The sequence below is a fragment of the Nonomuraea sp. NPDC003707 genome (genome assembly GCF_053587055.1).
In genome coordinates this window covers 1-57,076 of record NZ_JBSFNK010000022.1, presented here as the reverse complement: position 1 = coordinate 57,076, position 57,076 = coordinate 1, and the positions used below count along the sequence as shown (strand labels likewise).

General features: G+C 70.5%; 49 protein-coding genes and 1 pseudogene (1 of these 50 cut by a window edge). 22 read left to right on the top strand and 28 right to left on the bottom strand.

The annotated features are described in order from the left end of the window. Positions 1-1,050 carry the 5' portion of a LacI family DNA-binding transcriptional regulator gene (locus ACWDRB_RS41945; protein ID WP_449903564.1) on the bottom strand. Its footprint begins 24 nt before the window's first position, so only the first 1,050 of its 1,074 coding nucleotides appear in the window; its start codon is at positions 1,048-1,050; its stop codon lies beyond the left edge, outside the window. Positions 1,051-1,281: 231 nt separating this feature from the next. Here ACWDRB_RS41945 and ACWDRB_RS41940 point away from each other — a divergent pair, with 231 nt between their 5' ends. From ACWDRB_RS41940 to ACWDRB_RS41930, 3 genes are all read left to right on the top strand, one after another. Beyond that, entirely contained in the window at positions 1,282-2,511 is a 1,230-nt protein-coding gene (locus tag ACWDRB_RS41940) for a plasmid pRiA4b ORF-3 family protein (RefSeq protein WP_449903562.1), read from the top strand. Positions 2,512-2,748: 237 nt separating this feature from the next. Beyond that, complete coding sequence (locus ACWDRB_RS41935; protein WP_449903560.1) at positions 2,749-4,716, top strand: alpha/beta hydrolase; 1,968 nt, start codon at positions 2,749-2,751, stop codon at positions 4,714-4,716. A gap of 75 nt (positions 4,717-4,791) precedes the next feature. Continuing rightward, positions 4,792-5,232 (top strand): hypothetical protein, encoded by a 441-nt coding sequence (locus ACWDRB_RS41930; protein WP_449903558.1) that lies wholly within the window; start codon positions 4,792-4,794, stop codon positions 5,230-5,232. Positions 5,233-5,536: 304 nt separating this feature from the next. Here ACWDRB_RS41930 and ACWDRB_RS41925 read toward each other — a convergent pair whose 3' ends face one another. From ACWDRB_RS41925 to ACWDRB_RS41910, 4 genes are all read right to left on the bottom strand, one after another. Then, on the bottom strand, positions 5,537-5,746 hold the full coding sequence (locus ACWDRB_RS41925; protein WP_363966701.1) for a hypothetical protein: 210 nt from the start codon (positions 5,744-5,746) through the stop codon (positions 5,537-5,539). Between the two features lie 547 nt (positions 5,747-6,293). After that, positions 6,294-6,743, bottom strand: coding sequence for a hypothetical protein (locus ACWDRB_RS41920; RefSeq protein WP_449903556.1), 450 nt, complete (start codon positions 6,741-6,743; stop codon positions 6,294-6,296). After that, positions 6,728-7,030, bottom strand: coding sequence for a hypothetical protein (locus ACWDRB_RS41915; protein WP_449903554.1), 303 nt, complete (start codon positions 7,028-7,030; stop codon positions 6,728-6,730). Before ACWDRB_RS41915 ends, ACWDRB_RS41920 begins: the two co-directional genes overlap by 16 nt. Next, positions 7,027-9,993, bottom strand: coding sequence for a glycosyl hydrolase (locus tag ACWDRB_RS41910; protein WP_449903552.1), 2,967 nt, complete (start codon positions 9,991-9,993; stop codon positions 7,027-7,029). The genes ACWDRB_RS41915 and ACWDRB_RS41910 overlap by 4 nt, the downstream gene beginning before the upstream one ends. Positions 9,994-10,168: 175 nt before the next feature. Between ACWDRB_RS41910 and ACWDRB_RS41905 the strand changes: the two genes are divergently transcribed. After that, positions 10,169-11,365: an RNA-guided endonuclease InsQ/TnpB family protein gene (locus ACWDRB_RS41905; RefSeq protein ID WP_449903550.1), complete on the top strand. Its 1,197-nt coding sequence runs from the start codon at positions 10,169-10,171 to the stop codon at positions 11,363-11,365. A 241-nt stretch (positions 11,366-11,606) separates the two neighbouring features. Here ACWDRB_RS41905 and ACWDRB_RS41900 read toward each other — a convergent pair whose 3' ends face one another. Genes ACWDRB_RS41900 through ACWDRB_RS41875 form a run of 6 tightly spaced genes read right to left on the bottom strand, consistent with a single transcriptional unit; the run spans position 11,607 to position 19,152 of the window. Then, positions 11,607-13,421, bottom strand: a complete 1,815-nt coding sequence (locus tag ACWDRB_RS41900; RefSeq protein ID WP_449903548.1) for a right-handed parallel beta-helix repeat-containing protein — start codon at positions 13,419-13,421, stop codon at positions 11,607-11,609. After that, on the bottom strand, positions 13,418-14,185 hold the full coding sequence (locus ACWDRB_RS41895; protein ID WP_449903546.1) for an RraA family protein: 768 nt from the start codon (positions 14,183-14,185) through the stop codon (positions 13,418-13,420). Before ACWDRB_RS41895 ends, ACWDRB_RS41900 begins: the two co-directional genes overlap by 4 nt. An 8-nt stretch (positions 14,186-14,193) precedes the next feature. After that, entirely contained in the window at positions 14,194-16,146 is a 1,953-nt protein-coding gene (locus tag ACWDRB_RS41890) for a hypothetical protein (protein ID WP_449903544.1), read from the bottom strand. Positions 16,147-16,148: 2 nt separating this feature from the next. Continuing rightward, entirely contained in the window at positions 16,149-16,919 is a 771-nt protein-coding gene (locus ACWDRB_RS41885) for a carbohydrate ABC transporter permease (RefSeq protein WP_449903542.1), read from the bottom strand. A 32-nt stretch (positions 16,920-16,951) separates the two neighbouring features. After that, positions 16,952-17,884 carry a carbohydrate ABC transporter permease gene (locus ACWDRB_RS41880; RefSeq protein WP_350733796.1) on the bottom strand — a complete coding sequence of 311 codons (933 nt, stop codon included), beginning with the start codon at positions 17,882-17,884 and terminating at the stop codon, positions 16,952-16,954. Further along, positions 17,881-19,152: an ABC transporter substrate-binding protein gene (locus ACWDRB_RS41875; RefSeq protein ID WP_364255180.1), complete on the bottom strand. Its 1,272-nt coding sequence runs from the start codon at positions 19,150-19,152 to the stop codon at positions 17,881-17,883. Before ACWDRB_RS41875 ends, ACWDRB_RS41880 begins: the two co-directional genes overlap by 4 nt. Positions 19,153-19,313: 161 nt before the next feature. Here ACWDRB_RS41875 and ACWDRB_RS41870 point away from each other — a divergent pair, with 161 nt between their 5' ends. Further along, on the top strand, positions 19,314-20,402 hold the full coding sequence (locus ACWDRB_RS41870; RefSeq protein ID WP_449903539.1) for an FCD domain-containing protein: 1,089 nt from the start codon (positions 19,314-19,316) through the stop codon (positions 20,400-20,402). A gap of 86 nt (positions 20,403-20,488) precedes the next feature. On the opposite strand, the gene ACWDRB_RS41865 is transcribed toward ACWDRB_RS41870, so the two are convergent. Continuing rightward, positions 20,489-22,891 (bottom strand): glycoside hydrolase family 95 protein, encoded by a 2,403-nt coding sequence (locus ACWDRB_RS41865; protein WP_449903536.1) that lies wholly within the window; start codon positions 22,889-22,891, stop codon positions 20,489-20,491. A gap of 191 nt (positions 22,892-23,082) precedes the next feature. Between ACWDRB_RS41865 and ACWDRB_RS41860 the strand changes: the two genes are divergently transcribed. Beyond that, positions 23,083-23,961, top strand: coding sequence for an aldo/keto reductase (locus ACWDRB_RS41860; RefSeq protein WP_449903534.1), 879 nt, complete (start codon positions 23,083-23,085; stop codon positions 23,959-23,961). A gap of 3 nt (positions 23,962-23,964) precedes the next feature. Beyond that, a complete protein-coding gene (locus tag ACWDRB_RS41855; protein WP_449903531.1) occupies positions 23,965-24,795 on the top strand; it encodes an amidohydrolase family protein in 831 nt (276 codons plus the stop codon). Here the strand turns inward: ACWDRB_RS41855 and ACWDRB_RS41850 are convergent. The 6 genes from ACWDRB_RS41850 to ACWDRB_RS41825 are packed head-to-tail and all read right to left on the bottom strand — an operon-like array spanning position 24,792 to position 30,219. Beyond that, positions 24,792-25,832: an aldose 1-epimerase family protein gene (locus ACWDRB_RS41850; RefSeq protein WP_355201044.1), complete on the bottom strand. Its 1,041-nt coding sequence runs from the start codon at positions 25,830-25,832 to the stop codon at positions 24,792-24,794. The two genes, ACWDRB_RS41855 and ACWDRB_RS41850, sit on opposite strands and share 4 nt — an antisense overlap. Continuing rightward, positions 25,829-26,527 (bottom strand): SDR family NAD(P)-dependent oxidoreductase, encoded by a 699-nt coding sequence (locus tag ACWDRB_RS41845; RefSeq protein ID WP_449903528.1) that lies wholly within the window; start codon positions 26,525-26,527, stop codon positions 25,829-25,831. Before ACWDRB_RS41845 ends, ACWDRB_RS41850 begins: the two co-directional genes overlap by 4 nt. Next, on the bottom strand, positions 26,524-27,540 hold the full coding sequence (locus ACWDRB_RS41840; RefSeq protein ID WP_449903526.1) for a hypothetical protein: 1,017 nt from the start codon (positions 27,538-27,540) through the stop codon (positions 26,524-26,526). The genes ACWDRB_RS41845 and ACWDRB_RS41840 overlap by 4 nt, the downstream gene beginning before the upstream one ends. Further along, on the bottom strand, positions 27,528-28,718 hold the full coding sequence (locus ACWDRB_RS41835) for a CaiB/BaiF CoA transferase family protein (protein WP_449903524.1): 1,191 nt from the start codon (positions 28,716-28,718) through the stop codon (positions 27,528-27,530). Before ACWDRB_RS41835 ends, ACWDRB_RS41840 begins: the two co-directional genes overlap by 13 nt. Next, on the bottom strand, positions 28,718-29,482 hold the full coding sequence (locus tag ACWDRB_RS41830; RefSeq protein WP_350733780.1) for an enoyl-CoA hydratase/isomerase family protein: 765 nt from the start codon (positions 29,480-29,482) through the stop codon (positions 28,718-28,720). The genes ACWDRB_RS41835 and ACWDRB_RS41830 overlap by 1 nt, the downstream gene beginning before the upstream one ends. Positions 29,483-29,508: 26 nt before the next feature. Continuing rightward, positions 29,509-30,219, bottom strand: a complete 711-nt coding sequence (locus tag ACWDRB_RS41825; protein ID WP_350733778.1) for a FadR/GntR family transcriptional regulator — start codon at positions 30,217-30,219, stop codon at positions 29,509-29,511. Between the two features lie 83 nt (positions 30,220-30,302). Here ACWDRB_RS41825 and ACWDRB_RS41820 point away from each other — a divergent pair, with 83 nt between their 5' ends. The 6 genes from ACWDRB_RS41820 (at position 30,303) to ACWDRB_RS41795 (ending at position 35,125) form a co-directional block, all read left to right on the top strand. After that, positions 30,303-30,950 (top strand): aspartate/glutamate racemase family protein, encoded by a 648-nt coding sequence (locus tag ACWDRB_RS41820; RefSeq protein ID WP_449903520.1) that lies wholly within the window; start codon positions 30,303-30,305, stop codon positions 30,948-30,950. Beyond that, a complete protein-coding gene (locus ACWDRB_RS41815; protein WP_355201033.1) occupies positions 30,947-32,194 on the top strand; it encodes a RuBisCO large subunit C-terminal-like domain-containing protein in 1,248 nt (415 codons plus the stop codon). Before ACWDRB_RS41820 ends, ACWDRB_RS41815 begins: the two co-directional genes overlap by 4 nt. Positions 32,195-32,216: 22 nt before the next feature. After that, entirely contained in the window at positions 32,217-33,458 is a 1,242-nt protein-coding gene (locus ACWDRB_RS41810) for a four-carbon acid sugar kinase family protein (protein WP_449903518.1), read from the top strand. Positions 33,459-33,535: 77 nt separating this feature from the next. Then, on the top strand, positions 33,536-33,796 hold the full coding sequence (locus ACWDRB_RS41805) for a type II toxin-antitoxin system VapB family antitoxin (protein WP_449903516.1): 261 nt from the start codon (positions 33,536-33,538) through the stop codon (positions 33,794-33,796). Continuing rightward, positions 33,793-34,185: a type II toxin-antitoxin system VapC family toxin gene (locus tag ACWDRB_RS41800; RefSeq protein ID WP_449903514.1), complete on the top strand. Its 393-nt coding sequence runs from the start codon at positions 33,793-33,795 to the stop codon at positions 34,183-34,185. The genes ACWDRB_RS41805 and ACWDRB_RS41800 overlap by 4 nt, the downstream gene beginning before the upstream one ends. Before the next feature lie 187 nt (positions 34,186-34,372). Further along, positions 34,373-35,125, top strand: coding sequence for an SDR family NAD(P)-dependent oxidoreductase (locus ACWDRB_RS41795; RefSeq protein WP_355201026.1), 753 nt, complete (start codon positions 34,373-34,375; stop codon positions 35,123-35,125). A gap of 11 nt (positions 35,126-35,136) precedes the next feature. Here ACWDRB_RS41795 and ACWDRB_RS41790 read toward each other — a convergent pair whose 3' ends face one another. From ACWDRB_RS41790 to ACWDRB_RS41775, 4 genes are all read right to left on the bottom strand, one after another. Next, a complete protein-coding gene (locus ACWDRB_RS41790; RefSeq protein ID WP_449903512.1) occupies positions 35,137-36,723 on the bottom strand; it encodes an FAD-dependent oxidoreductase in 1,587 nt (528 codons plus the stop codon). Between the two features lie 214 nt (positions 36,724-36,937). Continuing rightward, positions 36,938-37,693, bottom strand: a complete 756-nt coding sequence (locus tag ACWDRB_RS41785; protein ID WP_449903510.1) for a class I SAM-dependent methyltransferase — start codon at positions 37,691-37,693, stop codon at positions 36,938-36,940. Between the two features lie 14 nt (positions 37,694-37,707). After that, a complete protein-coding gene (locus tag ACWDRB_RS41780) occupies positions 37,708-38,334 on the bottom strand; it encodes a sulfotransferase family protein (protein ID WP_449903508.1) in 627 nt (208 codons plus the stop codon). An 11-nt stretch (positions 38,335-38,345) separates the two neighbouring features. Beyond that, complete coding sequence (locus tag ACWDRB_RS41775; protein ID WP_449903505.1) at positions 38,346-39,353, bottom strand: cytochrome P450; 1,008 nt, start codon at positions 39,351-39,353, stop codon at positions 38,346-38,348. Between the two features lie 827 nt (positions 39,354-40,180). Between ACWDRB_RS41775 and ACWDRB_RS41770 the strand changes: the two genes are divergently transcribed. From ACWDRB_RS41770 to ACWDRB_RS41755, 4 genes are read left to right on the top strand one after another with little or no spacing between them, the layout of a single operon-like run. Then, positions 40,181-41,158 carry an ABC transporter permease gene (locus tag ACWDRB_RS41770; protein ID WP_449903816.1) on the top strand — a complete coding sequence of 326 codons (978 nt, stop codon included), beginning with the start codon at positions 40,181-40,183 and terminating at the stop codon, positions 41,156-41,158. 1 nt (position 41,159) lies between these two features. After that, positions 41,160-41,999, top strand: a complete 840-nt coding sequence (locus tag ACWDRB_RS41765; RefSeq protein WP_364255241.1) for an ABC transporter permease — start codon at positions 41,160-41,162, stop codon at positions 41,997-41,999. After that, the gene (locus tag ACWDRB_RS41760) at positions 41,996-44,065 is read left to right on the top strand and encodes an ABC transporter ATP-binding protein (RefSeq protein ID WP_449903503.1); all 2,070 of its coding nucleotides are present in this window, start codon (positions 41,996-41,998) and stop codon (positions 44,063-44,065) included. Before ACWDRB_RS41765 ends, ACWDRB_RS41760 begins: the two co-directional genes overlap by 4 nt. Next, entirely contained in the window at positions 44,062-45,774 is a 1,713-nt protein-coding gene (locus ACWDRB_RS41755) for an ABC transporter family substrate-binding protein (protein WP_449903500.1), read from the top strand. Before ACWDRB_RS41760 ends, ACWDRB_RS41755 begins: the two co-directional genes overlap by 4 nt. Here the strand turns inward: ACWDRB_RS41755 and ACWDRB_RS41750 are convergent. Both ACWDRB_RS41750 and ACWDRB_RS41745 read right to left on the bottom strand, forming a co-directional pair. After that, complete coding sequence (locus ACWDRB_RS41750) at positions 45,741-46,649, bottom strand: NAD(P)H-binding protein (protein WP_449903497.1); 909 nt, start codon at positions 46,647-46,649, stop codon at positions 45,741-45,743. The two genes, ACWDRB_RS41755 and ACWDRB_RS41750, sit on opposite strands and share 34 nt — an antisense overlap. After that, positions 46,646-47,695 carry a saccharopine dehydrogenase NADP-binding domain-containing protein gene (locus tag ACWDRB_RS41745; protein WP_449903495.1) on the bottom strand — a complete coding sequence of 350 codons (1,050 nt, stop codon included), beginning with the start codon at positions 47,693-47,695 and terminating at the stop codon, positions 46,646-46,648. Before ACWDRB_RS41745 ends, ACWDRB_RS41750 begins: the two co-directional genes overlap by 4 nt. Before the next feature lie 84 nt (positions 47,696-47,779). Between ACWDRB_RS41745 and ACWDRB_RS41740 the strand changes: the two genes are divergently transcribed. Then, complete coding sequence (locus ACWDRB_RS41740) at positions 47,780-48,430, top strand: TetR/AcrR family transcriptional regulator (protein WP_449903492.1); 651 nt, start codon at positions 47,780-47,782, stop codon at positions 48,428-48,430. Here the strand turns inward: ACWDRB_RS41740 and ACWDRB_RS41735 are convergent, their stop codons facing one another. After that, positions 48,431-48,856 (bottom strand): peptidase inhibitor family I36 protein, encoded by a 426-nt coding sequence (locus ACWDRB_RS41735; protein WP_357744110.1) that lies wholly within the window; start codon positions 48,854-48,856, stop codon positions 48,431-48,433. It lies immediately after the preceding gene. Between the two features lie 345 nt (positions 48,857-49,201). Between ACWDRB_RS41735 and ACWDRB_RS41730 the strand changes: the two are divergent. After that, positions 49,202-50,406: pseudogene (locus ACWDRB_RS41730) on the top strand (RNA-guided endonuclease InsQ/TnpB family protein); the annotation flags it as partial. Positions 50,407-50,412: 6 nt separating this feature from the next. Here ACWDRB_RS41730 and ACWDRB_RS41725 read toward each other — a convergent pair. Both ACWDRB_RS41725 and ACWDRB_RS41720 read right to left on the bottom strand, forming a co-directional pair. Then, a complete protein-coding gene (locus tag ACWDRB_RS41725; protein ID WP_449903490.1) occupies positions 50,413-51,438 on the bottom strand; it encodes a pectate lyase family protein in 1,026 nt (341 codons plus the stop codon). A 102-nt stretch (positions 51,439-51,540) separates the two neighbouring features. Further along, complete coding sequence (locus ACWDRB_RS41720; protein ID WP_449903813.1) at positions 51,541-52,119, bottom strand: TetR/AcrR family transcriptional regulator; 579 nt, start codon at positions 52,117-52,119, stop codon at positions 51,541-51,543. A gap of 109 nt (positions 52,120-52,228) precedes the next feature. On the opposite strand from ACWDRB_RS41720, the gene ACWDRB_RS41715 reads away from it, so the two are divergent. Then, positions 52,229-52,636 (top strand): nuclear transport factor 2 family protein, encoded by a 408-nt coding sequence (locus tag ACWDRB_RS41715; protein WP_449903488.1) that lies wholly within the window; start codon positions 52,229-52,231, stop codon positions 52,634-52,636. Positions 52,637-52,759: 123 nt separating this feature from the next. Next, positions 52,760-54,739 carry a glycoside hydrolase family 3 protein gene (locus ACWDRB_RS41710; RefSeq protein WP_449903486.1) on the top strand — a complete coding sequence of 660 codons (1,980 nt, stop codon included), beginning with the start codon at positions 52,760-52,762 and terminating at the stop codon, positions 54,737-54,739. Positions 54,740-55,171: 432 nt separating this feature from the next. On the opposite strand, the gene ACWDRB_RS41705 is transcribed toward ACWDRB_RS41710, so the two are convergent. Next, positions 55,172-55,693 carry a snapalysin family zinc-dependent metalloprotease gene (locus ACWDRB_RS41705; RefSeq protein WP_449903483.1) on the bottom strand — a complete coding sequence of 174 codons (522 nt, stop codon included), beginning with the start codon at positions 55,691-55,693 and terminating at the stop codon, positions 55,172-55,174. A gap of 163 nt (positions 55,694-55,856) precedes the next feature. Here ACWDRB_RS41705 and ACWDRB_RS41700 point away from each other — a divergent pair. Beyond that, positions 55,857-57,076 (top strand): ABC transporter ATP-binding protein (locus ACWDRB_RS41700; RefSeq protein ID WP_449903480.1); only part of this gene is annotated, 1,220 nt, incomplete at its 3' end.

Here is a 57,076-nt window from a genome sequence, read left to right as displayed (position 1 = left end):
GCAGCCGCAGGAGCCGCGGGTGACCAGCGTGGCGGAGAAGATCTTGGTCACCGGCTCCACACCCTCCGACTCGATGGCGCCGACCAGCGTCTCCGTAGCGTGGCGGGCCATCTCGTCTATCGGCTGGCTGATCGTCGAAAGCCCGGGCACCGTGTACGCCGCCTCCCGAGCCCCGTCGAACCCCACCACCGCCACATCCCCGGGCACCCGCAGCCCGAGATCGGCGGCGGCCCGCATCGCGCCGATGGCCTGGCCGTCGATGGAGGCGAACAGGGCCGTGGGACGCGAGGGCGACGACAGCAACCGGAGCGCGGCCTCGTAGCCACCCTCCAGACTCAACTCCCCCTCCTCAACGAGCTCCGCCCCTTTGACAAGCTCGGCCCCCTCTACCAGCTCTGCCTCCTTGGCGAGCTCGCCCCCCTCGAGGAGCCCCGCCTCCTGAAGCGCGCGGCGCCAGCCCGCGGCCCTGAGCCGCACGGGGGTGATGTCCAGCGGGCCGCCGACGAAGCCGATGCGGCGATGGCCGTGCTCCAGGAGGTGCCGGGTGGCCTGATAGCCGCCCTCCTCGTCGTCCACCGCGAGCCGGGAGAAGAACGGCGGCGCCGCGTGGTCGATGGTGACCACCGGAACGCGTCCCCGTATCTCCTCGGCCTGATCGGCCGAGACCGGCACCCTCATCAGCACCAGCCCGTCGACCTGCCGCTCCAGGAACCCCCTGACATAGCCCTCCGCCCGCGCCGGATCCTCGGCGGAGTTGCCGAACAGCACCGAGTAGCCCCGCTGCCAGGCCACCTCCTCGCAGGCCCGGGTGAACTGGCCGAAGAACGGGCTCTTCCCGCCGGCGCTGTCGGAGGCGATCACCCCGATGGTCCACGAGCGCCGCGAGCGCAACGACCTGGCCACCGCGTTGGGGCGGTAACCGAGCTGCTTGATGGCGTCCAGCACACGCTGCCGCGCCCCCGCCGAGACCGGCCGGGGCCCGTTGTTGATCACGTAGCTGACCACGGCGGGCGAGGTGCCCGCCAGCCGCGCCACGTCGTTGCGCGTCACCACTCGCGTCTCACTCCGGCATTCACGAACCCAGCTTATGGGCCGGAACACCCCATGCAGGTCCCCCGTGACTCACGAGACTCATGGGTCCCCGGTGGTGCAGGCCTCGGCTTACGAGGAGCCGTGCAGGACCGCCTGGCGAGCGCGAGAGTCACGTTCCGCGTCCAAAGATTCCAGCATAGGGAGCCTCGCCGAGCAACGAGGAGCGTCCCACTGGTGTTAGCTGGATGGGTGCATGAGGCAGAGGACCCCCCGGTGGTGCGGGAACTGCGCGCTTTCACCGAGTGGGTCGGCGCGGGCCGGAAACTGACCGCCACCGGCCAGATCACTCTGGCCGACGCCAGGACCCTGGTGGACCTGTTGGACACCGGTGACGTGGTCGACCCGGACATCGGTGGGCGGGTGTTCAAGACCACGTCCAGCGCCGAGCTCTCCGGGTTGCAGAGGGTCTTCCTGTGGGCCAGGGCCGCCGGCCTGGTGCGGGTGGTCAAAGGACGGCTGGTCCCGGTGAAGAAGGCCGCCCCGACGCTCGCTCGCCCGGCCGCGCTGTGGCAGGCGGCGTTCGAGGCGTTCCCACGGCTGGCGGAGGCCGTGTGCCCAGCCGGGTGGTGGACCTCGCCGTTGCACGAGGAGTTCGCACCTGTGGTGCATACCCTGCTGACCCGGTTGTACGGCGGGTCCGCGTCGCTGACGGAGCTGTACGAGCTGTCCTGGGAACGGGCGTCGGCACCGTTCCTCATCGAGAAGCCCGAACGCGCCCGGGAAACCAACGACCAGGACACCGAACGGATGCTGAGCGCGCTGGAACACCTGGGAGCGATCGAGCTGACGAACGGGGAAGCCGCGCTGACCCCGCTCGGCCAGGAGGCGATACGGCGCACGCTGGGGGAGGCGGCTCCGGGGGAACCGGTGTACGAACTCAAGGTCACGCTGCTGGACACCGACGACCCGGTGGTGTGGCGGCGGCTACGGGTGTCAGCCGAGATCTCGCTGGAGCGCCTCCATCGCATCCTGGCCGTGGCCATGGGATGGGAGGACCATCACCTGCACGTCTTCACCATCGGAGAGCGGCGCTACGGCCGGCCCTCGCTCGAATGGGACGACGGCCTGCTGGACGAGACGACGACCACCCTGGCCGAGGTGGCGGGCGGCGCGGGCGCGCGGATCAGCTGGGAGTACGACTTCGGCGACAGCTGGGAGCACGAGATCGTCTTCGAGCGGGCGGTGGCGGCCGAGGCGGGCGTCCGGTATCCGGCGGTCGTGGCAGGAGAAGGCGCCTGCCCGCCGGAGGACTGTGGCGGGACGTGGGGGTACCGCGAGTTCCGGGCCGCTCTGGCCGATCCCCGTCATGAGGAGCACGAGCACCTGGTGCGATGGGCGGGGTTGACCAGCGCCGCGGAGTTCGATCCGAGGCGTTTCGATCTGGTGGCGGTCCGGCGAGCGGTGCTGAGCATCGCTTGATACCCGCTCCACCTGGTCACCAAGAAGGCGAGGGTCGGTGCGGCGCGCCGTGGCAACAGATGAGCCGGTTACCGCCGCCAGGGTCCGTCGTCATTCACGGAGGATGACGACGGACCCTCTGCCGGGGCGGTGTTCTGGAGGAAAGATCGGCCCGGAAGCCGCGCTTATCATGCTCGGCCGCTCAGTGACGGTCGCCGATAACGGCTGGCTATGACCGGACTCCGTACGGTGGCGACTGTGTCACCGTACGAGGTTGTGGCAGGTGACACGGCAGGGTTGGAGGAGGCCCTGGCCCGGGTGGTGCGACTGGCCGGCGATCACGTCGGCGCGCTCGACTCCAGCATGCGTTACATGGCGGCCCACGCCTGGGTCGGCGGTGGCGCCGGCCCCTTCGCCCAGGCCATGGGTGACCAGCGGGTCCGGCTGCAGCGTGCCTTCGAGGTGGCGGCCGCGCAGGTCGCCGACCGCATCCGCGCCCTCGGCGGGCACGCCGCCCCGCCGTCGCTGTCCACCCCGCTCCCCGCCGCTCCATCTACGCGCGGCGGCTACGCCGGGATGAACGTGGAGGCGATGACCCGCATGGTGGCGGATCTGGAGCGGGTTGGGCACGAACTCTCCGCCGCGGGAGGTGTTCTCTCGGCGGCGCTGGGCTCCGCGGGCATCAGCGCCGCGCCCGCCCAGCAGGTCGGGGGCGTGGGCGCCTGGGCCGCCGGACAGGTCGTCGACCTGCGCAGACGGCTGACCCTGCTCCAGAGTCGCCCCGATGGAGAGGCGGCCACCGCGGCCGTGCTCGGCTTCGGGCTGTTCGGCGGGTCCGCCCCCGCCCCGGGCGCTATCGGCGACGTGATGGCCGCCGCCGCAGCCGGCGACACCTCGGCGCTGGAGAAGATGGTGGCGGCCCAGAACACCGGCAAGGACCCCACCCTCGCCGCCCGGGTCAGCGCCTGGTGGCAGCTGCTCGACCCGGCCACCCACCGACGGCTCATCGACGCCGCGCCGCAACTGGTCGGCTCGCTCAACGGCGTGCCCGCCGCCACCCGCGACACCGCGAACCGCGCCTACCTCGCCATGCGCGAGGACGCCATCGCCAAGCGGCTGGCGGAGCTCCGGGTCCTGGACGAGTCCCTGGCGAAGGGGATCATCATGGCGGACGCGTGGCGGAGGATGAGCATGCGCCGCGAGATCGAGGAACTGGAGAAGCAGCAGCGGCAGATCGAAGCCGTCACCAAGAGCCTGGCCCTGGGCGGGGTCAACGGCCGCCCGCCCGCGCTCCTGCTCGCCCTCGAACTGGGCGGGCTCGGCAAGGCCGCCATCTCCTTCGGCGACCCTGACAAGGCCGACTCGGTGGTCACCTCCGTGCCGGGCACGGGCAGCACCTTGGAGGGGATCGGCGCCGACGTGGCCCGCGCCGGAACCCTCTGGGACCAGGCGAGCCGTTCGGCCCCCCACACGAAGACCGCCTCGATCCTCTGGCTCGGCTACACGGCCCCGCAACTCGACGCCGGGATCCTCCGGGCGGACACCTCCGTCGCCTCACCCCATCTCGCCCAGGCCGGAGCCGGCCCACTGGCCAGCTTCCTGGACGGCCTGCACGCCACCCATCAGGCGGCCGGCACACCTCGGTTCACCGTCCTGGGCCACAGCTACGGCAGCGTAGTAGCCGGCATCGCCGCCCAGACGCGGAAAGGGACGCTCGCCGATCAGCTCATCCTCGTGGGCAGCCCCGGGACGATGGCAATGCAGGCGGGCGATCTGGGAGTCAAACAGGTGTGGGTAGGGGAGTCCCCGCAGGACCCGGTAGCCGACCTGGGGCATCTTCCGCTGAGCGGTGGGCGGCACCCCATCTCGGGCGTGCTGCAACCCGCCCTCCCGAACGGCCCAGGCCCCTTCGGCACCGACCCCAGCAACATCGCCTTCGGCGCCAACCGGTTTCTCGTCGACCCCACACCGGTTTCGGGTCTTCTGGGTTTCACCGGGTACGACATCGGGACACACTCCGGTTACTGGGACGATCACACGACCTCGCTGAAGAATATGGGATTCATTATCAACGGTCAGCATGATCACGTGGCAAAGCTGCCGACGCCGAAGCCGGTGTCGCCTCCGCCGCTGCTGCCGACGCCATCCCTGTCGCGTCCCTCTCCGGAAGCGGTGTCCCCGCCGTTGCCCATTCCGCAGCCTTCGCCCACCCCGCCGGGAGAGTAGATGTTCCGCTCCGTGATGTTGATCATCGCAGCCGCGGTGCTCGTTGCCGGGTGCGGCGGAGTACTTGGAGGAGTGATGAACGCATCGGCCGACAAGCCGACGATCACCAAGGCTCAGGCGCTCGCCCGGATCGAGCAGCTCATCAACGGGACCGCCGGCATCATCCGTCCCAAGCCCGAGCTGGAGCTGCACCGGCCCAGTCTCAATGACGGTCTCTGCCTCGATCCGCTCGACGGAGGCTCGGAAGAGCGGATCGTGGTCAACCGCGCGTACTACCTGCGCGGGCTGCCCAAGGACTCGCTCAAGGAGGTGATCGCCCAGGTGAAGGCGTACTGGCAGAGCCAGGGCCACTACATCCAGGCCGAGTCCGACAACGGCCTGCAACTCTACGGGCGCTCGCGCCCGGAAGATTTCTTCATGTCCATCGGCTGGACGGAGGGTGATGTGCTCAGCCTGGGCGCCACTTCCACCTGCCTGTGGTCCAACGGGACCCCTGAGCCGTCCTCCACCCCCTGACCTGGGCAGACCGTTCCATTCGGCGGTGGGTGATCGAAGAGGCGTCAGGCACCCACCTCGCCATGTTCGATCTGGGAAACCGGGCAGCACTCACCTACATGATCGCTGACATCTTTCTGCCCCAAGCCGCGTTCTTTCCGGGCTTCGGCCCGCGGGATATTCTCCCCGTACCACCGCTCCCGGTTGCCTGCCTTGTCACCGCCCAGGGCGTGTCTCAAAAGACGGCCCCACCTGAGACTCCGTGTGCAAAGGACAGTCTCAGGCAGGGCTGTTCCGTCCTGTGATCGGTTGGCCTCCCGGGTCGCTAGTTGGTCACTTCGGGTGGGAGCCCGCCGAGCCTGTGCAGCAGCTCGGACTGGATGGTGGCGAAGCGGTCGTTCATATGGCGGCGGAGGCCGGCGAGTTCGTCACCGAGGGCCGCGAGGTCCTGTCTCATCTCGGCCCGGATGTCGGCGAGATCCGTCAGCACCAGGGCGATGCCGATCGTCTTGGAGCTGTCGTCTCCGGGCTGCATGCTCTCCTCGAGCGCTCGGATACGCGTTATCAAAGCGAGGATCTGTGCCTCTATGTTCACCGCATTCCTGCCTTTGCGAAGGTGGGAAGGGCAATCCCGCACCAGTGGGCGGGTGCAAGGTCTGAGGGTGAGCACAGTGCCACACCGCCAGAGTTTGTGCAGGTCATCGCTTTGCGCTCAGGTGTGATTGTTTCTCCCGGCGTACGGCGTGTTTCTCCCGCGGGATGTGAATAGGTGCAGGCGGCTCGGACGCGAAAGGGGCTCGTTCTGGCGAAATGGGGGCAGGGCGGATGTGAGTTCGGCTGAACGTCTTGGGCACCGGTGTGCCGACGATCGACGTAGATGACGTAGCGGTGAGGTCGCTGGCAGATGAGTCAACGACCAAGAAGACCAACGAACACGGAGACCTTATTGGTGGCATGCGGGCGGATTTGACCGATGCGTGGTGGCTGGAGCCGCTGCTGCCTGTTGGGCGCAAGCCGGGACGTCCTGCGATTCCACGATCTGCCGGGTACCTCAGCCTCTGCGGAGCGAAGACATGTGCTTTCTAGGCCTTGAGCCACTGGATCTGCCGCGCCCCCAACTCAACGGCGGCCTTGCACAAAGCGGGAATGTGGGAGCCGTCGGCAGTGAGCAGGCGGCCCGGGGCGTTGGCTGAGGCCGCTGTAGCAGTCACGAGCGCGTCGACGACGTTGCTATGACCATCGAGTCCGGCGTATTCCAGCAGCCCCGCCGCCAGATCGGCCAGTTGCTCGGTGACAGGCACGATCACCAACCGAGAGCGGAGCCAGCGCATGCGTGCCGCCGCCTGTCCGGTCCTGCGTTGCTCGGCGAGGGTGACGACACTGATGGTTGCTGCATACCCGTCCTCGCGAGACACTTCCACCAGGTCCACGGTGCTGGCGTGGTTGTCGGCCAGGAGCGAGAGAGCCTGAGCGTCGAGCACCAGCAGCGGCCCGGCAGTTGTCGCCGGGAGTTGCTTCAGGCGTCGCGCCACCGACGCCTCGCTTGCTCCAATCGCTCTTCACTGATAGGGCCGTGCTGCCGCTCGTACTCATCGACTATCTCGCCCGTCTTCATCAAAGCGAGCCAGTGTTGGGCGGCTTTGGCCATGAAAGCGGAGAATTCACCACGGCCGATACGCGCATCGATTTCGGCGGCGAGTTGCTCCGGCATGCTGATGGCCTTTTTGACCTTCGGGCCAGGTACGTCGTGGGCAATATAGAGCGCGGCCCGAGATGATTCCGCGCAGTCGGGCATGGCCTCGCTGGCTGCAGCGTTCATGCCCTCATCATACCATTGGTATGATGATCATGGTTCGAGGTCGGGTGCAGGCGGGTCTCCACGTACGGGACGAGGCGGACCGGGCCGAGGAGGCCGTAGGGCTGGCGGGTCAGGCCGCCGTAGACCGTAGGGTCTGCCACCCTGAGCCGGTTGCCGAGGGGTGTGGCCACTTCCACCTGTAGTGTGCGGACGCCCCGTCCCAGGTCCACGACCGGGTTGAGCTGGTTCACGGGGTCCTGGCGGCGGCCGTCGGCGAGGATGCGGCAGGTGTCGGTGACCGCGCCGAGCTCCAGGTACGCCCCGCCCTCCAGCCGCACATCGGTGGTGTAGACGCCGATGCCGGACGTGTCGGTCAGTTCGGGAATGTCCGACCAGGGGGTGAGCCGGTCGAGGGTCAGTCGGTGCGTGGTCGTGCCCTCCGGACGCCAGTCCTCGACCTCCAGCCGCCACGACGACAGGGGCACCGGCTCGGGCACCGGGCCGATCACGGTGGTGACGGTGCGGCCGTCGGAGAGCGTGGTGGTGTAGGTCCCGGCGCGGGAGGCGCGCACGACCAGCGTGCCCAGGTCGTACCTCACCAGGTCGGCGTCCGTGGCCACGGCGTGAGGTCCCTGCACCGGGCCGGTCCCGAAGAGGCCGGGGCGGCCGATGGCCAGCACCGTCGACTCGCCCGGGCGTAGCTTCACCCGTAGCCGGATCCCGTCGGTGTCGGCCGTGTAGAGCGCCAGGCGCTCGGCGCGGCCGGTCCACGGGTTCAGGAGGTACGGGACGCCGTCGCGGGCCGTGCGCGCCAGCGTGACGTCGTGGTCGATGGGCGCCACCGGTGGCTTCGGGTTCTCGGTGTGCTTGCCGTTGCAGAGGTAGTAGTAATCCACGTCGCCGGCCACCCGGCGGGCTGCGAGGAGGGTGGATGCGGTGGCGTAGCGCATGTCGGGACGCACGCCGAGGGTGGCGAGCGCGACCGGGACCTCCGCCTGGTCCGCGATCAGCCGGACGGACGGCTCGGCCAGCAGGTCGGTCAGAACCGCTCGAAGCCGCTCGTTCTCCCCCTCCGCGGCCACCCCCGGCACCGAGGCGGACCGCCACGCGCCGAGGAGTACGACGGGCAGCCCGGCCCGCGCGTACGACAGCAGCCGCCGCGCCACCGCGACCGTCATCGTGCACTCGGAGGCGTAGAAGCGGTCGCCCTCCACGAACAGCGCCTTGTAGGCGGGCCCGGAAGGCGCCAGCCGGCGGCCCGAGACGCGGGCGGACGGCAGGTCGAGCAGGGGTGCGCTGATGAACTGGTGGGTCCACCCGGTGGGGACGCCGCTCGCGGTGAACCAGGCGGCGCCGATGCCGGTCTTGGTGTAGCCGGTCTGCCGCAGCACCGCCACATCAGCACGTGGCGCACCTTCTCGCATGATCTGGTGGATTCTCGCGAAATATTGGGAAATGTCGCCGATATGCCGCCAGGTGGGCTGGCGCGGACCCCACGACTCGGCGTAGCCGACTGTCCCCGAGTAGGGAGTGAAGGCGGCGAACCCGGGCCAGGCCGCACCCGGCGCCGTGGCGTAGGAGAAACCGTGCAGGACGGTCTGGTTGAGCCCCGCCGCGTACGCGCCCCCCACCGTACGCAGCAGCTTCGTCCAGGTCGTCGTGTACGCCCCGCCCGCGTACGCCCCCGCCTCGCACGACAGCACCTCGCGCCCCGCCAGGTCCCGGCCCCCGGCCAGGCAGCGGTAGTCGTCGAGGTTCTTGAAGCCGAGCGACTCACCCTCGGCCACATCCAGGATGGCCGCGGCGGCGATGGCGTCGGTCTGCAGCCCGTACGGCTGCGCCCGCAACTCCAGGCCGATCGAATGCGCCCAGTCGCGCAGCATCCCGAAGTGGTGCTCGTTGAACAGCTCGGAGACCGTGTCCCAGTAATCCTTGCGGGCATGCCTGGTCAGCACGGCGTCGTACGCGAAGACCGGATCCTCCCCCGCCAGCACCACCACCGGCAGGAACGGCGCCAGCGAGTACCCCCGCCGCCGCTCGAACTCCGCGAGCAGCCCCGGCGTCCACGGCAGCGCGTCGCTCTCGATCTCGATGGAGTCCTCGAACAGCGCACCGCCCGCCCGCTTCAGCAGCCTCCGCACGGCGGGCGTGAGCAGCGTGGACTCCCAGTAGTCGATCACCGCCCGGGTGCCCGCCCGGCTGAAGTGGTCCACCACGTACGCCTCGGGCACGGTGTGCGGGCCGGACTCGGGACGCTGGCCCGAGCCCCGCTCCCAGTACGCGATCAGCACCCACTCGCCCCCGGCGGGCGCCGTCCAGTCGACGCGCCCGTCGCTCACGGGCACCCGAACCACGGAGGCGGGGTCGAGGCCGGTCTCCTTGCGGGTGGAGTTCGCGGGGTCGAGCCGGGCCGCCTGGACCAGCAGCAGCGTACGCGCGGGATGCCCGGCGACGGCGGGCGGCGGCACCTCGCCCGCGTACGTGGCGCCCCCGGCCACGGCGACCGAGCCGTGCGCCAGCTCCTTGACCGCGGCCGGGTGCTCCGGCGTGATCGTGGGGACGGCGGCCGGCCAGGACGGGCCGATGGTGAGGTCGATGGTCAGGCCGCGCCGGGCCGCCTGGTCGAGCGCGGCCTCGACGGCGGCGTTCCAGGCGGGGGTGCCCCAGCCGTGCCGGGCCGGGTCCAGCACGGACTTGTCGCGGATGCTGTGGTGCACCGCTGCGATCTCCGCCCCGCCGAACCCGGCGTCGGCGAGCACGTCCACCTCCCGCCGGATCTCGGCGGGATCGACGTGTGCGTCGGGCCACCACCAGCGCACCATCGGCCGCACGGCCCGGCGCGGCCGCGCGAACCAGCCCGCCCCGGGAGGACCGGCGATGGAGGCGGGCGAGCCTGAGGCGAAGGCGGAGGTGGGCGAGCCGGAGGCGAGGGTGACGGCGAGGGTCGCGGTGAAGAGGAAGCCACGGCGCGAGAGGTCGTCCATCAGAGTCTCCCGAGGTAACCGTCGTCTTCAGGCGACGGGGGAATCGGGAGCGGGAGGGCCGTCAAGGCCCGAGCGTGCCTTGATCTGTCAGGTCCGCGGGTCACAGATTTCCTTCCGGGTTTGTCGGTGCCAGCCGATATCGTGGTGGTCTCGTTACCGAGCGTGGGGGGTGGGTGTGCGCAGGTCGTTCAAGTTCCTGCTGCGCCCCACCGGCAAGCAGGCCGCCGCGCTCGCACAGTGCCTGGAAGACCACCGGGAGCTGTACAACGCGGCTCTCGAACACCGCCGTACGGCCTACCGCAAAGCCGGGGTGACGGTGCGCTATGGCGAGCAGTCGGCGGAGCTGAAGCACATCCGCGCCGACGACCCCGACGGTCAGGGCCGGTGGTCGTTCTCCTCCCAGCAGGCCACGCTCCGCAGGCTGGGCAAGGCGTACCGGGCGTTCTTCGACCGTGTCAAAGCAGGCCGCACGCCAGGGTTCCCGCGTTTCAAGGGGCGAGGCTGGTTCGACACGGTCGAGTGGCCCAAGGACGGCGACGGCTGCCGGTGGGACTCCCAGCCCTGCCACCCGGCCGCGACCTACGTGCGGTTGCAGGGCGTCGGGCATGTCCGGGTCCACCAGCACCGCCGTGTGCTGGGCATCGTCAAGACGATCAGCGTCAAGCGGGAAGGCGCCCGCTGGTTCGTCGTGCTGTCGTGCGATGAGGTGCCCGCGCAGACCCTTCCCGCTACGGGCGCGGTCGCGGGTATTGACATGGGTGTCGCCTCGCTGGCCACGACCAGCGACGGCGACCACCTCGACAACCAGCGGCACCTTGCCACCTCCGCGAGCCGTCTGGCAGCGGCCCAGCGAGAGCTCGCCCGTAAGAAACGAGGATCCAAGCGGCGCCGTAAGGCCGTCGCGCGGGTGGCGGCCCTGCACGCCAAGGTGCGGCGGCAACGCCTCGACTCGGCGCACAAAGCCGCGCTCGCGCTGGTCCGCGGCTACGACGTGATCGTGCACGAAGCGCTGAACGTCGCGGGCATGACCCGGCGTGCCGCGCCGAAACCGGACGGCGAAGGCGGCTACCTGGCTAACGGCCAGTCGGCTAAATCCGGGCTGAACAAGAGCATTCTCGATGCGGGCTGGTCCGCGTTCCTGACGATCCTGTCGCACAAGGCTGAAAGCGCCGGTCGAGAGCTGATCGCAGTGAACCCCGCCAACACCTCCCGTACCTGCTCGCGCTGCGGGCACTGCGCGAAGGAGAACCGTGTCACCCAAGCCGTCTTCCGATGTACGGGGTGCGGGTTTTACGCGCACGCCGACGTGAACGCGGCGATCAACATCTTGAGGGCAGGGCTTGCCCTTCGCGAGGCTGCGCAAGCGGCTTAGCGAGAAGCCGCTCCCTTCATAGAGCGGAGGAGTCACGATGCGTGCGCTCCAGGGGTGCGGCGCCCGCGCGACGGACGCGGACACAGGCTGCTAGGAGGCCGGACAAGCGGGCAGCCCCCGCCGCGATGCGACGGCGGGCGTCAGGTGTCGGACGGCGGACGGTGGGTGTCGGGCGGTGGTCGGCGGTGGGGCGAGGGGCGAGGGGCGAGCGCGAGGGCCCGGCCGGGCCCTCGCGACGCGTCTAGCTGGGGATCGGGTACGGGAACGAGCTCGTCACACCGATCTTGTCGTACTCCATCTTCGAGGTGTCGAAGCCGTCCGCCCAGTTGGCGTTCTTGACCTCGTTGCACTTGTAGGCCTGGTACTTGTCGTCGCTGACCTTGCCCACCTCGACGTTCTCGATCGAGAACCCGCAGCCGCCCGCGTCCATGTGGACGCCGCGCGTGCCGGAGTCCGGCATCTGCCCGGCGGGGTCGTTGATGACGTCGCCGATCACCATCTGCGAGACGTAGTTGTCGATCGGGTGCGGTTCGACGTTGTGCACGCCGTAGGTGTAGAAGGCGCCCATGTCGCCGCTGTCGAGGCCGGTCTCCTCCAGGCGGATGTAGGAGAACCGGTTGTTGCGGGCGTAGTTGTCCTCGTTCTTGATCTCGGGACGGACCTCCAGGCTGATGCCGTAGCGGGCGCTGTGCTTGACGACGATGTTGCTGACCACGTTGTTGCCGGTGTTCATCATCTCGATGCCGGCCGCGTCGCCGGGCACCAGCTCGCCGACGTGGTAGATGTAGTTGTTGGCGAACGTGTGGTGCCCGGTGATGTCGCCCTCGCCGGGATAGCCGCCCTCCACCTTGATGCCGTCGCCGCCGATGTTGTCCAGCAGGCTGTCGGTCACCTTGACGCGCTCGTTGGCGAAGAGCAGGAAGACGCCCGTGAACCCGCTGTCGGACAGGTGCAGCCTGGTCAGGTCGATGTCGCGGGAGTTCGTCACGGTGATCATGCCGAACCGGTTGCGCGGCAGCTCGATCTGCCGGTCGTAGATCGGGTACTTGTGCTCGTAGCCCGAGTCGCCGGCGGCGTTCCACCCGTAGCGGTACCAGTCGACGAAGTCGGAGTACTGCAGCGCCAGCCCGTCGAAGGCGAGGTTCTGCACCCGCCGCTCGGGCGAGGACCCGGCCAGCGAGATGAGCGTCTTGACGGTGGGCGCCACGACCTTGTCGATCGAGCCCTTCGGCCAGTAGTAGACCTCGCTGTTGGCGAAGTCGAAGTAGTACTCGCCCGGCTGGTCGAGGAAGCGCAGCGTGTTCTGCAGGAAGTAGCGCGAGCCGCTGCGGCTGTTGACGAGGCTGAAGCGGGTGTCGTGGTTGAACGTGAAGAAGTTCTTGCGGAAGTCGGCCCCGCCCAGCGGCACGGTGTCGCTGAACCAGCTCCACGACCCGCCCGACCAGACGACCATCTGGGCGTTCTTGTCGAAGTCGGCGTCCCACTCCTTCGGGACGTCCTTGGGGTCGAAGAAGAGCCAGTTGTGCACGGCCTGGTACTCCGCCTCTGGCAGCACCGAGAACAGGTACGGCGACCAGAGGTCGTCGCTGGTCCTGTTGGGGTAGCGGGCGGTGGTGGCGCGCTTGCCGTCCTCGAAGAGGGTGTAGAAGTTCCGGTCGACCTTGGTCTTGTAGATGTTGTCGTCGTACTTCTGCCAGCCCGTCAGCGGCCTGGCCCCGAGCAGCCTGGCCTTGCCGGGGCCGTCGGCGCTGCGGTAGATGATCTTGTGGCCGTTCTCGCCGGAGTCGGCCTCGGCGAAGGTGATCGTCTTGTCGACCACGTAGTCACCTGTCTTGAGGTTGACCACGATGTCGCAGTTCTGGTGGTACTTCTTCTTGGCCCGGAGCTGGTCGCGGGCCTGCTCGATGGACTTCCACGGGCGCTGGGCGCTGCCGTCGCCGCGGTCGCCGCCTGAGGGGGAGACGAAATAGTCGCACGTCTTGGCGGCAGCCGCCGGGGTCGGGGTCGTCAGCCCGCCCAGGAGTAAGACGACCGCGCCCAGGGACCTGAGGATCACTGGCTCTCCTTAACTTCCCGCCACCGCTCGTACTCGGCGCGGGTCTCGGGGGTGAGTGGGTAGTAGTCAGAAAGCGCCCCGCCCTCCTCGATGCGGGCGCGGCTGTAGCGCTCCCACTGCTCGTGGTCGGCGGCGGCCTCGAGCACCGACGTGGCGCGCCGGCGCGGCACGACCACGGCGCCGTCGTCGTCGGCCACGCACAGGTCGCCGGGCAGCGCGAGCGCCCCGCCCACGGCCACCGGCACGTCGTACGCCCACGGGAACAGCTCCGCCTGCGAGGCGTAATGAGGGGTCGCGCCCGTCGTCCAGAGCGGCAGCCCGATGCCGCTCACCCGGGGCAGGTCCCGGATCCGGCCGTCCACGACGATGCCCGCGCCGCCCTTGCGCTTGAAGTAGCGCACCAGCATGTCGCCGAAGCAGCCGGTGTACGCGCTGCCGTACGCCTGCACGAGCAGCACGTCGCCGGGCTCGATCGTCTCCAGCACGGCCCACAGCGCGGTGTGCCGCTCGACGTACTCCTGGCCGAGTCCGGAGGCGATGTCCTCGCGCTGCGGCATGAACTGCAGCGTGCGGACCCGGCCGGCGATCTTCTGCCCATGGGCGATGGGACGCGGTCCCTCGATGAAGGTCCGCCGGATGCCCTGGGCGTGCAGCTTGGCGCAGGCGGTGGCCGAGCTGATCCGCTTCAGCCCCTCCACGAGGACGGGGTCGGGTCCGGCGGGCAGCTGCCCGCGAACAGGCAGATCCCAGATGGCGTCGTCCATGTAACTCCTCAGTAGTACTGGTGCGACGGCGTGCGGACGCGCGCGGTCGTGTGCAGGTCGAGCCGGATGCGGCGGCCGGGCGGCAGTTCGACGACGAGGCGCGGCCCGTCCACCGTCACCTCCCGCTCCGACTCGGTGATCGGGGGAGTGGTGTAGGCGCGCGGGTCACCGGGGTAGTCCTCATCCCCCCGGGTGATGACCGCGCGGTCGATGCGGTGCTCGCCGAACGCGCCCGCCTGGAGCACGACTCTTCGGGTGTGGGTGAGGCCGAGGTTGACCAGCTCGACGCGGGTGCCGTCGGGGCGTACCGAGTCGACCAGCGCGGCCACGTCCCGGGGCAGCCCCGGGCGGTGGCGGTCGGCGTCGAAGTAGGCCAGCCGGGTGGGCAGCAGCCCGCCGTTGTAGAGCACCTGCGGGGTGCCGGTGACGAGCTGCAGCAGCGCTTCGGTGAGCACGGGGTTGAGCCGCTGCCAGTGGTGCACGTGGATGGCGGACAGATCCTCGTGGTCGGCGTCGATGAGCGCCATCCGGCGCTGCACCTGCCCGAGCGCGGTGGACAGCATGGCCTCGGGGAAGCCGGGGTTGGCGCCGCGCAGGAACTCCAGCCAGGGCGCCTCGTGCCCGGCCTCCTCCTTGTTCCGGAACGGGCGCACCGTGGCCCAGTCGTAGCCGGAGGCGGCTCTCAGCCGGTCGAGCCGCTCGGCGTCCTGCCCTCCGAGAGCGGTCTGCCCTCCGAGCGAGGTGTACCAGAGCCAGACGGGCAGGCCGAGCTGTGGCGGCTGGAAGTCGAACCAGCCCGCGTCGTCGTGCCGGTTCGGCACCAGCATGGTGGGCTTGCCGGCCTCGTCGCCCAGCTCGGCCAGCCAGCGGTCGCTGGTGCTCATCTCCGTCTCGGTCACGCCGGCCTGGACGGCCTTGTCGTACACGATCTCCAGGGGGTCGCGGCCGATGGCGAGCGCGGCTTCGTCGCCGGTCAGCAGGTGGGCGTTGACGGCGGCGATCGCGGCGGCGGCGCCGACGCTGTAGAGGCCGTGCGGCCACTGCCAGCCGTAGGTGCCGCCGTACCAGCGGCCGCCGTGCAGCTCGCCGACCTCGCCGGACAGGCCCACGTTGTCGGGCAGGATCCCGCCGTTGGCCGCGGCCCGGCGCTCCCAGGCGCCGATGTAGCGCAGGGCCCAGTCGCGGTAGCGGTCGTCGCCGTCGTACAGCCAGGCGTTGACGGCGAGGCTGGTCGCGGCCAGGTTGACGGCCACGTCGCCGCGGCCGAGGCGCTCGTTCATGGCGGCGCCCATGCGGGCGGCGTTGCTCGGGTCGCCCAGGTCCGCCCACTCCGCGATGCCCGGCAGGTCGCGCAGCGGCAGCCCGTACGGCCGCATGCTGATCAGGTCGGTGTGGTAGGAGGCCCACTCCCACTGCAGGCCGTAGCGGGGGCCGCCGGCGCCGTTGTGCGGGGCGCGGATGATGTCGTGCTCGGCGTCGTAGTTGGCCGAGCCGGGCAGGTAGAGGTCGGCGAAGCGGCGGGCGCGCTCGCGGAATTGCTCGTCGCGCGGGTCGGCGGCGCAGATGCCGTAGAACAGCAGCAGCGACTCGCCCTGGTGGAACCAGTCATAGCCGCGCTCGAACTCGTCCACCAGGTAGCCCAGCTCGGTGAGCTGCGCGGTCACGCCCTCCCAGTGGTGCTTCGAGGCGTCCAGCAGGTCGTCGGCCCCGCCCAGCTGGTAGAGCGTGGGCCAGTTGAAGAACGCCTCGTAGAAGTCGTCGGCGCCGTCCCGGTCGGCGGCCGGCCCGTGGTAGACGAGCCGCCCGTCGGGGCCGCAGTAGCGGGCGGCGAACGCCCGCCAGGCCTCGTCGAGAGCGTCGAACAGCCTGCGCTCGAGCACCGCCCAGACCGGTGGCACGCCGAGCGGGACGGTCGCCGTGACAGAGGGACCGTTCGCGGGTCCCGGAGATACTGTCCGCATCTTCACCCTTTCGTTGCTCCGGCGGTCAGGCCGCTGATGATGTGCCGTTGCATGAAGACGAAGAAGACCAGCAGCGGGGCGATGGCCAGCAGCAGCGTCGGGAAGACCACCGTGTAGTCGGTGGAGTACTGGCTGACGGCCGCGTAGACGCCGGTGGTCACGGTGTAGAGGCCGCTGCCGGGGCCCAGGATGATCTGCGGGTTCACGAAGTCGTTCCACACCGAGAAGGTGTTGAGGATGACCATCGTGGCGACCGCGGGCCTCATCAGCGGGAAGACGATCTGCCAGAACGTACGCAGCCTGCCGGCCCCGTCCACGGCCGCCGCCTGGTCGAGCACGGCCGGGATGGTGGCGATGTAGCCGGCGTACAGGAAGATCGAGAACGGTAGCGTTAACACGGTCTCGAACAGCACGAACCCCCGGATGGTGCCCATCAGGCCGAGGGTCTTGAGCACGTACACGACGGGGATGACCAGCACCTGGCCCGGGATGAACGTCCCGGCCAGGAAGAACAGCATCAGCACCCGGAAGCGGCGCTTCGGGCTGCGCGCGATCACGTAAGCGGCCGGCGCGGCCAGCACCACCGACAGCACGTTGACCGCCACCACGAACAGCAGCGTGACCGCGTAGCCCTTGACCACGTTGAACTGCGGGTTCGTCAGCGCCCTGCCCAGCGGCTCCAGCGTGAGACCCCCCAGGCCGAACGGATCGGCCATGATGTCCTGCTGGCCCTTGAACGCGTTGACGGTCAGCACGTACAGGGGGATGAGCATGAAGGCGACGGTCGCCCAGAGGAATGTCCTTCTCACTGGTGGACCGCCAGTTCGCCGCGCCTGCGCAGCCTGGTCACCACGAACGCCAGCGCCGCCGTCACCAGCATGAGCAGCACCGACTGCGCGGAGCCGAAGCCGAGGCGGGCGTCGTGGAAGGAGTTCCACAGGATGAGGTAGGCGACGGTCTGCGTCTGCCCGGCCGGGCCGCCCGCCGTCAGCGACACCACCAGGTCGTACGTCTTGAGCAGCGTCACCAGCGACAGCACGATGTTGACCGTCACGGACGGGCCGAGCGCCGGGAGCGTCACGTTCCTGAACACCTGCCAGCGCGTCGCGCCGTCGATGCGCGCCGCCTCGATCAGGGAGTGCGGCACGGCCTGCAGCCCCGCCAGGTAGAGCACCACGTTGACCCCGAACCCGGCCCACACCAGCACCCCGATCATGGTGACCGTGGCCCACGCCGGGTCCGACAGGAACGGCAGCACCTCGCCGCCCCACTTCGTCACCAGGTTGTTGACCGCGCCGTTGGTGCCGAGGATCGCCGACCAGAGGAAGCCGACCACGAGGGCGCTGAGCACGTGCGGATAGAACAGGACGATCCGGAAGAACGTGTTCGCCTTCGAGGCGCCGTTCACCAGGAGGGCGAAGCCGAGGCCGAGCAGGTTGAGCCCGGCCGTGCCGGCGGCGGCGACCAGCAGGGTGACGAGGGCCGCGCGGCGCAGCTCGGGGTCGTCGAGGAGGTCGAGGTAGTTGGCGGCGCCGACGAAGGCGGGGTCGGCGCTGAAGCCGTCCCAGTCGGTGAGGCTCAGGTAGAGCGCCAGGCCGACCGGGACGATCAGCATCACGGTGTAGAGGACGGTGGCGGGGGCGACCATGATCGTGGTGGCCCACCCGTCGCCACGCCTGGTCTTCGGGAGAGCGGGGGCTTCGGGGATGGCTGGGGGTGCTTCCCGGGTGAGCGTCATTTGCGGCCGGCCAGCCAGCGGTCCACGCCCTCGGCCACTTCCTTGGGCGACTTGCCCACGTACAGGCCCTGGACCTCGGTGTTCCACGCGGCGTTGAAGCCCTTGGGGAGGGTCGCGTCGCCGTAACCCTCGCCCTGCGGGACGCCGGAGGGGGCGCTGTCGAGGATCTGCTGCACCTGCTTCTCCAGCGGGGTGAACTCGCGCTCCACTCCGGCGCGGAAGTTGCCGTCCTGCTTGAGCTGGCTCTTGACCGCCGCCTGGTCGGTGACGAGCCACTGCACGAGCTTGAGGGCCGCGTCCTTGTTCGGGGTGGACTTGAGGATCATGTACGGGGCCGCCATCGTGGCGCCCTGCGGACCCGGGTACGCCTGGCCCTTGTCGACCGGGGCCGGGAAGACGCCGACCTCGAAGTCCTTCGTGGACTTGGCCTCGGCGGCGGTGAACCAGCTGCCCATCACGTACATGGCGGCCTTGCCGGACAGGAACGCGGTCTCGGCGTCGGCGTACTTCGTGCCCAGGGCGTTCTTGTCGACGTAGCCCTTGTCGATCCAGGTGCGGTAGCGCTCCAGGTAGGGCAGCAGCGACTCGCCGGCCTTGAGCTTGTCCGCCTTGACGTCCTGCTGCCAGGTGGGGTGGAGCTGGGCGCGCGACGGTCCGGAGAACTGCAGCAGCTGGAGCCCGGTCAGGAACTCGCCGCCGGTCTGCAGCGGCAGCCACCCGGCCGTCTTGAGCTTGCCCATGGCGGCGTCGAACTCGTCGAGCGTGGCCGGCGGCTTGTCGATCCCGGCCTTGTCGAACGCGCTCTTGTTGTAGAAGACCAGCGACTGCGCCTGCACGCCGACGCCGACCGTGTAGATCTTGCCGCCCAGGCTCGCCTCCTTGGCCAGCGGCGTGTCCTTCGCCCACGGCTGGTCGGTCAGGTCGAGCATCTGCTTGGAGAGCGTCTCGTCCGCCGTCAGCGTCTCGACCACGTCGGGCGCGTTGCCCGCCGCGAGCTGCTGCGGCAGCGTGTCGGCCACGCCCTTGCCGGTCGGCGCCTCGACCTTGACGTCGACGCCGGGGTTGGCCTGCTCGAACGGCTTGACCAGGCCGTCCCAGTACGCCTGGGTGAGGTTCGGGGTGATGTTGACCAGCATGCGCACGGTGATCTGGCCGCCCTCGCCCTGCTTGGCCTGTGAGTCGCCGGCGAAGCCACCCCCGCCGCAGCCGGTGAGCAGGAGCAGGCAGCTGAGGGCTGTGGGGGCGAGGAATGGATGGGGGGAACGCATCGCACCTCCAAGGGGGCGAGATCTGCGACGCCTTTTAATGGGTCGATACTCGATTAGCGATTATTTAATACGTTGGTCACATGGCCTCGTCAAGGGGCTATGTGGTGCTACAAATAAGTTTCCAGCGGATGACTGAGTCATAAATACGTTAAGGTGGGGCCGTGGCTGGACGCGATGACGACAAGCGGCTGATGCTGGGCGAGGAGGAGCGCACCGCGCTGCGCGAGTGGGCCGAAGGGTCCTCCGGGGGTCTGGGACTGCGCAGCCGGATCGTGCTCGCCTGCGCGGACGGGCTGCCGCGCAAGGAGATCGCCGACCGGCTCGACGTGAGCCCGGCGACGGTGGCCAAATGGCGGGCCCGCTTCGTGGAGCGCGGGCTCGACGGGCTGGCGGACGCGCCCCGGCCCGGCCGCCCGCGCACCGCGGAGCGGCAGGAGGCCGAGCGCGTGATCGCCGCCGCGGCGGTCGGCCCGGCCGTGCCCTCGACCCGTACGATGGCGCGCCAGCTCGGGCTGTCGCAGTCGACGGTGGCCCGGATCTGGCAGGAGCAGCAGATCGCGCCGCCCGCGGCCCGGCTGCTGCCCAGGGAGCTCCTGTCCGACCGCGTCTACGCGCTGCTGCGCGGGTGGATCGTCTCGGGGGAGCTGGTGGCCGGGCAGCGGCTGGTGGAAGCGGAGATCGCCCGCCGGGTCGGCACCAGCCAGGCCCCGGCGCGTGAGGCGATCAAGCGGTTGGCGCACGAGGGGCTGGTCATCTCCTATCCCAACCGGGGGAGCTACGTCGCGGAGATCTCGGACGAGCAGGCCCGGGAGGTCCGTGACATCAGGGTGCTGCTGGAGGAGTATGCCGCACGGGGCGCCGCCGCCCGCATCCAGGCCGACACCCTGCGGGAGCTCTCGGCCGATGTGCTGGCGATGCGGCAGGCCGCCCAGGACGGGGACATCGGCGCCTTCCGCGACGCCGACCTGGCCTTCCACCGGCGCGTCTGCGCGGCGTGCGGCAACTCGTTCCTGCTGCGGCTGTGGCGGACCATCGAGTCGAACCTGTGGAGCCTGCACGTGGTGGGCAACCCGCTGTACGACGGGGACTGGACGGCCATGGCGGGCCACCACGACGACCTGGTGGCGGCCCTGGCGTCGGGCGACCCGGACGAGGCGGCCCGCCTCTTCGCCGCCCACGCCCGCGGCGAAGCCTCCCGCACCCGCCCCCGCGCCCGCACCTCCCCACCCCCGCCCACCGCCACCGTCTGAGCGGCACCGCGTCCGGACGGGGTGCGGTGGAGCCCGGCGCCCAGGCAGGGCGCTTGCCCGGGCGGGGCGGGGGCGGGCGGCGGAGGTCAGGGGGACGGGGTGAGGTCGTAGGTGGTGCCTCGGCGGGTGTCGAGGACGGCGACGTTCGGCTCCGGGCGGGAGACCGTGACCGGGCGCCCGCCCGACGTCACCGTCACCGGCGCGGCAGTCCGGAGGGTGAGTTCGCGGCCCAGGTCCGAGCGGATCCGCCCCCCGGTCAGCGCGCCCGCGCTCCACGACAGGCCCACCTCGAAGCCGCCCCGCGCCCGGAAGCCCCGGATCGACCCGGCCGGCCAGGCGGCGGGCAGGGCGGGCAGCAGGTGCACCTGGTCCCCGTGGCTCTGCAGCAGCATCTCCGTGATCCCCGACGTCCCGCCGAAGTTGCCGTCGATCTGGAACGGCGGATGCAGGTCGAACATGTTCGGCGCCGTACGGGCGGGCAGCAGCAGGTTCGACAGCCGCTTGTACGCCTCGGCGGCGTCCAGCAGCCGCGCCCAGAAGTTGATCTTCCAGGCGAGCGACCACCCGGCTCCCGCCTCGCCGCGCAGCTCCAGGGTGCGCCGGGCGGCGGCGGCCAGGTCGGGCGACAGGCGCGGGTCGATCTGGTGGCCGGGGAAGAGGCCCCACAGGTGCGAGATGTGGCGGCTGCGCGAGAGCGCCGCGTCGCCCCGGTAGTCCTCCTGCCACTCCTGGATCTGCCCCAGGTGGCCGATCTGGTTGGGGACGAGTTTCGACCGGGCGTCCGCGGCCTTGGCGCGCATGTCCGCCTCGACCCCGAGGATCTCCGACGCCTCCGAGAAGGCCCCGAACAGGTCCCGCAGGATCTGCATGTCCATGGTGGGCCCCGCGCAGATGCTGACGTTCTCGCCGCCGTCCTCGTGGTGCCCGACCTCCGGGGAGTGCGACGGGTTCGTCACCAGGTAGCCGCTCCGGGGATCGGTCTGCAGCGTGTCCAGGAAGAACTCCACCGACCCCTTGATCAGCGGGAAGTGCTCGCGCAGGCGCCGCTCGTCCCCCGTGTAGAGGTAGTGCTCCCAGAGCATCAGGCACAGCCACGCCCCGCCGCTGGGCCACACGCCGTAGAAGGCGAAGTCCACGGGCGCCGTCCCGCGCCAGCCGTCGGTGTTGTGGTGCGCCACCCAGCCCTTCGCGCCGTACTGCGCCGCGGCGGTCTTCGCCCCCGTCTCCGCCAGATCCTTGATCAGGTCGAACAGCGGGTCCATGCACTCGACCAGGTTCGCGGGCGCGGCGGGCCAGTAGTTCATCTCGCAGTTGATGTTGATCGTGTACTTCGACTCCCACGCGGGCGTGAGCGAGTCGTTCCAGATGCCCTGCAGGTTGGCGGCGTAGCCGGGCGAGCGGGAGGAGGAGATCAGCAGGTAGCGCCCGAACTGGTAGTACAGGGCGGCCAGCCCCGGGTCGGTGTCGAGCTGCTTGCGCGCGATCCGCTGGTCGGTGGGGAGCGCGGCGGCCTCCGAGGTGCCCAGGTCGATCTCGAGCCGCCCGAAGAGCCGCTGGTAGTCCCGTACGTGCTTGCGCTTCAGCACCTCGTACGGCTGCCCGCACGCACGCGTGAGATGCCGGCCCGCCACCTCGGCCGGGTCGCCGCCGACGTCCTTGTAGCTGCGGTAGCTGGAGCCCATGGAGATCAGCAGCGTGACCTCGTCCGCCCCCTCGACGATCAGCGTGCCGCCGTCGGTGCGGACCGCGCCGCCGCGGGTCTCCGCCCTGGCCAGGGCCCGGAAGCGGACCTCGCCCTTCAGGCCCTGCGTGTCGGCGCTGACTCCGTCCAGGGCGATGGAGTCGCGGCCGGCGGAGGAGGTGGAGGACGCCTGCGGGCTGGTGAAGGCCGCCTGGAACGACACCGAGCCGGGCTTGTCGGCCGTGTGGCGGACGACCACGACCTGGTCCGGGTTGCTGGCGAAGACCTCGCGCGTGTGGCGCACGCCGTCCCGCACGTACGTGACCGTCGTGACGGCCCGGGACAGGTCCAGCTCGCGGCGGTACTCCGTGAACTCCGCCGCGCCCGGGAAGGTCAGCGTGAGGTCGCCCAGCACCTGGTACGGCGCCTGCTCGCTGGGCTTGCCGAGGAACTTCTTGTCCGCCAGGTTCTGGGCGGCCTGCCACTTGTCCTCCCAGACCAGCCGCCTGATCTCGGGGAGCGCCGCCAGCGCCTCGGGATTGTCGTAGTCGTGCGGCCCGCCGGCCCAGATGCTGTCCTCGTTGAGCTGCAGGCGCTCGGTGGCCACGCCGCCGAAGACCATGGCCCCGAGCCTCCCGCACCCGACCGGCAGCGCCTCCAGCCAGGCCGCCGCCGGGCGGTCGTACCAGAGCTTGAGCGGGCCGGCGGCCGTGGAGGCGTGCGCGGGGGTGGTCACGAGCAGGGACCCGGCCGCGGCGCCTAAGCCGGTCTTGAGTACGCCTCGTCGTGTGTAGCCGTCGTTGGACACCGTCACTCCTGTTCCAGAACACGGTGGAGGGGAGCGCATGGATGCGTACGACCTGTCCGGCTCAGCAGCCGCTCACAGGGACGCCACAAGCGCGGTGAACGTAGGATGTATCTTTACGCGAAGAAGTCATCTGATGTCCATACCTCCCATAGATCTAGCCGAAAGATGGGAGCTCTGCTAGGTTGCCGATCATGGAGAAACTCGGACGCAGCGGCGTTGGCGTTTCCCGGATCGGCCTCGGCACCGCGCCCCTGGCAGGGCTCTACACCGCGGTCGGCGACGAGCAGGCCGCCGCCACGCTCGACGCCGCCTGGTCCGCGGGCGTCCGCTACTTCGACACCGCCCCCCGCTACGGCTCCGGACTGGCCGAGAGGAGGCTGGGCAGCTTCCTCTCGGGCGTCGACCGGTCCGAGGCGACGGTGTCCAGCAAGGTCGGCGCGCTGCTCGGCCCCGCCAGGCGCGACTACACCGTGGAGGGCGTCTACGCCTCGCTCGCCGCCAGCCTCGAACGCTCCGGGCTCGACGCGTTCGACATCCTGCTCATCCACGACCCCGACGACCACTGGGAGGAGGCCGTGCGGCACGCCTACCCGGCGCTCGCGCGGCTGCGCGAGCAGGGCGGGGTGCGGGCGATCGGCGTCGGCATGACGCAGGCCGAGATGCTGGTCAAGTTCGTGCGGGAGACCGACGTCGACTGCGTGATGGTGGCCGGCCGCTACAGCCTGCTCGACCGCACGGCGGCCGACGAACTGCTCCCGCTGTGCGCCGAGCGCGGCACCGGCGTGCTGGTGGCGGGGGTGTTCAACGGCGGCATCCTGGCCGACCCGGGGCCCGGCGCGTACTACGACTACGCCCCGGCGCCCGAGCCCGTGCTGAAGCGGGCGCGCCGCCTGGCCGAGCGCTGCGCCGCGTACGACGTGCCGCTCGCGGCGGCCGCGCTCCAGTTCCCGTTGCGCCACCCGGCCGTGACCGGCATCGTGGTCGGCGCCCGCAGCCCCGAGGAGGTGGCCGAGGACCTCGCCCTGGCCGCCACCCCGATTCCCGAAGCCCTCTGGACCGAGTTGGACTGAAGCATGACCCGCATCGACGCCCACCACCACATCTGGGACCTCGCCGCCCGCCCGCACGGCTGGCTCGACCCCGAGCCGATGGCGCCCATCCGGCGCACCTTCACCCTCGACGACCTCGCCGGGCCCGCGGCCGCGGCCGGAGTGACCGCGACCGTGCTGGTGCAGGTGCTGCCCGATCTGGCCGAGACGCGCGAGTTCCTGGCGCTGGCCGCCGAGTCCGACCTGGTCGCGGGCGTCGTCGGCTGGATCGACCTGACCGCGCCCGACGCCGCCGACACCCTGGCGGGCCTGCCGGCCGGGCTGGTGGGCGTCCGCCACGGCGTCCAGTCCGAGCCGGACCCCGACTGGCTCACCCGGCCCGACGTGCGCCGCGGGCTCGCCGCGGTGACCGCCGCCGGGCTGGCGTACGACCTGCTCACGCTGCCGCACCAGCTCCCGGCCGCCGTCGACACCGTGACGGCCATGCCCGAGCTCACGTTCGTGCTCGACCACCTGTCCAAGCCGCCGATCGCCACCGGCGAGCTGGAGCCGTGGCGCAGCCGGATCCTGGAGCTGGCCGCCCGCCCGAACGTCTACTGCAAGCTGTCCGGCATGGTCACCGAGGCCGACTGGGCGTCCTGGCAGGTGGCCGACCTGCGGCCGTACGCCGAGACCGTCCTGGAGGCGTTCGGGCCCGAGCGGGTGATGTTCGGCTCCGACTGGCCGGTCTGCCTGCTCGCGGCCGGGTACGACCAGGTCGCACAGGCCGCGGACGACCTGTGCGCCGGGTTGTCGGAAGGCGAGCGGGCCGAGGTCTTCGCCGGTACGGCCCGCCGCGCGTACCGGCTGCACTAGGAGACGCGGAAGGTCGTCTGATACGTCCGCGACTCCTGCGGGCCCAGCCAGATCATGCTGCCGTCCTCCCGCGCCGCCGCGTCGCCCGACACGTGGTGGGTGGACGGCTCCAGGCCGACCGCGTAGTTGCCCGAGCGCAGGTTCAGCCACTCGAAGAAGTACGGGAACTCCTCCGCCCGCCACTCCACGGTGACCTTCATCCCGAGCCGGTCGTTGGCCACCGCCACCCGGTGCAGCCCGTCCGCGCCGGGGTTGAGCGCGTGCTCGTACACCTGCTCCACGAACCCCGGCGCCGGCCCCGGGAAGGTCACGTGGTCGGCCTTCTGCTCGGCCACGCTGTCGCTCTGCCAGAGCGTCTCGCGGATGTCGGCCTCCAGCCTGGCGCCCTCGTCGAGCAGCGGCCAGCCCAGGTTGATGTGGTAGAGGAACATGTGCGGCGCCGGCTCGAACCCGGCGTTGGTGACGGTGTCGACGAGCCTGATCTCGTCGCCGCCCAGGTCGGCCTCGATGCGGCGGACCAGGCGCAGGTTCTCGGCGAACACCGCGGCCTGGCGCACCTCGCCCTCGGCCCACAGCACGCAGCGGTCGCCGTCCCAGCGCTCGCCGTACCCGGTGAGCCGGGCCGGGAGGTTGCCCGCGCGGCCGTGCAGCCCGTGCCGCACCGACTGCCGGGGCGGGTAGCGGTAGGTGCCGGCGGGCACCTCGCCCCCGAACAGCGTGTGGTCGAGCCCGGCCGTGACGATGAGCCCGGAGAACGAGCGCAGCCAGGACAGCCCGTCCTCGTCGGCGTTCTCGTGCAGCCCGGGGTGGCGGAAGCCGGTGGGGGAGCGCCAGCCGAACGAGCGCCCGGCGTGCTCGGCGTGCCCGATGTCCATGCACCTGTCCACCAGCACGTCGAACGCCAGCCCCGAGCCGGTGCGGAACTCCAGCGTCCTGATGCCCCGCTCGACCCCGTCCCCGAGCGTCACCAGCCGGACCCCGCCGGCCGCGCTCAGGTCCCCGGTCAGCTCGGCCAGCCGCCTGCGGTCCGGCGTCATGCCATCACCCACCCTCCGTTGACTTCGATGGTCTGGCCCGTGACGAACGACGCGTCCAGGCCCGCGAGGAACGACACCACGGCCGCCAGCTCGTCGGGCGTGCCGCGCCGCTGGAGCGACTGCCGCTCCAGGACGAACCGGTTGTACGCCTCGGGGTCCTCGTGGATCTCCTCGGCCGCCGTCGGGAACGCGCCCGGCGAGACGCAGTTGACCCGGATCTCCCGCGGCCCCAGCTCGCGGGCCAGCGCCCTGGTCAGCGCCGCCGCCGCGCCCTTGGTGGCCACGTACGCGGCCAGGTCGGACCAGCCGCCGTGCATGGTGATCGAGGCGATGTTGACGATCGCGCCGCCCGAGGTCATCTGCCCGGCCGCGTGCTGGGCGGCCAGCCAGTAGGCCCGCTGGTTGACCGCGTGCACGTCCTCGTACTCGGCCAGCGGCACCTCCAGGAACGGCCTGGCGGGGTAGATCGCCGCGTTGTTGACGAGGATGCCGACCGGGCCGAGCCGCGCGGCCGTCTCGGCGAACGCGGACTCGATCGCGGCCGGGTCGCGCAGGTCCACCTTCAGGTTGAGCGCGCCTTCGAGGGAGCCGGCGTCGAGGTCGAGCGCCGCCACCTGGTGGCCGTCGGCGGCCAGCCGGCGGACGATCGCCCTGCCGAGCGCTCCGGCGGCGCCTGTCACGAGCGCCGTGGTCATGTCTGCCTCCATTCCTTGTGCAGGTCCCTGAGCAGGTCGCGGGGCCGGACGCGGGCGAGCAGCCCGTCGCGGACCAGCGCGGACGACCGCTCCTGCAGGGCGATGTAGCCGGGGAAGCGCGGCCTGATCCAGGCGGCCTCCAGGGTGGCGAGCGTGGGGTCGCCCTGCCAGGCGGAACGGGCCGCGGGCTGCCCGCCGGTGGCCGGGAACAGCTTCGTCTGCACGGGCTCCGACACCAGGCGGCGCAGGTGGGCGCGGACGGCCTCGCGGATCGAGCCGATGCGCCGCCTGGAGACCACGAGCCCGGTGCCGCCGAGCACGCTCCCGGGCGGCTCGCCCGGCCAGGCGGGGGCGTCCGAGAAGGTCAGGGGGTAGGTCACGTAGCCGTACAGAAGGGGGCAGAAGTCCACCCCGCCGGCCGTCATGGCGTCGAGCACGCCGATCGGATTGAGCAGCGACATGTCGCGGTCGGACCGCGCGAGCAGCTCCGACATGAGCTCCAGCGCCCGCTCCCCGGCCGCCTCGTCGAGGAAGTCACCCGAGCACAGCGCGCAGAACATGAGGAACGCGTGCGGCCCGCCCAGGCACAGCGCCATCCGCGCGTCCCGCGCGAACTCCGCCATCTCCGGCCACGTCCTCGGCACCTCGACGCCGGGCCCGGCCGCGCTCACCTGGGTGGCGGCGTCGAGCGGCAGCGCCCACTGGCGGCCCTCCAGGTGGTAGCTCTCGTAGCTCCTGCCGACGAACCGCGTATCCACCGGCTCGTCGAACAGCTCGTCCATCGGCACCAGCGCGTCCATGGCCGCGCCCAGCCCGGGATGGTCGATCACGAGCACGTCGTACGTCTCGCACAGCTTCGCGATCGGCTCCGACTCGAACCCCTCCAGGGGCTGCCGATCCCACTCGATCGGCTCCGGCACGTCCCCGTAGGGGTTGTCCCCTGCCAGGTCGAGCCGGGTCAGCTCGTCCAGCGGCGCGTACCCCCGGGGATGGTCCCAGGTCAGTCCTCGCATGCCAGCACGCCCTCCGCCACCAGCTCGGCCGTGCGCTCCGGCGGGTAGCCGAGCTCCTCCAGCAGCTCCCTCGTGTGCTCGCCGACCAGCGGCGCGCCCCGGCGCACCCGCGGCGGGGTGGCGCTGAAGCCATAGGGGAAGCCGGGCGTGGTGACCGTGCCCTCGGTGCGGTGCTCGTACGTGACGAACGAGCCGTTGTGCTTGACCTGCGGGTCCGCCACCAGCTCCGCGTAGCCGTACACCGGGCCCGCCCACAGGTCGTGGCGGGCGCAGATCTCCAGCCACTCGGCCGTCGTCCGCTCCGGCAGCCGCCCGGCGACCATCGCGGTGATCTCGTCGCGCCGGGTGTGGCCGTCGGCGTCGCCGTCCATGGCGGCCAGCTCCGGCAGGTCGAGGGCGACAGCGAGCGCGTCCAGCCTGGGCATCCCGAGCGCGAGGTAGCCGTCCTTGGTGGCGAACACCCCGTACGGCGCGCGGATGTAGGTGTGGCCGTGCGGCTCGTGCCCGCGCCGCTGCGGCACGCCGCCGACCGTGAAGATCGACAGCTCCTGCATCTGCACGGCGACGGCCGCGTCCAGCATGTTGACGCTCACCCGCTGGCCCTCGCCGGTCCGCTCGCGGTGCAGCAGCGCGGCCAGCGCGCCCTCGAAGGCGCTGTAGGCGGTGATGGCGTCGATGGCGTACGTGCCGGCGGGCGCGGGCGGGTCGCCGTCGCGGCCGGTGCTCAGCATGGCGCCGCTCATGGCCTGCAGGAGCAGGTCCTGGCCGGGTCTCGACACGTACGGGCCCGTCTCGCCGTACCCGGACATGGAGACGTACACGATGTCCGGGTTGATGGCGCGGATCGTGTCGTAGTCCATGCCGAGCCGCTCGGCCACGCCGGCGCGGTAGTTCTGCAGGAACACGTCCGCCGTCGCGGCGAGCTTGTGCACGATGGCGCGGCCCTCGTCGGACTTGAGGTTGACGGCGAGGCTGCGCTTGTTGCGGTTGAGGGACAGGAACGAGGCGTTCACCTGGTTCCCCGTCGCCCCGCCCGCCGGGGCGTGCCGCTGCCACTCGCCGGTCACCGGCTCCACCTTGACCACGTCCGCGCCCAGGTCGCCCAGCCGCATGGCGGCCAGCGGGCCCGCCATGGCGATGGACAGGTCGACCACGCGGTAGCCGTCCAGGACGCCCATCAGCGCCCCTCGAAGACGGGCTCGCGGCGCTCGGCGAAGGCGGCCCGGCCCTCGGCCGCGTCCTCCGTGGCGAAGCAGACGGTCTGCAGGTCGCGCTCGTACTGGATGGCCTGGTCGAGCGGCATCGAGTAGGCCGCCTTGAGGTTGGCCTTGGCGGTCTGCGCGGCGATCGGCGGCCGCCTGGCGATCGTCGCGGCCAGTTCGAGAGCCGCCGGCACCAGCTTCTCCTGCGGGAACACGTCGGTGACCAGCCCCCAGCTCTGAGCACGGGCGGCGTCTATGGGGTCGCCGGTGAGCAGCATCGTGGCGGCGTTGCCGGGCCCGACGGAGTGGGCCAGCAGCGCCGACTGGCCGCTGCCGCCGATCCAGCCGAGCTTGATCTCCGGCGCGGCGAACGTCGCCGTCTCGGCCGCCAGGCGGATGTCGCAGGCCATGGCCAGTTCCAGGCCGCCGCCGTAGGCGTAGCCGTTGACGGCCGCGATGATCGGCTTGCGCAGCGCGCGGACCGCGTCGCCGTAGTCGCCGCGGTTGCGGAACTCCCACGGCGTGGCGTACTCGTCCAGCTCGCGGATGTCGCTGCCGACGCAGAACGAGCGTTCGCCCGCGCCCGTGAGCACCGCGACCCGGATGGCGGGGTCGGCGTCCACCCGGCCCAGGCAGGCACGCAGCGCGGCGGCCATGTCAGGGGTGATCGCGTTGAGCTTGGCGGGTCTGTTGAGGGTGACGACGGCCACGGGGCCGTCCACGTCGATGAGGACGTCCAAAGTCAGCTCTTTCTTGCTGGAGATAGCTAGCAGCAGAGGCGTACGTGCTGCTCGGCGTCGGCGCGGGCGACCTCGACCACCTCGCGCATGGCCTCCTCGGCCTTGCGGTGGTGCCGTCGCCTGATCGCCAGCGCCACGCGCTCGTGGCCGGGCAGCGTTTCCTTGTTGTGCGCGACCGAACGGGTGTGCACCTGCCGTACGGAGCGCAGGGCGATGCTGATCATGTCGTAGATGTAGAGCAGCAGGTCGTTGTCCGCCGCGGCGAACACCGCCTTGTGGAAGGCCAGGTCGGCCTCGATGAAGGGTTCGGGGTCGTCGGCTGTGGCGTACAGGGCGGCCAGGGCCTCGTCGATGCGCCGCACCGCGACCGCGTCCGCCCGCTCGGCCGCCACCCTGGCGGCGCCAGGCTCCAGCGCGACCCGCAGGTCGGCCAGCATCTGGATGTCCCGGGGGCGCGGCTCGGGCTCGAACCGCCAGCTCAGGACGTCGGGGTCGAGCAGGTTCCAGGACTCGCGCGGTCGCACCCTGGTGCCCGCGCTCCGCCTGGTCTCCAGCAGGCCCTTGCCGGCCAGGACCTTCACGCCCTCCCGGACCGCGGAGCGGCCGATGCCCAGCTCGCCCACCAGGTCCTCCTCGATCGGGATGGACGTGCCGGGAGCGAGCTCGCCCGTGACGATGCGGGGGCCGAGGGCCTGGACCACCTGGGCGTGCCTGTCCCGCTTGGGATCGATTGCCACGCTCCGGACGCTACCGCTAGCGCCTGATTTTTCATAGCATTTCATCCGATGAAGATGACATTTCATCGGATGAAGTGAGGCTCATGACGAAGAGGCTGGGACTGATCCACACCTCCGCGACCCTGGTCGACGTGTTCGCCAAGCTGTGCGCCGAGCACCTGCCGGGAGTCGAGACCTTCAACATCGTCGACGACAGTCTGATCAAGAACACCATCGCCGCCGGCCACCTCACCCCGCGGACCGCCCGCCGCGTGGCCGGCCACATCGGCTCCGCGGAGGCGGCCGGGGCCGACCACATCCTGGTGACGTGCTCGTCGATCGGCGCCGCCGTAGAGGCCGCCGAGCCGCTGACGGGCGTGCCGGTGACCAGGGTGGACCGGCCGATGGCCGACCGCGCCGTCGCCCTCGGCCGCCGGATCGGCGTGCTCGCCACCCTGTCCACCACCCTCGAACCCACCGCCGACCTGGTACGCCGTCGCGCGGCCGCCTCGGACAAGGAGGTCTCGCTGACGGCCAGGGTGTGCGAGGGGGCGTTCGAGGCGCTGATGGGCGGGGACGCCGCCACGCACGACGCGCGGGTGGCCGGGGCGCTGGCCGCGCTGGCCGCGGAGGTGGACGTGATCGTGCTGGCCCAGGCGTCGATGGCCCGCGTGGCCGGTACGGTCGAGGCCCCGGTCCCGATCCTCGCCAGCCCGCCGCTCGCCATGGAGCACCTGGCGGCCGTGCTGTGAGCGGCGAGCTCACGGTCGCGACGTACCGGGTGCTCACCCGCCTCCCGCTGGAGCAGGCCGTGAGCGCGATCGCGGGGGAGCAGAGCACCGGCACCTTCGTCAGCGTGCGCGGCGAGACCGACGAGTTACGAGCCCGCCACAGCGCCGTGGTGCTGTCCATCACGGAGACCCCGCCCCTCTCCGAGCCCCTGCCGGGCGCGATCGGGGACGGGCCCCTGACGGCGGCCCTGGTCAGGATCGGCTTCCCGCTGGCGAACACCGGTCCCTCGCTCACGAACCTGCTCCCGGTGGTCGCGGGCAACCTCTACGAGCTGCGCGAGCTGGCCGGGCTCAAGCTGGTGGACCTGGAGCTGCCCGACGCCTTCGGGTCGGCGTACCTGCCGGCGGGGTTCGCCGTCGAGGGCACCCGGCGGCTGGTCGCCCGTCCCGAAGGCGTGCTGATCGGCACCATCGTCAAGCCGAACGTCGGGCTGCGCCCCGCCGACTACGTGGACCTGGTGCGCGAGCTCGGCCTGGCCGGCGCCGACTTCATCAAGGACGACGAGGTGAACGCCGACTGCCCGCCGGCCCCGCTCCCCGAGCGGATCCGCGCGGTGACGGCCGCCCTCGATGAGGTGGAGCGGCGGACCGGGCGGCGGCCGATGTACGCGTTCAACATCAGCGACGAGCCCGACCGGATGCTGCGCAACCACGACCTGGTGGTGGCCGCCGGCGGCACCTGCGTGATGGTCAACCTCAACGTCGTCGGCTTCCCGGCCGTCGCCATGCTGCGCCGGCACGCCAGGGTGCCGATCCACGGCCACGTCACCGGCATCGGGGCGCTGGCCCGCCACCCGGGGCTCGGGATGGGGCACGTGGCGTACCAGAAGCTGGCCCGGTTGGCCGGGGTCGACCAGCTGCACTGCGGCGGGTTCCACAGCAAGTTCTACGTCACGGACGACGAGGTCGCCGCCACGGTGGCGGCGGTCCGGGAGCCGCTGCTCGGCGGCTTCCCCTGCCTGCCGGTGCTGTCGTCCGCCCAGTGGGCCGGCACCGCGCCCGTCGCCCTGGCCCGTACGGGGACCACCGACCTGCTGGTGCTGGCCGGGGGCGGCGTGCTCGGCCACCCGGACGGTCCGGCCGCGGGGATCACCAGCATGCGCCAGGCCTGGGCGGCCTCCGTGGCGGGCGTTCCGCTGGACGAGGTGGACGAGCCGGAGCTGCGCGCGGCGCTGAAGCACTTCGGCGGGGTGATCCGGAAGTGAGGCTGAAAGGGGTGAGGCGGACGTGACGTCGTTCGCCTTCGTCGCGGACGACTTCACGGGGGCGACCGACGCGTTGTGGCAGTTCAGGCGGTTGGGGTTGACCGGCTCCCTGGTCACCGACGCCAGCCGCCTGGACGACGCGTACGACGTCATCGGGATCGCCACCACCGCCCGGGCTTCCGCGGACCCGGTGCCGGTGGTGCTGCCCGTGCTCAAGGCCGTGGCGGCGCTGCGGCCGCTGGTGATCCAGTACAAGGTCTGCTCGACGTTCGACTCCTCGCCCGCGCACGGGAGCATCGGGGCGGTCATCGCGGCCCTCCACCGTGAAGGGCTGGCGCGGGGCCCGGTCCCGGTGCTCGCCGCCCAGCCGGAGCTGGGGCGTTACACGTGGTTCGCGAACCATTTCGTACGCTCGGGCGCCGAGGTCCACCGGCTCGACCGCTACCCGCCGACGCGCGACCACCCGGTCACCCCCGCCTCGGAGTCGGACCTCCGGATCCGCCTGGCGGAGCAGGGGGCGGGGCGGGTCGGCTGGCTGCCCGCGTCGCCCGCGCCGTCGGAGGAGGCCTATCGGGCGCTGGGGGAGGACGCGGCCTTCGTGGCGGACGCCCAGACCGAGGAGCACGTCCGCGCGCTCGGCCGCCTCCTGCTCGCCGACGCGGGGAGCCGGGGCGGGCCGCTGTACTGCGTCGGCTCCGGCGGCCTGAGCCACGCCCTCGCCTCCGCCCACGTGGCGGCGGCCGGTGCGGGGCGGCGGCGGGAGCCCGAGCCGCTCGGCCCCGCCGCCCCCGTGCTGGTCGTGTCGGGCAGCCGCTCTCCGATCACCGCCCGTCAGATCGACGCGGCCGAGCGGGCGGGATGGTGCGTGCTGGACGCCTCCAGCGGGCTTCGAGGCGCGACAGGCTCCTTCGCGGGGCTCCTCGCCGAGGTGGCGGAGAGCCTGGGGGAGGGGCGCCACACGATCGTCCAGTCGACCCGCGGCCCGGCCCGGGATCCCGCGGCCATCGGGGAACTCCTGGGGCGGATCGCCTCGGTGGCCGTCCGCGCCGGGCTGGTCGGGCGGCTGGTGGTGGCGGGCGGCGACACCTCGGGCCAGGTCGTGGCCGCCCTCGGCGCCCGCTCCCTGGACGTGGTCGCCGCGCTGGCCCCTGGCGCCCCGGTATGCGTGCTGAACTCGGACGATCCTGCATACGACGGGCTCGAAGTGGCGCTGAAGGGCGGCCAGGTCGGCGGCGACGACTACTTCCTGGCCGTCGCACGCTGAAGGCGTTGGAAGACAAGGGAGGCCCGATGGTGGAAGGACTAGAATCTGTGTAAGGACAGGGTAGAAAGGGAGGGGTTGTGAGCCTGAACATCAAAAATCCTGAGGCCGAGCGGTTGGCAGCGGAGATCAGCGCGCTGACGGGAGAGAGCAAGACCGCTGCTGTCATCTCCGCCCTGCGTGAGCAGCGTGAGCGCCTGCTCGCCATGCGCCTGGAGGAGGAAGACGCCACGATGGCGGAAGACCTACGTGCGCTCGCCGCGAAGATCCGTTCGAGATTGGGTGATGCGGATCTGTCCACTGACTTCCTGTATGACTCCGAGACGGGTCTACCCGCGTGATCATTGACACCAGCGCGATCGTCGCGATCCTCAAGGGCGAGCCGGATGCGGCCGCCTTTATCGAAGCCATCCGAGACACCGCGTTGCGCCGCATGTCGGCCGGGACATATCTGGAGGTGACCGCCGTGGTCGAGCGTACGCGCGATCCGGCCGCTTCCCGGCTCCTGGACGATTTCCTGAGCAGGATGAAGGTCGAAATCATGCCTGTCACAGTGCAGCAGGCACGCATCGCCCGCCGGGCTTACTGGGACTATGGCAGGGGGAGTGGGCACAAGGCTGGGCTGAATTACGGCGACTGCTTCTCCTACGCGCTGGCAAGAGATTGTCATGAGCCACTGCTCTTCAAGGGCGACGACTTCGTTCACACCGACGTCACACCGGTGCTGTGACGACTACGTGCTCCACGCCGCCGCCCTGACATACTCTCGCGTACGACCTACGGAGTATGGACCGCGCCCCTGGCGCACGCCCGCGGTCGCAGCGGGAAACGCCCCTCGCGCCTGATGTACCGAGCTCCCTGCACAGGGCAACGTTGACTCGCAAGGGAACCCGCGAGTTGGCGAGGGAGTGGAAGTCATGATGTATCCGGATCTGCAGGGCAAGGTAGCGCTGGTCACCGGCGGCTCCGGGGGGATCGGGCGGGAGACCGCCCGGGTGCTGGCCGAGCAGGGCATGCGGGTCGTCGTGAACGGGCGCGACCCCGCCGCGATCGAGGCGGCCGTGAAGAGCATCGGCGGCGGGGCGCTCGGCGTCGCCGCCGACACCACCGACTTCGCCGCCGTCGAGGAGATGCGGGTGGAGGTCGAGCGCAGGATCGGACCCGTGGACGTACTGGCGATCTTCGCGGGTGGCGGGACCGGGATCCCGCGGCCGATCGACCAGACGAGCGAGGAGGACTGGCACGCCACCATGCACGCCAACCTCACCTCGACGTTCCTGGTGATCAAGGGCTTCCTGCCGCGCATGAGAGAGCGGCGCAGCGGGTCCATCATCACGATGTCGTCGCTGGCGGCCCGCACCGCGACCTCCGCCTCCGTGGCGTACACGGTGGCCAAGGCCGGGATCATCGCGCTGACCAGGCAACTGGCGCACGAGCTCGGCCCCACCGGCATCCGGGTCAACTCGATCGCGCCTTCGACGATCATGACGGACCGGCTGGCGGAGCGCATGCCGCAGGAGTATCAGGAGCGCATGCTGGCCGAGCACCCGCTCGGGCGGCTCGGCACCCCGCTCGACGTCGCGAACGTGACGGCCTTCCTCGCCTCCGACGCCTCGTCCTGGCTCACCGGGCTCACGATCGACGTCGCGGGCGGCAAGTGGATGCCGTGACTATGCCGTGCCTATGTCGGGGGCGGCGCGGACAGGATGACGGCGAGCGCGGCGAGCAGTTCCGCCGTGGGGTCCGCGGCCGGTCCCGGGCTGCGCCAGGCCACGAACCCGTCCGGCCGCACCAGCACCGCCCCTCTCGGCCCGAGGCCGTGCCGAGCCGCCGCGCCGTCGGTCTCCAGCCGCCGGGCGGTCACCGGCATGGGCAGCTTGCTCGCCGCCGTCACCCAGTCCTGGCCGTCGTGGCCGGTCAGCAGGACGAAACGGTCACCGTACAGGTCGATGGTGGATCGCTCGCCGGAGCCGGCGAGCGGGAGGTGGGGAGCCCTGGTGCCGGGCTCTCCGCACAGGCCGGAGACCTCCACCGGCGCGGTCACCCCGCTCGCGCCGCCGATCACCGCCGTCGACCGGTAGCGGTGCCCCATCATCACGGTCGAGCGGTCCACCGGCACCTCATCGGTCGCGGGTAGCCGTTCCAGGCGGGACCGGTAGCGCGCGAGCGCCTGCCGCAGGGCGAACTCCGCGACCGGGCGGCGCTCGTCCGCGTACGTGTCGAGCAGCCGCTCCCCGGCGTGACCATGGACGACGGCGGCCAGCTTCCAGGCCAGGTTGTGCGCGTCCTCCACGCCCACGACACCGCCGAATCCCCCGGTCGGCGGCATCAGGTGCGCCGCGTCGCCGATCAGGAACACCCGCCCCTTCCGGTAGGCGGCCGCCACGGCCGCGCCGACCTCGAAGCGCAGGACGGTCCTGGCGGTGCCGGGTATCTGCGGCCGGAGCGTCACCCGTGCCTCCGGCAGGCCGGCGGCGGCGCGTACCAGCTCGACGCATTCGTCCTCGTCCGGCTCGGCGCCGTCCGGATCGTCCGTGGTGCCGAAGACCCAGCGCTGACCGGTCCGGTCCAGCGCCATCAGGTACGTCCGCGGCCGGGGCCGTTCGAGGAAGGCCATGTGCACGGTACGGCCGGCCAGCGCGGGACGGAGGTCGGCCTCGACCATGAGCGTCAGCAGGCGGAAGAAGTCGACCGGCCCATCCATCGGGATGCCGAGCCCGTCCCGGATCGAGCTGCGCCCGCCGTCGGCCGCGACGACATATCGGGCCAGGAGCCGATGCCCGGTGCCGTCGAGATCGCGCAGGTGCGCCTCCACCCCGTCCTCGTGCTGGGTGAGGCCGCGCACCTCGGTGCCGAACCGGATCCGCGCGCCGAACTCGCGCGCCCGGGTCCGCAGCAGATCCTCCACCCGGTTCTGATCGATGGGGGTGCCCGAGCAGGGGCTGAAGGCGGCGGTTCGCGCGGCGTCGTCCTGCTGGTCCACGGGGAGGTGCCGGGCGCCGGCCAGCGTCTCCGCGCGGACGGCCACGTATTCCGCGGAGCTCGCGAAATCCACCCGGTTCTCCCGGATCCGGGACTCCAGACCGACCTGCCGGTAGATCTCCATGAGGCGGGGGACCAGGCTGCGCTGCCTGGGGTGGCTCAGCAGGTCGGGGTGGCGCTCGACGAGCGTGCACCGTACGCCGTGCCGGGCCAGGAACAGCGCGCAGGACAGCCCGGTCAGGCCGCCCCCGACGACCAGCACCTCGGTGTCGTGGGACTGGAGCATCGGATGACCTCCCGTTCGTGTCGTTGCCCGGGCCAGGCCGTGGCCTGATCGCGCAGGATCAGGCCACGGTGTGAGTGATCAGTACCAGTACCGCATGGCGCACCTCCTTGACTCGCCGCTGCCGTCCGCCGAGGTCCGGCGGACGGTTCCGAGGCCCGAACGGCGCCCGGCAACCTGGCAGGTGGCCGCGGGACGTCCACGGTGGGCCTCGAGCTCAGAGCCGGGCGATCAGCGTGCCCTTGTCGTCGAGCGGGGTCACCTCGTCGGCGACGGCCGAGCCGCCCACGGCGGTCAGGCCGGCCGCGCGCAGGTCGGCGAGCACGTCGGCGGGCCGATGGAGGTGGTAGGCGCATTCCACGGTCTCGGTGGCCACCAGGGTGTCGCGGTGGTAGGTGCGGTAGACGCGCCGCACCCCGGCCAGGTCGGGGCCGAGCGGCCGGACGGCCGACGACAGGGTGTAGCGGCACTCTCCCTGGTGCGCGCCGCGCGTCTCACGCTCGGGATGGTCGGGTACGGCCTCGTCCGTCAGCATGTCCATGGCCAGCACGCCACCCGGCGCGAGGTGCTCGGCCAGGCCGGCGAAGAGCGGCCGGCGCGCCTGCGGCGGCACGTCCTGCAGCACGGCGGCCAGGTAGACGTAGTCGAAGCGCCGGTCGAGAGGGAAGTCCGGCGCGGCGCCGGCCAGCACGGTCACCCGGTCCCGCAGGTCCGGCCGCGCGGCCAGCTTGGTCATGAGCACCGCCCGCATCCCGGGGGAGGGCTCCAGGCAGTGCACGCTCGCCGCGCGCCCGGCCACCGCCAGGGTCATCCGGCCGGTACCCGGGCCGATCTCCAGCGCGTGCCCGCCGGGCGGGGCCAGGTCGGCGAAGAAGGAGACCAGCGCGGCCGATCGCGGGCCCACGTGCAGGTGGTCCCAATGCGCTGCCACCACTCCGTACGGGTCGGCGGTGGATGAAACGGTGAGCGCCACTTACCTGTCCTCTTTCATCGTGGCGGGAGCACCCCGGCCTGCTCGGCGCGGCGCAGATAGTCGCCAGTGGTGTTCGCCACGGGGAAGGGCCGGTCCGGCACGTCGACTCCCAGGGCCGCGCAGAGCGGCTCCCAGCCATGCGACGGCTCGACCTCGACGAGCCGTCCGGGCGGCACTGCCGCGCGAACCTCGTCCAGATGGGCCCGGTAGACGTCCATGGCGTGGTCGCGGTCCTCGAACCGCCCGGAGAACGTCCCCTGCCAGACGATCTTCTCGATGACCTGATCCCGGACGGCCGTCTCCTGGCCGGCGGGCCTGGTGCGGTACAGGGTGCGGCTCATGCTGGCGTACCACGAAGCCGGATCCCGCACGATCAGCAGGACCTTCGCCTCGGGAAAGGCGGCGGCCAGCTCCCGCCAGTAGAATGCCGCCGGCCAGGCGATCGTCGAGGTGAAACCATTGAGCAGCCGTTTCCAGTCGGGTTTTCCGCCGTCGGCGACGCGGAGCCATTCCCGGGCATGCGCGGGGGCGGCGAAAAGCTCTTTCATGTAATGGCAGGGGCCGAATCCGAGGGTCTCCAGCGCTAATCGGACCGAAGAGGTCCCGGTCCGCCCGAACGACGCTCCGACGACCTTCAGCACGTAAACCTCCTTCACCGAAGGGCAACGTCGAAACGCTCAATGCTGCGGGCGGTCAGGTTCGGGAAATACGTCGGCGCGCCGAGCGCCCTGATGCCCGGATAATTCTCGGCGAGAACGCGGAGCACCACCCGGGTGAAGATGGCTGTAAAGGGGGAGCCGAGGCAGGACTTCGGGCCCCGGCCGAAGCCGAGATGCGGATTGGGATGCCGGTCCAGCCGCATCGTGTCCGGGTCGGGGAACCGCGCGGGGTCCCGGTTCGCCGCGCCCAGGAACAGCGTGACGGCCTGCCCCGCGCGCACCGTGGTCCCGCCCACCTCGGTGTCGCGCACGCACGCGCGGGCGACCGCCTGGATCGGGGAGGCGAAGCGGACCAGCTCGTCCACCGCGCGTGCGGTGTCGGCCTCGCCGAACCGCTCCAGCTCGCCGGCCCGCCGGTGCAGCAGGGCGATCGCCACCAGCCCGAGCAGCTTGCTGCCGGAGCTGTAGCCGCTGAACAGCAGCCCCCGCACGGTGTTGGCGACGATGTCCGGGTCCACGCCGCTGCCGGCCGCCCGCCGCGCGATGGCGCCGACGACGCCGGAGGGCGGCGGATCGGCGAGCCAGCCCTCGACCAGCACGGCCAGCTCTTCCTGCGCGGCCATTACGGGCCGCGCCCGCTCAGGCCACAGCCCGGCGTCCATCCCCGCGACGATGTCCCGGGCGGCCCGGCTGGCCCAGGCCGGATCCGGCATCGGCACGCCCAGATACGCGGAGGTCGTCGACAACGCCAGCGGTTCGGCGAATTCCGTGAGGAACTCGAACGACGGGCGGCGCGCGAGACCGGCCAGCAGCTCGGTCGTGTGCTGCGCGATCATCTGCTCCAGGGCCGGGTGGTCCTGCTCGCGCAGCGCCTCCATGAAGAACCGGCGGACCACGGTGTGCTCCGGCGGGTCCAGGGTCAGCATGTTGATCGCCCGCGGCGGCATCGTCTCACCGACGCGGCGCCAGTCGGCGGCGAAGTTCGCGCTGTCCTTCAGCACGGAGACGCAATCGTCGTACCGGCTGAAAATCCATGAGTTAAGTCGGTCGTAGAAAAAGGCGGGTCGTTCCCGGCGGAGGATTTCGTACCAGGGATAGGGGTCGGCAAGGAGTTCGGGAGAGGCGAGGGAGATAACGGGGTCGTGGTCAACAATTTCCGACAAGAGGCCCCTCTAACCGGCTGTCCAGCCTAATCAGACTCAAGCTCTCTAGAGAGATGATCCCTCGCGACCGGGGTGCTGTAAAGGGCGTCAACTCGACACAGCACTGCGAATTCTCTCGGTGAGTAAACCGGTGCCCACGGTGACCTTTTCCGGTGTCCCGGGCCGGTTTTTCGCGGGCCGTGGGACGGTGGTGCCCCCTCGCTGACCGGGTGCGACATGCCTCGTACGGGCCTCCGTCGGTGGGGTGCCGGCGGCGGAGGGCCGGGGGAGCACCCGAGTGGGGGTGCGGGGGGTGCCGTCAAGGTGCTGTCCGAACTCACTTGACGATGAGATCAACGTGAAGTGGATCACTTTGCGTAGTCGCCAATTTATGTCCGGGTTTCGTGACACAACCCCCCGGATGGATCCCGAAAAATCCGCCTAAATTGGGACGTTTCCGCAGGTCAGATGGGGTGTGGTAAGCGATCGTTCCGGTCATGTCGATCTATTGCGAGTGACCTTACCGTTATGTCGGACGGTTTCTGACTGTTACATCTTTGCTTATATTCTGCGCGTTGATCGCCATCTCGTGGCAAGTGGTTTTTGCACCGCGAGACGGGTTTTCGTTGCGGGGACGCCACTCCGGCCCGGACGTGCGCGCCCCCCGTCAGCGCGAACGGAGAGTAATGGGCAAGTACCTGCTTCGCAGGTTGGCAATAAATGTGGTCTTGGTCGCCATCGCGGCGAGTCTCGCGTACATGCTCGCGGCCACCACCATGAACCCGCGAGCCGCGTATCAGGCCCGCCAACCTCCCATCGCCGAGTCGGTGATCGACTCCACGCTGGACGCCTACAACATGAACGACAAGGTCCCGGTGCTCGTGCGGTACGGGACCTGGGCGAAGGGCGTCATCACAGGCGACTTCGGCAAGACCTGGAACGGTGGCTCGGTCAATGACGAGATGGGCCGCCGGATCTTCGTCAGCCTCCGGCTGCTGCTCATCGGCACGCTGGTGGGCTTCGCCGTGGGGGTGGCGTTGGGTGCGATCTCGGCGGTGAAGCAGTACAAGTTCAGCGACCGGTTAATAGGCGTCAGCTCTTTCGTGATCATGGCGATTCCGGTGTTCGTGCTGGCCACGGTGCTGGCCATCGCGACGTACAGCCTCAACGACGGGCTCGGGTTCACGCTGATCGAGTACACCGGCGAGTACAACCCGAAGCTGGCGGGCTGGGACCTGTTCCTCAACCGGCTGAATCACCTGATCCTCCCCACGATCTCGCTCAGCCTTGGCTCGGTCGCCTTCTACAGCCGCATCCAGCGCAACATGATGCTCGACGTGCTGGGTCAGGACTTCGTCCGCACGGCGATGGCCAAGGGCCTGCGGCGCAGGACCGCGCTCACCAAGCACGCGCTGCGCACCGCGCTGATCCCCTCCGCCACGTACTTCGCCTTCGCGTTCGGCACGATGTTCACCGGTGCCACGTTCACCGAGAAGATCTTCGCTTGGCACGGCATGGGCGCCTGGCTGGTCGAGTCGGTCAACTCGAACGACGTCAACTCCGTCGCCGCGGTGACCTTCTTCACCGCCGTGTGCGTCCTGTTCGCCGCGTTCCTGTCCGACGTGCTGGTCGCGGCCCTCGATCCTCGGGTGCGGGTGAGCTGAGATGCGTTCGAAAGTCGTCCTGCGGCGCCTGTTCCGCAACAAGCAGGCGCGTTACGGCATCGTCGCCCTGTTTGCGCTGGTCCTGCTGGCGTACGTCGGCCCCTACTTCGGCTCGTACGACTGGACGGACAAGGACTTCATGGCCTTCCTGTCGGCTCCCGATGCCGACCACTGGTGGGGGACCACCTCGATCGGCCAGGACATGTACGCGGTCACGCTGCGGGGCATGCAGAAGTCGATCATCATCGGCCTGCTGGTGGCGCTGATCGCCACCGGACTGGCCGCGGTCGTGGGCGCGTTCGCCGGATATTTCGGCGGCTGGGCCGATCGGCTGCTCATGTGGTGGGTTGACCTGCTGCTGGTTCTCCCGAGCTTCCTGATCATCGCGATCGTCTCGCCGAGGCTGAAGGACGCCACCTGGCTGTGGTTCGTGGTGCTGCTCGCCGCGTTCTCCTGGATGATCACCTCCCGGGTGGTGCGGAGCATGACGCTCGCGCTCCGCGAGCGGGAGTACGTCCTGGCCGCCGTCTACATGGGCATCCCGCGCTGGAAGATCATCTTCCGGCACATCGTCCCCAACCTGTCCTCCTTGCTGATCATCGACGCCACGCTCAACGTCAGTGGCGCGATCATCGGCGAGGCGGCGCTGTCCTTCTTCGGCTTCGGCATCCAGCCGCCGGACGTCTCGCTCGGCACGTTGATCGCGGAGGGCTCGCGCAACGCCACCGGTTATCCATGGCTGTTCGTCTTCCCGGCCGGCCTGCTGGTGGCCATGGTGCTCGCCGTGAACCTGATCGGCGACGGCCTGCGTGACGCACTCGACCCGGGGAGCAACTCGTGAGCATCTTGGAGGTCAAGGACCTCACCGTCACCTTCCCCGGTGGCATCGAGGCCGTGCGCGGCGTCAGCTACGAGGTCGAGCGAGGGGAGGTGCTCGGCATCGTCGGCGAGTCCGGCTCCGGCAAGTCCGTGACCTCGCTCGCGGTCATGGGCCTGCTGCCGCGCAACGCCGCGGTCAGCGGCTCGGTCAAGCTGCACGACCGCGAGCTGCTCGGCATGGACGAGGACGAGCTGATCAAGGTACGCGGCAAGGCGATCAGCATGATCTTCCAGGATCCGCTGTCGGCGTTCACGCCCGTCTACACGATCGGCGACCAGATCGCCGAGGCCGTGCGCGTCCACCAGAAGATGGGCAAGGACAAGGCCGCCAAGCGGGCCGTCGAGCTGCTCGACCTGGTCGGCATCCCGAACCCGAACCTGCGGGCCAAGGCGTTCCCGCACGAGTTCTCGGGCGGCATGCGGCAGCGCGCGATGATCGCCATGGCCATCGCCAACGACCCCGATCTGCTGATCTGCGACGAGCCGACGACCGCGCTCGACGTGACCATCCAGGCGCAGGTGCTGGAGGTGCTCAAGACCGCGCAGCGGGAGACGGGCGCCGGCATCGTGATGATCACCCATGACCTGGGCGTCATCGCGGGCATGGCCGACCGGGTGCTGGTCATGTACGCGGGCAAGCCGGTCGAGCAGGGGCCGGTGGACGACATCTACTACCGGCCGCGCATGCCGTACACGATGGGTCTGCTCGCCTCGATCCCCAGGATCGACGGCGAGGAGGGGCCGCTCGTGCCCATCGAGGGCAACCCGCCCTCGCCGTCGGCGCTGCCGCCGGGCTGCCCCTTCGCGCCGCGCTGCCCGATGAAGGTGGACATGTGCGACGACGAGGAGCCGCCGCTGACCCCCTTCGGCGGCGGTCGCCACGTGGCGTGCATCCGCTCGCACGAGATCGAGCACAAGGGCCTGACCGGGGCCGACGTGTTCCCCGTGCCGGTCATCCCGCCGAGTGACGTGGTACGGGTGCCGCGCGCCGAGCGCGCCACGGTGCTCGAACTCGACGACATGATCAAGCACTACCCGCTGATGAAGGGCGCGGTCTTCAAGCGCCGCGTCGGCACCGTGTTCGCGGTGGACGGCATCAGCTTCGACATCGCCGAGGGCGAGACGCTGGCCCTGGTCGGCGAGTCCGGCTGCGGCAAGACCACCACGCTCCAGCAGATCATGCAGCTCCAGCCGCCGCAGGGCGGGCGGGTCGTGGTGCTCGGCAGGGACAGCGCCAAGATCGACTCCGGGGCGCGCAAGGCGCTCAGGCGCGACCTGCAGATCGTCTTCCAGGACCCGATGGCCGCCCTGGACCCGCGCATGCCGGTCAGCGCCATCATCGCCGAGCCGCTGCGCGCGCACGGCCGGAAGAACGTGGACGCCCGGGTCGCCGAGCTGCTGCAACTGGTCGGGCTGTCGCCGGAGCACGCCGATCGCTATCCGCAGCAGTTCTCCGGCGGCCAGCGCCAGCGCATCGGCATCGCCCGTGCGCTCGCGCTGGAGCCGAAACTGCTGGTGCTGGACGAGCCGGTGTCGGCGCTCGACGTCTCCATCCAGGCGGGTGTGATCAACCTGCTGGAGGAGCTGAAGAACAGACTGGGGCTGTCGTACCTGTTCGTGGCCCACGACCTGGCGGTGGTCAGGCACCTGGCCGACCGGGTCGCTGTCATGTACCTCGGCAGGATCGCCGAGATCGGCACGGTCGAGAACGTCTACGACCATCCAGCCCACCCCTACACGCAGGCGCTGCTGTCGGCGATCCCGCTGCCGGACCCCGAAATGGAGCGAACCCGGAAGCGGATCCTGCTCGAAGGCGACCTGCCCAGCCCGGCCGACCCGCCATCGGGATGCCGGTTCCGTACTCGCTGCCCCAAGTTCGCCCTGCTCAGCGAGGCGGAGCGACGGCGGTGTGTGGACGAAGAGCCCTCGGTTGCTCGGCTCGCGAACGCCGTTGACCACGGCGCCGCCTGCCACTACGCGGAGGAGATCGAGGTCATCACGGCCTCGGACGATCAGGAGGAAAAGTGAAGGTTCGTTACCGTGCGGCTGCGGGCATCGCGGTCCTGGCCATGGCCGTCGCGGCCTGTGGCGGAGGTGGCGGTGCAGCCAAGAAGCCGAGTGCCGAGCAGTCGCAGCAGGCTCAGCAGCAGATGGCGGAGACCCCGTCGATCAGCATCAACCCGGTCGCCTACGACCAGGTCAAGGACGGCGGCACGCTGACCCTCCCCATCGGGCAGTGGCCCAGCCAGTGGAACATCAACCACGTCGACGGCAACCAGGCCGACACCGCGGACATGCTCGACCCGATCATGCCGCAGCTGATGTTGTCCGACGACAAGGCCAACTTCACGCCGAACCCTGACTACGTGACCGACGTGAAGAGCGACACGTCCTCGGGCAAGCAGGTCGTGACCTACACGCTCAACGACAAGGCCAACTGGTCGGACGGCACGCCGATCACGTGGAAGGACCTCGAGGCCGCGTGGAAGATCAACAACGGCAAGGACAAGAAGTACAAGCCGGCTTCCACGGACGGCTGGGACAAGATCGAGTCGGTCACCAAGGGTGACTCCGACAAGGTCGCCGTCATCACCTTCGCCAAGCCGTACCTGGAGTGGCAGGGTCTGTTCAACCGGGGCACCAACCACCTTCTCCCCGCCGCGCACATGATCGACGCGGACAAGTACGAGAACGACTACAAGCAGAAGATCCCGGTCACCGCGGGCCCCTTCAAGGTGGAGAAGATCGACGAGGGCACCAAGACGCTCACCCTCGTGCGTGACGACAAGTGGTGGGGCAAGAAGGCCAAGCTCGACAAGCTCATCTTCCGGACGATCGGCGACCCCGCCGCCGCGGTGAACGCCTTCGCCAACGGCGAGCTCGACGCCACGGACATCGCGGCCGGCGCCCCCGCCGACCTGAAGCGCGCCAAGGAAGTCCCCAACTCGGACATCCGCAAGGCGCTCAGCCCCAACTGGCGGCACATCACGGTCAACAACCAGAGCGCGCTCCTGAAGGACAAGTCCGTCCGCCAGGCCGTCGCGTACGCGATCAACCGTGACGTGATCACGCAGTCGGACCTGAAGGACATGGACTGGCCGCTGCAGACGCTCGGCAACCACGTCTTCATGAACAACCACAAGGCCTACGTCGACAACTCCGGCGACATCGGCAAGTACAACCTGGACAAGGCCAAGCAGCTGCTGGACGCGGCCGGCTGGAAGCAGGAAGGCGACTACCGGAAGAAGGACGGCAAGGAGTTCGACCTGAGCTTCGTCATCCCGGCGGACACCCCCGTCGCGAAGACGGAGGGCGAGCTCACGCAGGCCATGCTCAAGGAGGCCGGGATCAAGATCACGGTCCGCCCGGTCCCCCTTGACAAGTTCTTCACCGACTACATCATCAAGGGCGACTTCGACCTGGTGCCGTTCACGTGGATCGGCACGCCGCTGCCGCTCGGCGGCCTGCCGCAGATCTACAAGACCGGCTCCGAGAGCAACTTCCCCAAGAGCAACGACCCGGAGCTCGACAAGGCCATCGAGGCCGTGGGGAACGAGACGGACCAGACCAAGGCCTACGAACTGGCGAACGCCGCCGACAAGATGATCTGGGACCTGGTGCACACCATCCCGCTGTACCAGCGTCCGGAGATCTGGGCGACGAAGAAGACGCTCGCCAACTTCGGCGCTCGCGGCTACAAGTACTACGACTGGTCGGCGGTCGGCTTCACCGGCTGATCCCCGCCCGCACGGAACCCCCGGCCGCTCCTCGGCCGGGGGTTTCCCCATTCGTCCAGAGTCATGGGCGGGCGGCCGCCGTAGCGCTCGATGCTCTCGGTGACCCGGTAGAGCGGGTGGTCGCCGGAGCCGATGAGGCGGAAGATCGCCCACAGGTGCGTCAGATGCTCGACCGTGTACGGGTCGCCGTAGACGCCCGGCGCCCGCGCCTCCCACTCCTCGGGCGGCAGATCGGCGTACGAGAGCCCGAGCGCGTCCGCCGCCTCGCCGATCGTCGCCATCTGCCCCGTCACCAGGCACACCGGGTCGGCGGGTCCGGGGTCGAGCAGCAGCCCGGCGGCGACCCTGGCCACGTCCTCGCCCGCGACCAGCGGGATCCGCGTGTCGCGCGGCCCCAGCGGGAGCGCCAGCGTGCCGCCCGAGGCGGCGACGGCCAGGTTCTCGAAGAAGACCGCGGCCCGCAGGTGCACCGCGCCCACCCCGGCCCAGTCGAACACCTGCTCCGCCACCCAGTGCCGGCGCATGCGCGGCGTCAGGGCACCGGGGGACGCGTCGAGCTGCGACACCTCGACGACGCGCGCCACCCCCTCCTCCCTGGCCGCGGCGGCGAACACGCCGGTCGCGTCCAGCAGCCCCGCCGTCACCGGATAGGTGAAGAACGCCCTGCTGATCCCGCGCATGGCGGGCCGCACCGACGTGATCTCCCTGAGGTCGCCCACCACCACCTCGGCCCCGAGCTTGCGCAGCTCCTCGGCCCGGTGGTCGTCGGAGTGCACGAAGGCGCGCACCGGCTCGCCGCGCTCCAGCAGCAGGTTCGTGACGTGCCGGCCGGTCGAGCCCTGCGGTCCGCCGGCCGCGCCCGTGACCAGGATCATCGCTCCTCCTCCTTGTCCGGCTTCTTCGGCAGGGTGAGGGTGAACAGGCCGAGCCGCTCCAGGTCGCGCAGGAACGGCTCCGCCGGGAACGCCTCGGCCGGGCCGTACACGCCGGGGCTCCCCGGGTCCGCGGCCAGGCGGACGGCGGCCTCCACCGAGGTCAGCGCGCTCATGCGCCACAGGTCGCGCCCGCTGACCTGCCCGGCCCTGCCGCCGTCTGCCGTGATCACCTGCGCGGCGACCGTGAACGCGGAGCCCGCCCGCGTGTCGGCGTCCGCGTCCTCGCTGCTGAACACCTGCTCCTCCTGGAACGTGTCCGCCGTGAGCTGCGCCTCGACAATTCGCGCGCGTACGTGCCTGGGGACCGTGACGACCTCGGAGAACGGGACGGGGGCGATCATCGTGCGCGGGCCGAGCGGCGGCGGGAACGGGAACACGGCGTTGCGCGGCTCGACATAGCCGACGTGCTGCTCGCCGTCGGCGTAGGTGATGCGCCGCGTGTCGGCGAACAGCAGCTCGGCGGTCTGCTTCGCCCCCGTGGTCAGCCGCCAGCCGGACACCGCGTAGGCGGCTATCACCCGTTCGACGTCCGTCAGGCCGTCGGCCACGGCGGCGGCGAGCAGATCGCCCGTCCCGCCGTAGAAGCTCATCGCCGTGACCATGGTGATGCCCGCTCTCCTCGCGGGCTCCCGCATCGTGTCGAACATCCACTTCGTGTGGTGCTGCTCCAGGGCGTGGTCCACGTAGTGGCAGCCGCCCTCGGCCGCCGCCGTGGCGACGGGCTTGCCGGTGTGCGTGAACGGGCCCGCGCAGTGGATCAGCACGGTCGCCTGCTCCGCGAGCGCGCGTAACGCGGCGGGGTCGTCCAGCGGGGCCTGGTGCACGGGCACCCCGCCGAGCTCGTCGGACAGGGCCTTGAGCGCTCCGTCGTCGCGACCGGCCAGGATGACCTCCTTGCCGCGGGCGCTGAGCTCCGCCGCGACCAGCCGCCCGGTGTGGCCGGTGGCGCCGTAGACGGCGATGCGCGGTGGGGACGAGGGGGACACGACTCACCTCCATGTTTCATACTGGCGGTACGTAACTGTTCTTCGAAGTTACGTACCGCGAGTATGTAAGTCAATGGGAGCACGATGATCCGCCGTACCCAGGCTGAGCGTTCGGACGAGACGACGGGGCGGCTGGTGCGGGCCGCGCGGGAGCTGTTCGGGGCCCATGGTTACGCGCTCACGTCGATCGATGCGGTGGCCGCCGAGGCCGGGGTGACCAAGGGTGCGGCCTACCACCACTTCAACGGAAAAGTCGCGCTATTTCGGGCGGCGTTCGTGGGGGAGCAGGAGGAGGTCGCCGCCGCGCTGGAGCGGGCGGCCCTGTCGGAGCCCGACCCCTGGGCGGCGCTGCGGCGCGGCTGCCGCACCTTCCTCGAGCGCTGCCTCGACCCGGGATTCCGGCAGATCGTCCTTCTTGACGCGCCGTCGGTGCTGGGGTGGGAGACGGTCCGCGAGATCGAGTACGCCCACACGCTACGGGTCCTGCTCGCCGGCCTCCACCTGGCCGCGGCAGCCGAACAGCCCCCCAACAGCGACGCGGCGAACGGGCGTGAGGCCGACGGCGACACGGCGGTTGGGTGTGCGGCCGACGGCGGCCTCTCCATGCGTGCGCAGCTCGTCTTCGGTGCGTTGTGCGAAGGCGGCATGCTGCTGGCCCGCTCCGCCGACCCGGCGGCCGACCTGCCGCGGCTCGCCGCGGAGGCCGACCGCTTTCTGGCGGCGCTGAGGCCGTGATCAGCCGTGCGAGTCGGCCTGTGCCGCCTTGACGGTCGCCCCCTCAGGGGGGAAGCACGACGGGCCGTTCGGGCCGTCGAAACGGACGGAGTTGAAGAAGTCGCGGAACGGGGTGTAGAAGTTGCCCTTCCCGCCGGCACTGGTCACGGCCGAGCAACCGCCGTAGTTCGCCTCCGAGTAGAGGTGGATGGTCGATCCCGTGCGGTTCCAGTCGGACTTGGCGCGGTCGGCCATGTTGAGGGCGGCCAGGTCGGGGGTGTTGCTCTGGATCTGGACGATGTCGCCGGTGCCGTCCAGGCCGGAGAACAGGCAGTAGTAGTTGGTGGGGCAACGGTCATAGCCGTCGGCCGCCTGCGCGGGAACGGCCGTCAGTGCCAGGGCCGCGGCGGCGATCGGTAATGCCAGAATGTGAAGCTTCTTGCCCAACGTTCCTCCATGGGTGAAACTTTCTTTCGGATCGAACATACAGGGCGGGATCTTGTCAGGAAAGGGGGTTGAGCAACGCCGCCGCAGCCCTCATGACGCCCGGTGCAGCCGCCGGGCCGCGTCCGTGCTGAGGTAGTGCCCACATCGCCGTTGTGCTTGTACCGCCGAGGCGCCCCTCCCGCCGCCGGGCTCGGTGCGCGGTCGGTACGTCCTCGTTCCGCCGCCTGGCTCGAGGCTGTCGCCGTCAGCGGTGTAATCGGGCAGGGCAAGGAGGGGAAGGGGAATGGCGTGGCGGGATCGAACGTGTGCACGATGCGTGACTGATCGTGTACTAGAATGTGAACCGTGGCGCAGACCGTGAAGCGGGCCTACCGATACCGCTTCTACCCGACCCCCGAGCAGGCTGAAGAGCTCGCCCGGACGTTCGGCTGCGTCCGCCTCGTCTACAACAAGGCACTGGAGGAGCGCACCCGCGCCTACACCGTCGAAGGGCGTCGCGTCTCCTACGTGGAGTCGTCGGCGGCCCTGACCGCGTGGAAAAGCAGCGGCGAATACGACTTCCTCTCGCAGGTCTCCTCCGTCCCGTTGCAGCAGGCGCTTCGCCACCTCCAGGCCGCGTTCGCGAACTTCTTCGCCAAGCGGGCCAAATACCCGACGTTCAAATCGCGCAAGAAGTCGCGGGCCTCGGCCGAGTACACCCGCTCGGCCTTCCGCTGGCGCAACGGCCGGTTGACGCTGGCGAAAATGGACGCGCCGCTCGACATTCGCTGGTCGCGTCCGCTGCCGGAGGGCGCCGATCCGTCCACGGTCACCGTCTCCCGGGACGCGGCGGGCCGGTGGTTCGTCTCCCTGCTCGTGGAAGAGACGATCAATCCTCTCGCGCCAGTGGAGCAGGCGGTGGGGGTGGATGCCGGCATCACCGCCCTGGCCACGCTCTCCACCGGAGAGAAGATCGTCAATCCCCGCCACGAACGCCGCGACCGGCGCAAGCTGGCCAGGGCCCAGCGGGCGCTCGCCCGCAAGGCCAAGGGGAGCGCGAACCGGGCCAAGGCCCGGCTCAAGGTCGCCCGCATCCATGCCAGGATCGCCGACCGCCGCCGGGATTTCCTGCACAAGCTCACCACTCGACTCGTCCGCGAGAACCAAACGGTCGTGATCGAGGACCTCACAGTCCGCAACATGGTCAAGAACGGCAAGCTCACCCGTGCTATCTCCGACGCCTCATGGCGGGAACTCCGCTCGATGCTGGAGGACAAGGCCGCCTGGTATGGGCGGGCCGTGGTCGCAGTGGACCGCTGGTTCCCCTCCTCGAGACTGTGCTCGGCGTGCGGGAGCGTGCAAGACGAGATGCCGCTGAACGTCCGGGAATGGGCCTGCGCTTGTGGCGCGATCCACGACCGGGACGTCAACGCGGCCCGCAACCTCTTGGCCGCCGGGCTGGCGGACAAGTAAAACGCCTGTGGAGCTGGTGCAAGACCTCAACGAGAGTCCTCTCGGGCGGGCGACCGGCGGTGAAACAGGAACTTCCACGGGTGACCGTGGGAACTCCCCTTCGTCTACGAGGAGGAGGAAGTCAAGATCTGGATGTTGGACCGCGGCGGGTGAATCTTGCCGTAGCCCGCCCCGGCCCGGACCGCCGCCGGGACGTTCTGCGGCGGGTCGACCGTGTAGCCGTAGTACGTGCCCGGCTCGACGACGGATCCGGCGGTCTCGGGCGTGCCGGAGTTGACGAAGACGTTGTTGCGCTGGACGGCCCGGCCGGGGCCGCTGTCGCCGTATCCGCTCGCCGAGTAGAGCGGGTGCGCCACGTTCTCGAAGTAGTTGCCCTCGACGACGGCCCCGGCGTTCTCGGTGGAGGCCACCCCGTACAGCTCGTTGCCCAGGAAGTAGTTGTTGTAGACGTGCACCGGCTCCCCGAACCTGATGCGCGGGTGCCGCTGGCGGCTGTGGTCGAAGAAGTTGTGGTGGATGGTCACCTTGAGGTGGCCGACGTCCGTGCCGGCGGCGCCGTCGGAGTGGCTGATCAGCATGGACTTGTCGGAATGGTCGAAGTGGTTCCAGGAGACGGTGACGTAGTCGGCGCCCCTGACGATGTCCACGGACCCGTCCACCGCGCCGGAGAACGTGTTGTGGTCGATCCAGATGTGATGGGACTGCTGGCCGATGTTGACCGCGTCGTCCTCGGCGTTCGTGAAGCGGAGGTTGCGCACGATCACGTTGTACGAGCGGTAGAAGTCCAGCCCGCCGCCGGTGATGTGGCCGGTGGCGCCGACGCCGACGATGGTCTTGTTGGGTCGCACCCCCTGCTTGCTGGTGATCGAGATCGTGCCCGACACCTGGATGACCAGGGGTTCGAGGCTGTCGATGTACTCGAGGAACTGCGCGGCGTTCGTGGCGGTGACGGTCCTGCCGCCGGCGCCGCCGGTGGTGCCGTTCTGGCCGAGGGCGTTGACGGCCGCGAAACCGGTCGGTCCGTCGGCGGCGACCGCCTGCGCGGGAACGGCCCGCATCGACGGTAGGGCGATCGCGGCCGCCACGAGGACGGCCGTCCAGCGTGGGGCGCGTAACGAGGTGAAGGGCATAGTGCTCTCCGTCTGCCGGGTGCCTCCAAGGGTCGTCGGAAAGCGCTTTCCTTCGGATATTATCTGCACAGTCTCACAGGCGGTAAAGCCGCGATGAAAGTTTCACGCCGCCCCCATTGCCCGGAGGCCGTGGATGAACAGCTCCAGGTGGCGCCGGGCCAGCGCGTGCTTGGCCTCGTCCGTGAGCGGCCCGGGGAGGGGGCGGGAGATCCGTACGAGCATGGTCGTGATGTCCATGAACGTGACGCCCTCCGGCAGCGTGCCCGCCGCGTGGGCGTCGGAGATCATCCGGCGTATGGTGCGGGCGGACTCCTCGCGCACGGGTGCCAGCAGCGGGTCGTTCGCCGGGTCCACCGCGTCGAGCAGGGCCGGGAGCACGGCCGAGACGCGTAGTTCGAGCGCCGCGCGCAGGTAGCGCGCCAGCGCCTCGAACGGGTCGCGCTCCTCCTCGGCCGCCGCCCTGGCCGCGGCGGCCGTCCTGGTCAGGGCGTCGAGCGCGACCGCGCGGAGCAGGGCGTCGCGGTCGGGGAAGCGGCGGTAGAGCGTGGCGCTGCCGACCCCGGCGCGCCGGGCGATGTCGTCGAGCGGGACGTCGGGGCCGCGTTCGGCGACCATGTCGCGGGCGGCGAGCAGGATCTGCTCCAGGTTGCGCCGCGCGTCGGCCCGCATGGGCTTGGTCATCACACTCACCAGCATATGGGGGAAAACTCCCCGGTTGGGGTTGTGCCGGTCGCCGGTATCTGCCAGATTTAACTGGGGGTATTCTCCCCGGTTAAGAGAGGGGCAGATCATGAGCAGTCAGGAGCAGGTGCTCGACCTCGTCCACCGCTGGGCGCGGGCCGAGTTCGACGGTGACGCGGACGCCTTCGACGACCTCCTCGGCGACGACTTCGCCGGAATCGGTCCTGTGGGGTTCAAGCTGGACAAACGGCAGTGGGCGGGCCGGCACCGGGGCGACCTGAAGAACCACCACTTCGAGATCCTCGACCCGCAGGTGCGCCTCCACGGCGACACCGCGATCGTGGGCGGTGTGCAGGAGCAGCGGACTTCGGTCAGAGGGCACGAGGTCAACGACTCGTTCCGGCTGACCCTGGTCGCGGTCAAGCAGGGCGAGCGCTGGGTGATCGCCAACATCCAGCTCAGCGGCCCGCTCCAGGACCCGTCCGCGCCGCCGCCGTTCGCCCGTAAGCAGGGGTGAAACTTTCACCTCGTTTGCGCTGCTGGGGGTTGTGGGTGCGGGCTGGGCCCTGGGCGGCGGCACCGGCGTGTTCTAGAGTCATGGGAGCGCTCCCACATGCGGCCCACAACCTCTGGACGTGCCATGAGCAGCAGACAGTGGGCGATCAGGGCGGCCGTGCCGCTGCTCGTCGCCGCCGGACTGGTCGTTCCCCGGGCGTCCGCCGTGTCCTGGTATGGGGCCGCCCCCTACCAGGACCCGAGCCTTCCGGTGCCCACCCGGGTGGCCGACCTCATGTCCAGGATGACGCTGGACGAGAAGCTCGGCCAGATGACCCAGGCCGAACGCGGCTCGGTCGGCAACTCCGACGTCACCACGTACCGGCTCGGCTCGGTGCTGTCGGGCGGCGGCTCCGCGCCGTCGCCCAACACGGCCGCGTCCTGGGCGGACATGTACGACGGATACCAGAACGCGGCCCTGGCCACGCCGCTCCGCATCCCCATCCTCTACGGGGCGGACGCCGTGCACGGCCACAACAACGTCGCCGGCGCCACGATCTTCCCGCACAACATCGGCCTCGGCGCCACCCGGGACCCCGCCCTCGTCGAGCGCATCGGCCGGGCGGTGGCCGAGGAGGTGTCGGGCACCGGCGTCGACTGGGACTTCGCCCCCTGCCTGTGCGTGGCGCGCAACGACCGGTGGGGCCGCACGTACGAGTCGTTCGGCGAGACGCCGGAGCTGCCCTCGTCCATGGCCACGATCGTGACGGGCCTTCAGGGAGCCACGCTGAACGGCCCCGCGTCCGTGCTCGCCACCGCCAAGCACTACGTCGGCGACGGCGGCACCACGGGCGGCGTGGACCAGGGCGACACCCAGCTGTCCGAGGCCGACCTGCGGGCGATCCACCTGCCGCCGTTCAGGGCCGCGGTGGAGCGCGGGGTCGGCTCGGTGATGATCTCGTTCAGCAGCTGGAACGGCGCCAGGCTGCACGGACAGCAGTACCTGATCACCACGGTGCTCAAGGGCGAGCTGGGCTTCTCCGGGTTCGTGGTCTCCGACTGGAACGGCATCGACCAGATCGACGGCGCCCCCGGCACGTCCGCGCTCGACGTGCGCACCGCGGTGAACGCGGGCATCGACATGGTGATGGTCCCCACGTCCTGGCGCCAGTTCATCGACCTGCTGCGGGCCGAGGTCCAGGCCGGCCGGGTGACCACGGCCAGGGTCGATGACGCGGTACGGCGCATCCTCACCAAGAAGTTCGAGCTCGGGCTGTTCGAGAAGCCGCTGACGGACCGCTCGTACACCTCGACCGTGGGCAGCGCCGCGCACCGCGCGCTGGCCCGCGAGGCGGTCGCCAAGTCGCAGGTCGTGCTGAAGAACACCGGCAACGTGCTGCCGCTCGCCCGCAGCGGCAAGATCTTCGTGGCGGGCCGGAGCGCGGACAACATCGGCTACCAGAGCGGCGGCTGGACGATCTCCTGGCAGGGCTCGTCCGGCAACATCACCCCCGGCACCACCATCCTGCAGGGCATCAGGAACAGCGCGGGCTCCGGCACGACCGTCACCTACAGCCAGGACGGCACCGGCATCGACTCCTCCTACCGCGTCGCCGTCGCGGTGGTCGGCGAGCCGCCGTACGCCGAGGGCCAGGGCGACCGGCCCGGCAGCCTGGGCCTGGACGCCGTGGACCTCAACACCATCGCGAACTTGCGCGCGTCCGGCGTCCCGGTCGTCGTGGTGCTGGTCTCGGGCCGCCCCCTCGACGTCGCCTCCCAGCTGTCCGGCTGGAACGCGCTGGTCGCCGCCTGGTTGCCGGGCACCGAGGGGCAGGGCGTGGCGGACGTGCTGTTCGGGACCGTCCAGCCGACCGGCAAGCTGCCGGTGACCTGGATGAGCAGCGCGTCCCAGCAGCCGATCAACTCCGGGGACGGGAAGACGCCGCTGTTCCCGTACGGGTTCGGGCTGACGTACGGGCAGGGGGACTCCACCCCGCCCACCGCGCCCGGCACGCCCGCGGCCTCCGCGGTCACCTCCTCGTCCGCGACCCTGACCTGGGCCGCCGCCGGCGACGACGTGGGGCTTGGAACTTGTTCGTTGAGGAAGGCATTCCCGGGTACATGAGGTCGCTTGGGCGAGTGTTTGCGTTGACATTCTGAAACGGCGCGTGTACGTTGCGTGTGCGATCTGGCACGGCTGGTGCGGTGTCGGCATTCGGGGCCTCCGTTCCACCGGAGCGATGGGCCGGGGCCTCCCCGGCTGCCTCTGGCCGCGTCGGTGTGGCCAGGTCGCCAGGGAGCCTGCCGCTCTGGATCGGACCGCACGCGGGACGTGCGGCGCCGCCCAGGGTTGTACGTGGGGGACCAGTGCGCCCAAGACCGTTCGGGGCGTGCCGCTGCGCGGGACTCACTCCCGCTCGGTGTCGAGGAACGGTGACCGGGTACGACGTGGTGCGCGTACAGGGCTCGATGGGGACGACGGCTACAACCGCCTGCCGTCCGGCTACGCCTGCGGGTGACGGAAGGGCCGCCCGGCCCCTCCGCCGCCCGGTGACGGTCAGCGGTCGACGTGCAGCCGGTCGAACTCGACCGCCGGCGCGCTTCCGGCGAAGTTGCGGTCGACCTCGGCCCGCTCGGCGGCGCTGGGGTTCGCGTTGGTGCAGCTCACGGGCGCGCTCGACCCCGACATCAGGTCGGAGCACAGCCCGGTGCGCCGGTCGGGCAGGCCCAGGATGTGGCCGATCTCGTGGGTGGAGATGCGCAGCGGGTTGTAGCCCTGTGTGGTGGCCTGCCTGCCGATCCAGACCGTGCCGCGGCCCAGGCTGGTGGGCAGCGCGCGCGGCCAGCCGTTGTCGGCGTACACGACGAAGTCGGCGGGCGTTCCCTGGACGAGCCGGACGTTGACGACGCTGGAGTTCCAGAGCTGGGCCGCCTGGTTCACCACGGACACGAACTCGGCCGCCCTGCTCGCGTCGTACCTGACGACCCTGACCAGGGCCGCGGCCTGCGCGGGCGCGGTGACGAGCAGGAACGTGAGGCCGAGTAAGAGGGAGAGCGCGAGACGAAGGGGTCTGGGCACGGAGCCTCCTCCGGGAGTTGGGGGTGCCGCCACGGTATGCACGCACTCCGGCTCCGGGAGAGGTACCAGATTGCCCCTATCGCGGTGATATGGCGTGCGGGCCCTGGCCATCGCGGAGAACAGCCGAATGAAAACTGTCAGTGGTCGAACGCATACTCAGAGCATGCAGGATGAGCCTCTCGAACTCGGCGAGATCGCCACCCCCACCTGGAATGTTCACAACGACAAGATGGCGGAGGTCGGTTTCCTGACCATCGCCAGGCGGCTGCCGTCGCTCGTGGCACAGGCGATGCGCATGGCCTGGGGCGCGAGCCCGCGCGACACCCTGGCCACGATCACGCTCAACCTCCTCGGCGGCGTCTTCACGGCCTTCGGCCTGCTGGCGACCACCGGCGTCCTCAGCGCCCTCTTCAGCGAGGGCCCCACCCCCGATCGTGTGCTGGCCGCGCTGCCCAGCCTCGCCCTGGTCGGCGGCGCGGCCGTGCTGCGCACGACCGTTCAGGCGGGCGCGGGCTGGGCGGAGTCCCGCCTGACCCCGCAGATCACCCGGCTGACGGAGGAGCGCCTGTTCGGGCTGACCAGCCGGGTGGAGCTCGTGGCCTACGACGACCCGGAGTTCCACGACGCCCTCGAACGCGCCAGGGCGCGGGGCGCGGGCGTGGCCGACTGGGTGGTGTCGTCGGCCATCGACGTGGTCACGGCCGCGGTCGGCATCGCGGCCGCGGCCGGCGTGCTCGGCCTGCTCCACCCGGTGCTCCTGCCGCTGCTGCTGCTCGCCGTCCTGCCCGACGCCTGGGCGGCGGTCCGCAGCGCGCGCATGCGCTACGCGACCATGTACGGCCTGATCCCGGCCCGCCGCCGCAAGTGGATCATCGCGGAGCTGCTGGCCGAGCGCGAGGCCGCGGCCGAGGTGCGCTCGTTCACCATGCGCGGCTTCCTGCTGCGCATGTACGACGCGGTGGCCAGGGCCGAGCAGGACGTCCTGCTCAAGCTCGCCCGGCGCCAGACCTTCGCCCGCCTGGTCGGCGAGGCCCTCGGCGGCCTCGGCACCGCTCTGGTCTACGTCGCCCTCGGCGTGCTCCTGGCGGTGGCCGCGATCCCGCTGGCGGTGGCGGGCACCGCGGTCCTGGCGATCAGATCGGGCCAGAGCTCGCTGAGCAGTTTCCTGTACGCCACCAACAGCCTCTACGAGCAGGGCCTCTACTTCACCGACTTCCTGGAGTTCTGCGAGGACGCCGAGCGCCGCCTGACCGGCCCCCGCCCGGCCGCGGCCCCGATCGGCTTCGACCGCATCACGGCCACGGACATCACCTTCACCTACCCCGGCGCCGAGGCGCCCGCCCTGCGCGAGGTCTCGATCGAGATCAAACGCGGCGAGGTCAT

Bases quoted from the DNA above. Each gene is read 5' to 3' on its own strand.
- ACWDRB_RS41930 (WP_449903558.1), top strand. From the start codon at position 4,792: ATGAACGCATCGGCCGACAAGCCGACGATCACCAAGGCTCAGGCGCTC.
- ACWDRB_RS41925 (WP_363966701.1), bottom strand. From the start codon at position 5,746: ATGCAGCCCGGAGACGACAGCTCCAAGACGATCGGCATCGCCCTGGTG.
- ACWDRB_RS41915 (WP_449903554.1), bottom strand. From the start codon at position 7,030: ATGAACGCTGCAGCCAGCGAGGCCATGCCCGACTGCGCGGAATCATCT.
- ACWDRB_RS41910 (WP_449903552.1), bottom strand. From the start codon at position 9,993: ATGGACGACCTCTCGCGCCGTGGCTTCCTCTTCACCGCGACCCTCGCC.
- ACWDRB_RS41895 (WP_449903546.1), bottom strand. From the start codon at position 14,185: ATGGACGACGCCATCTGGGATCTGCCTGTTCGCGGGCAGCTGCCCGCC.
- ACWDRB_RS41890 (WP_449903544.1), bottom strand. From the start codon at position 16,146: ATGCGGACAGTATCTCCGGGACCCGCGAACGGTCCCTCTGTCACGGCG.
- ACWDRB_RS41885 (WP_449903542.1), bottom strand. From the start codon at position 16,919: ATGCTCATCCCCCTGTACGTGCTGACCGTCAACGCGTTCAAGGGCCAG.
- ACWDRB_RS41880 (WP_350733796.1), bottom strand. From the start codon at position 17,884: ATGACGCTCACCCGGGAAGCACCCCCAGCCATCCCCGAAGCCCCCGCT.
- ACWDRB_RS41875 (WP_364255180.1), bottom strand. From the start codon at position 19,152: ATGCGTTCCCCCCATCCATTCCTCGCCCCCACAGCCCTCAGCTGCCTG.
- ACWDRB_RS41860 (WP_449903534.1), top strand. From the start codon at position 23,083: ATGGAGAAACTCGGACGCAGCGGCGTTGGCGTTTCCCGGATCGGCCTC.
- ACWDRB_RS41855 (WP_449903531.1), top strand. From the start codon at position 23,965: ATGACCCGCATCGACGCCCACCACCACATCTGGGACCTCGCCGCCCGC.
- ACWDRB_RS41850 (WP_355201044.1), bottom strand. From the start codon at position 25,832: ATGACGCCGGACCGCAGGCGGCTGGCCGAGCTGACCGGGGACCTGAGC.
- ACWDRB_RS41845 (WP_449903528.1), bottom strand. From the start codon at position 26,527: ATGACCACGGCGCTCGTGACAGGCGCCGCCGGAGCGCTCGGCAGGGCG.
- ACWDRB_RS41840 (WP_449903526.1), bottom strand. From the start codon at position 27,540: ATGCGAGGACTGACCTGGGACCATCCCCGGGGGTACGCGCCGCTGGAC.
- ACWDRB_RS41835 (WP_449903524.1), bottom strand. From the start codon at position 28,718: ATGGGCGTCCTGGACGGCTACCGCGTGGTCGACCTGTCCATCGCCATG.
- ACWDRB_RS41820 (WP_449903520.1), top strand. From the start codon at position 30,303: ATGACGAAGAGGCTGGGACTGATCCACACCTCCGCGACCCTGGTCGAC.
- ACWDRB_RS41795 (WP_355201026.1), top strand. From the start codon at position 34,373: ATGATGTATCCGGATCTGCAGGGCAAGGTAGCGCTGGTCACCGGCGGC.
- ACWDRB_RS41790 (WP_449903512.1), bottom strand. From the start codon at position 36,723: ATGCTCCAGTCCCACGACACCGAGGTGCTGGTCGTCGGGGGCGGCCTG.
- ACWDRB_RS41770 (WP_449903816.1), top strand. From the start codon at position 40,181: ATGGGCAAGTACCTGCTTCGCAGGTTGGCAATAAATGTGGTCTTGGTC.
- ACWDRB_RS41765 (WP_364255241.1), top strand. From the start codon at position 41,160: ATGCGTTCGAAAGTCGTCCTGCGGCGCCTGTTCCGCAACAAGCAGGCG.
- ACWDRB_RS41750 (WP_449903497.1), bottom strand. From the start codon at position 46,649: ATGATCCTGGTCACGGGCGCGGCCGGCGGACCGCAGGGCTCGACCGGC.
- ACWDRB_RS41740 (WP_449903492.1), top strand. From the start codon at position 47,780: ATGATCCGCCGTACCCAGGCTGAGCGTTCGGACGAGACGACGGGGCGG.
- ACWDRB_RS41725 (WP_449903490.1), bottom strand. From the start codon at position 51,438: ATGCCCTTCACCTCGTTACGCGCCCCACGCTGGACGGCCGTCCTCGTG.
- ACWDRB_RS41720 (WP_449903813.1), bottom strand. From the start codon at position 52,119: ATGACCAAGCCCATGCGGGCCGACGCGCGGCGCAACCTGGAGCAGATC.
- ACWDRB_RS41715 (WP_449903488.1), top strand. From the start codon at position 52,229: ATGAGCAGTCAGGAGCAGGTGCTCGACCTCGTCCACCGCTGGGCGCGG.
- ACWDRB_RS41710 (WP_449903486.1), top strand. From the start codon at position 52,760: ATGAGCAGCAGACAGTGGGCGATCAGGGCGGCCGTGCCGCTGCTCGTC.